Origin of the sequence: Micromonospora fulviviridis, assembly GCF_014648395.1 — a bacterium.
Classification (GTDB): domain Bacteria; phylum Actinomycetota; class Actinomycetes; order Mycobacteriales; family Micromonosporaceae; genus Micromonospora; species Micromonospora fulviviridis.
In genome coordinates, this window is record NZ_BMRA01000006.1 from 324,050 (window position 1) to 375,114 (window position 51,065).

The 51,065-nt window shown below is 74.2% G+C and carries 48 protein-coding genes (1 of these 48 cut by a window edge); 24 read left to right on the forward strand and 24 right to left on the reverse strand.

Features of this window, described 5'->3' with window-relative positions:
- Positions 1-1,938: the 5' portion of a S8 family peptidase gene (locus IEY96_RS18355; protein ID WP_189196013.1), read on the reverse strand. 1,398 nt of this gene lie to the left of the window's left edge; the window shows 1,938 of its 3,336 coding nt (coding positions 1-1,938); its start codon is at positions 1,936-1,938; the stop codon falls past the left edge of the window.
- Between the two features lie 160 nt (positions 1,939-2,098).
- On the opposite strand from IEY96_RS18355, the gene IEY96_RS18360 reads away from it, so the two are divergent.
- Positions 2,099-3,187, forward strand: a complete 1,089-nt coding sequence (locus IEY96_RS18360; protein WP_189196014.1) for a nucleotide disphospho-sugar-binding domain-containing protein — start codon at positions 2,099-2,101, stop codon at positions 3,185-3,187.
- 389 nt (positions 3,188-3,576) lie between these two features.
- On the opposite strand, the gene IEY96_RS18365 is transcribed toward IEY96_RS18360, so the two are convergent.
- Positions 3,577-4,941: a glycosyl hydrolase family 18 protein gene (locus IEY96_RS18365; RefSeq protein ID WP_189196015.1), complete on the reverse strand. Its 1,365-nt coding sequence runs from the start codon at positions 4,939-4,941 to the stop codon at positions 3,577-3,579.
- A gap of 165 nt (positions 4,942-5,106) precedes the next feature.
- On the opposite strand from IEY96_RS18365, the gene IEY96_RS18370 reads away from it, so the two are divergent.
- Entirely contained in the window at positions 5,107-6,339 is a 1,233-nt protein-coding gene (locus IEY96_RS18370) for an ROK family transcriptional regulator (protein WP_229791688.1), read from the forward strand.
- Between the two features lie 43 nt (positions 6,340-6,382).
- Here IEY96_RS18370 and IEY96_RS18375 read toward each other — a convergent pair whose 3' ends face one another.
- From IEY96_RS18375 to IEY96_RS18410, 8 genes are all read right to left on the reverse strand, one after another.
- Positions 6,383-8,272: a ricin-type beta-trefoil lectin domain protein gene (locus tag IEY96_RS18375; RefSeq protein WP_308429927.1), complete on the reverse strand. Its 1,890-nt coding sequence runs from the start codon at positions 8,270-8,272 to the stop codon at positions 6,383-6,385.
- Between the two features lie 153 nt (positions 8,273-8,425).
- Entirely contained in the window at positions 8,426-9,892 is a 1,467-nt protein-coding gene (locus tag IEY96_RS18380) for a GH1 family beta-glucosidase (RefSeq protein ID WP_229791689.1), read from the reverse strand.
- 44 nt (positions 9,893-9,936) lie between these two features.
- Positions 9,937-10,935 carry an ABC transporter ATP-binding protein gene (locus IEY96_RS18385; protein WP_189196018.1) on the reverse strand — a complete coding sequence of 333 codons (999 nt, stop codon included), beginning with the start codon at positions 10,933-10,935 and terminating at the stop codon, positions 9,937-9,939.
- Positions 10,932-11,969 (reverse strand): ABC transporter permease, encoded by a 1,038-nt coding sequence (locus IEY96_RS18390; RefSeq protein WP_189196019.1) that lies wholly within the window; start codon positions 11,967-11,969, stop codon positions 10,932-10,934. The genes IEY96_RS18385 and IEY96_RS18390 overlap by 4 nt, the downstream gene beginning before the upstream one ends.
- 3 nt (positions 11,970-11,972) lie before the next feature.
- Positions 11,973-12,950 (reverse strand): ABC transporter permease, encoded by a 978-nt coding sequence (locus IEY96_RS18395; RefSeq protein ID WP_189196020.1) that lies wholly within the window; start codon positions 12,948-12,950, stop codon positions 11,973-11,975.
- The gene (locus IEY96_RS33385; RefSeq protein ID WP_189196021.1) at positions 12,947-14,110 is read right to left on the reverse strand and encodes an ABC transporter ATP-binding protein; all 1,164 of its coding nucleotides are present in this window, start codon (positions 14,108-14,110) and stop codon (positions 12,947-12,949) included. The genes IEY96_RS18395 and IEY96_RS33385 overlap by 4 nt, the downstream gene beginning before the upstream one ends.
- Before the next feature lie 75 nt (positions 14,111-14,185).
- Entirely contained in the window at positions 14,186-15,862 is a 1,677-nt protein-coding gene (locus IEY96_RS18405) for an ABC transporter substrate-binding protein (protein WP_189196022.1), read from the reverse strand.
- Positions 15,863-15,984: 122 nt separating this feature from the next.
- On the reverse strand, positions 15,985-16,986 hold the full coding sequence (locus IEY96_RS18410; protein ID WP_189196023.1) for a LacI family DNA-binding transcriptional regulator: 1,002 nt from the start codon (positions 16,984-16,986) through the stop codon (positions 15,985-15,987).
- A gap of 239 nt (positions 16,987-17,225) precedes the next feature.
- On the opposite strand from IEY96_RS18410, the gene IEY96_RS18415 reads away from it, so the two are divergent.
- Entirely contained in the window at positions 17,226-17,732 is a 507-nt protein-coding gene (locus tag IEY96_RS18415) for a hypothetical protein (RefSeq protein ID WP_189196024.1), read from the forward strand.
- A gap of 17 nt (positions 17,733-17,749) precedes the next feature.
- Here the strand turns inward: IEY96_RS18415 and IEY96_RS18420 are convergent, their stop codons facing one another.
- Positions 17,750-18,481, reverse strand: coding sequence for an FkbM family methyltransferase (locus tag IEY96_RS18420; protein ID WP_189196196.1), 732 nt, complete (start codon positions 18,479-18,481; stop codon positions 17,750-17,752).
- 276 nt (positions 18,482-18,757) lie between these two features.
- Between IEY96_RS18420 and IEY96_RS18425 the strand changes: the two genes are divergently transcribed.
- Entirely contained in the window at positions 18,758-19,162 is a 405-nt protein-coding gene (locus IEY96_RS18425; RefSeq protein WP_189196025.1) for a YciI family protein, read from the forward strand.
- Positions 19,163-19,168: 6 nt separating this feature from the next.
- Positions 19,169-20,314 carry an RNA polymerase sigma factor gene (locus tag IEY96_RS18430; RefSeq protein WP_189196026.1) on the forward strand — a complete coding sequence of 382 codons (1,146 nt, stop codon included), beginning with the start codon at positions 19,169-19,171 and terminating at the stop codon, positions 20,312-20,314.
- Between the two features lie 39 nt (positions 20,315-20,353).
- Here the strand turns inward: IEY96_RS18430 and IEY96_RS18435 are convergent, their stop codons facing one another.
- Positions 20,354-20,734: a YccF domain-containing protein gene (locus tag IEY96_RS18435; RefSeq protein ID WP_189196027.1), complete on the reverse strand. Its 381-nt coding sequence runs from the start codon at positions 20,732-20,734 to the stop codon at positions 20,354-20,356.
- Between the two features lie 28 nt (positions 20,735-20,762).
- Positions 20,763-21,968 (reverse strand): PucR family transcriptional regulator, encoded by a 1,206-nt coding sequence (locus IEY96_RS18440; protein WP_189196028.1) that lies wholly within the window; start codon positions 21,966-21,968, stop codon positions 20,763-20,765.
- Between the two features lie 95 nt (positions 21,969-22,063).
- Here IEY96_RS18440 and IEY96_RS18445 point away from each other — a divergent pair, with 95 nt between their 5' ends.
- Positions 22,064-23,722, forward strand: a complete 1,659-nt coding sequence (locus tag IEY96_RS18445; protein WP_229791690.1) for an FAD-binding dehydrogenase — start codon at positions 22,064-22,066, stop codon at positions 23,720-23,722.
- A gap of 51 nt (positions 23,723-23,773) precedes the next feature.
- Here IEY96_RS18445 and IEY96_RS18450 read toward each other — a convergent pair whose 3' ends face one another.
- The 5 genes from IEY96_RS18450 to ccsA are packed head-to-tail and all read right to left on the reverse strand — an operon-like array spanning position 23,774 to position 28,322.
- The gene (locus IEY96_RS18450; RefSeq protein WP_189196030.1) at positions 23,774-24,676 is read right to left on the reverse strand and encodes a cytochrome c-type biogenesis protein CcmH; all 903 of its coding nucleotides are present in this window, start codon (positions 24,674-24,676) and stop codon (positions 23,774-23,776) included.
- Positions 24,673-25,224 (reverse strand): TlpA family protein disulfide reductase, encoded by a 552-nt coding sequence (locus tag IEY96_RS18455; RefSeq protein ID WP_189196031.1) that lies wholly within the window; start codon positions 25,222-25,224, stop codon positions 24,673-24,675. The genes IEY96_RS18450 and IEY96_RS18455 overlap by 4 nt, the downstream gene beginning before the upstream one ends.
- Positions 25,221-27,164, reverse strand: a complete 1,944-nt coding sequence (locus IEY96_RS18460; protein ID WP_189196032.1) for a heme lyase CcmF/NrfE family subunit — start codon at positions 27,162-27,164, stop codon at positions 25,221-25,223. The genes IEY96_RS18455 and IEY96_RS18460 overlap by 4 nt, the downstream gene beginning before the upstream one ends.
- Complete coding sequence (locus tag IEY96_RS18465; RefSeq protein WP_189196033.1) at positions 27,154-27,564, reverse strand: cytochrome c maturation protein CcmE; 411 nt, start codon at positions 27,562-27,564, stop codon at positions 27,154-27,156. Before IEY96_RS18465 ends, IEY96_RS18460 begins: the two co-directional genes overlap by 11 nt.
- Positions 27,561-28,322, reverse strand: a complete 762-nt coding sequence (gene ccsA, locus IEY96_RS18470; protein WP_229791691.1) for a cytochrome c biogenesis protein CcsA — start codon at positions 28,320-28,322, stop codon at positions 27,561-27,563. The genes IEY96_RS18465 and ccsA overlap by 4 nt, the downstream gene beginning before the upstream one ends.
- 137 nt (positions 28,323-28,459) lie before the next feature.
- On the opposite strand from ccsA, the gene coxB reads away from it, so the two are divergent.
- The 9 genes from coxB to qcrB all read left to right on the forward strand — a co-directional run bounded on the left by coxB (position 28,460) and on the right by qcrB (position 37,145).
- Positions 28,460-29,488: a cytochrome c oxidase subunit II gene (gene coxB, locus IEY96_RS18475; protein ID WP_189196034.1), complete on the forward strand. Its 1,029-nt coding sequence runs from the start codon at positions 28,460-28,462 to the stop codon at positions 29,486-29,488.
- Positions 29,489-29,496: 8 nt separating this feature from the next.
- Entirely contained in the window at positions 29,497-31,425 is a 1,929-nt protein-coding gene (ctaD, locus tag IEY96_RS18480) for a cytochrome c oxidase subunit I (RefSeq protein ID WP_189196035.1), read from the forward strand.
- Positions 31,422-32,051 (forward strand): cytochrome c oxidase subunit 3, encoded by a 630-nt coding sequence (locus tag IEY96_RS18485; RefSeq protein ID WP_189196036.1) that lies wholly within the window; start codon positions 31,422-31,424, stop codon positions 32,049-32,051. Before ctaD ends, IEY96_RS18485 begins: the two co-directional genes overlap by 4 nt.
- Positions 32,051-32,452, forward strand: coding sequence for a hypothetical protein (locus tag IEY96_RS18490; protein ID WP_189196037.1), 402 nt, complete (start codon positions 32,051-32,053; stop codon positions 32,450-32,452). The genes IEY96_RS18485 and IEY96_RS18490 overlap by 1 nt, the downstream gene beginning before the upstream one ends.
- Positions 32,453-32,666: 214 nt before the next feature.
- Positions 32,667-33,353, forward strand: coding sequence for a cytochrome c oxidase assembly protein (locus IEY96_RS18495; protein WP_189196038.1), 687 nt, complete (start codon positions 32,667-32,669; stop codon positions 33,351-33,353).
- Positions 33,350-33,736 carry a c-type cytochrome gene (locus IEY96_RS18500; protein WP_229791693.1) on the forward strand — a complete coding sequence of 129 codons (387 nt, stop codon included), beginning with the start codon at positions 33,350-33,352 and terminating at the stop codon, positions 33,734-33,736. Before IEY96_RS18495 ends, IEY96_RS18500 begins: the two co-directional genes overlap by 4 nt.
- Positions 33,737-33,739: 3 nt before the next feature.
- A complete protein-coding gene (gene qcrC, locus IEY96_RS18505) occupies positions 33,740-34,525 on the forward strand; it encodes a cytochrome bc1 complex diheme cytochrome c subunit (protein WP_189196039.1) in 786 nt (261 codons plus the stop codon).
- Complete coding sequence (locus IEY96_RS18510; protein WP_189196040.1) at positions 34,522-35,385, forward strand: ubiquinol-cytochrome c reductase iron-sulfur subunit; 864 nt, start codon at positions 34,522-34,524, stop codon at positions 35,383-35,385. The genes qcrC and IEY96_RS18510 overlap by 4 nt, the downstream gene beginning before the upstream one ends.
- Positions 35,382-37,145 (forward strand): cytochrome bc1 complex cytochrome b subunit, encoded by a 1,764-nt coding sequence (gene qcrB, locus IEY96_RS18515; protein WP_229791694.1) that lies wholly within the window; start codon positions 35,382-35,384, stop codon positions 37,143-37,145. The genes IEY96_RS18510 and qcrB overlap by 4 nt, the downstream gene beginning before the upstream one ends.
- Before the next feature lie 119 nt (positions 37,146-37,264).
- On the opposite strand, the gene IEY96_RS18520 is transcribed toward qcrB, so the two are convergent.
- The 4 genes from IEY96_RS18520 to IEY96_RS18535 form a co-directional block, all read right to left on the reverse strand.
- Positions 37,265-37,483 carry a hypothetical protein gene (locus IEY96_RS18520; protein WP_189196041.1) on the reverse strand — a complete coding sequence of 73 codons (219 nt, stop codon included), beginning with the start codon at positions 37,481-37,483 and terminating at the stop codon, positions 37,265-37,267.
- A gap of 209 nt (positions 37,484-37,692) precedes the next feature.
- The gene (locus tag IEY96_RS18525) at positions 37,693-38,532 is read right to left on the reverse strand and encodes an ABC transporter ATP-binding protein (RefSeq protein WP_189196042.1); all 840 of its coding nucleotides are present in this window, start codon (positions 38,530-38,532) and stop codon (positions 37,693-37,695) included.
- Between the two features lie 26 nt (positions 38,533-38,558).
- A complete protein-coding gene (locus IEY96_RS18530) occupies positions 38,559-39,584 on the reverse strand; it encodes a FecCD family ABC transporter permease (RefSeq protein WP_189196043.1) in 1,026 nt (341 codons plus the stop codon).
- A complete protein-coding gene (locus IEY96_RS18535) occupies positions 39,581-40,531 on the reverse strand; it encodes a FecCD family ABC transporter permease (RefSeq protein ID WP_229791695.1) in 951 nt (316 codons plus the stop codon). Before IEY96_RS18535 ends, IEY96_RS18530 begins: the two co-directional genes overlap by 4 nt.
- 197 nt (positions 40,532-40,728) lie before the next feature.
- Here IEY96_RS18535 and IEY96_RS18540 point away from each other — a divergent pair, with 197 nt between their 5' ends.
- The 7 genes from IEY96_RS18540 to IEY96_RS18570 all read left to right on the forward strand — a co-directional run bounded on the left by IEY96_RS18540 (position 40,729) and on the right by IEY96_RS18570 (position 48,674).
- Entirely contained in the window at positions 40,729-41,766 is a 1,038-nt protein-coding gene (locus IEY96_RS18540) for an ABC transporter substrate-binding protein (protein WP_189196044.1), read from the forward strand.
- Positions 41,763-42,599, forward strand: coding sequence for a siderophore-interacting protein (locus IEY96_RS18545; protein ID WP_189196045.1), 837 nt, complete (start codon positions 41,763-41,765; stop codon positions 42,597-42,599). Before IEY96_RS18540 ends, IEY96_RS18545 begins: the two co-directional genes overlap by 4 nt.
- Positions 42,600-42,700: 101 nt before the next feature.
- The gene (locus IEY96_RS18550) at positions 42,701-43,786 is read left to right on the forward strand and encodes an FUSC family protein (RefSeq protein ID WP_229791696.1); all 1,086 of its coding nucleotides are present in this window, start codon (positions 42,701-42,703) and stop codon (positions 43,784-43,786) included.
- A gap of 49 nt (positions 43,787-43,835) precedes the next feature.
- Positions 43,836-44,945, forward strand: coding sequence for a M24 family metallopeptidase (locus IEY96_RS18555; RefSeq protein ID WP_189196046.1), 1,110 nt, complete (start codon positions 43,836-43,838; stop codon positions 44,943-44,945).
- A complete protein-coding gene (locus IEY96_RS18560; protein ID WP_189196047.1) occupies positions 44,942-46,084 on the forward strand; it encodes an acyl-CoA dehydrogenase family protein in 1,143 nt (380 codons plus the stop codon). Before IEY96_RS18555 ends, IEY96_RS18560 begins: the two co-directional genes overlap by 4 nt.
- A gap of 92 nt (positions 46,085-46,176) precedes the next feature.
- On the forward strand, positions 46,177-46,686 hold the full coding sequence (locus IEY96_RS18565) for an Lrp/AsnC family transcriptional regulator (protein ID WP_189196048.1): 510 nt from the start codon (positions 46,177-46,179) through the stop codon (positions 46,684-46,686).
- 278 nt (positions 46,687-46,964) lie between these two features.
- Complete coding sequence (locus IEY96_RS18570) at positions 46,965-48,674, forward strand: CDP-glycerol glycerophosphotransferase family protein (RefSeq protein WP_189196049.1); 1,710 nt, start codon at positions 46,965-46,967, stop codon at positions 48,672-48,674.
- Positions 48,675-48,741: 67 nt separating this feature from the next.
- Here IEY96_RS18570 and IEY96_RS18575 read toward each other — a convergent pair whose 3' ends face one another.
- Together IEY96_RS18575 and IEY96_RS18580 are read right to left on the reverse strand one after the other, a co-directional pair.
- Complete coding sequence (locus IEY96_RS18575; protein ID WP_189196050.1) at positions 48,742-49,353, reverse strand: histidine phosphatase family protein; 612 nt, start codon at positions 49,351-49,353, stop codon at positions 48,742-48,744.
- A gap of 48 nt (positions 49,354-49,401) precedes the next feature.
- Complete coding sequence (locus IEY96_RS18580; protein ID WP_189196051.1) at positions 49,402-50,241, reverse strand: helix-turn-helix transcriptional regulator; 840 nt, start codon at positions 50,239-50,241, stop codon at positions 49,402-49,404.
- A 187-nt stretch (positions 50,242-50,428) separates the two neighbouring features.
- Here IEY96_RS18580 and IEY96_RS18585 point away from each other — a divergent pair, with 187 nt between their 5' ends.
- Both IEY96_RS18585 and IEY96_RS18590 read left to right on the forward strand, forming a co-directional pair.
- On the forward strand, positions 50,429-50,623 hold the full coding sequence (locus tag IEY96_RS18585) for a CsbD family protein (protein WP_189196052.1): 195 nt from the start codon (positions 50,429-50,431) through the stop codon (positions 50,621-50,623).
- Between the two features lie 117 nt (positions 50,624-50,740).
- Positions 50,741-51,065: YnfA family protein (locus tag IEY96_RS18590; protein WP_189196053.1), on the forward strand; the 325-nt coding region annotated here is incomplete at its 3' end.

Here is a 51,065-nt window from a genome sequence, read left to right on the forward strand (position 1 = left end):
CCGGTACGTGGTGGCCGAGGGGTCGCCGAACACCATGGTGGTCTGCCGGTCCAGGTCGGTCAGGAGCGTCACCCAGCCCTGCTCGGCGGTGGGCGCTCCACCGTCCGGCCCGACGAGCTTGAGGCTCAGCCGGTGACGGGCGACGTCGAGCGCCACCGGGGTCTGCACCTGCACGCCGTCGCCGGTGGCGGTCACCTCACCACCGAAGTAGTGGTCGGGCAGGCCGGCGCCGGCCTGGACCGTGACGGTCACGGTGGCCGAGCCGCCGGCCGGGACCGTCACCGAGGAGGTGTCGAGGCTGAACAGGCCGGCCGGCGCCGGGGCGCCGTCGGCGTCCTTGGCGTCGAGGGAGAGCGCCAGGGTGAGGGCCGAGGAGCCGCTGTTCGCGTACGCGATGATGTGCTTCTGCGCGGTGGTGGTCCGCTCGAAGGCGACGCTGACCGGGTCGGCCGTGACTGTCTGCCGGGTCGCCCGGGCGACGTCGAGGAAGCCCGCGCCCTGCTCGTAGACGCCGATGGTGGCGCTGGGCCGGGCGGCCGCCATGAGCGTGGACTTGATCCGCTCCGGCGTCCAGTCCGGGTGCTGCTGGGTCAGGATCGCCGCCGCGCCGGCCACGTGCGGAGTCGCCATCGAGGTGCCGTTGAGGCTGGTGTACTGCGGGTTCTCGTCGTTCGGCCACAGGTCGGAGGTCGAGCTGCGGGCGGCGAGGATGCCGACGCCGGGTGCGGTGACGTCCGGCTTGATGCCGGCGTCACCGGAGCGCGGGCCCCGGCTCGAGAACTCGGCCAGCTCGCCCGTCTTGGTGACGGCGCCCACGGTCAGCGCCTCGTCCACGCTGCCCGGAGAGTTCACCGTGGACTCACCGCCCTCGCCGTCGTTGCCCGCGGCGACGACGAAGAGCACGCCGTAGCGGTGGGTGAGATCGGCCAGGGCCGCCTCGATGGGGTCGGTCTCCGGGCTGTCCGTGCCGCCGAGGCTCATGTTGGCGACCTTGACGCCCTGCTGCGCCGCCCAGGTCATGCCGGCCAGGATCGCCGACTCCGGGCAACCCTCCTGGGTGCAGACCTTGGCGCTGTAGAGGGTCGCATCGGGCGCCATGCCCTTGAACCGGCCCTGCGACGCGGCCGCGGTGCCGGCGATGGTGGAGGCGACGTGGGTGCCGTGGCCCACCCGGTCGAGGGTGTCCGGGTCGGCGGTGAAGTTCTCCGCGGCGGCGACGCGGCCGGCCAGGTCGGGGTGGGTCTGGTCGACGCCGGTGTCGATCACGCCGACCTTCACCCCCTTGCCCGTCCAGCCGGCCTGCCAGGCCTCCGGCGCGCCGGTCAGCGGGACGCTGACGTCCAGGGTGGGGTGGCGCAGCCCGTCGAGCCAGATCTTGTCGAACCCGGCACGCAGTCGCCGCTCGGTGCCACCGGCGGCGGAGGTGAGGTCGTTCCAGAAGGAGACCGCCTCCGCGCGGCTCTCCGCGACAGCGCTCGCGCCGGAGAGCTGCCGGGTGGTCCGGGCGCCGGCGAGGCCGGCGGGGGCCGCGCTGCCGTGCTGCACGATGAGCGGCAGGGTGGCCCGGGTGTCGTCGTAGCCGAAGCCGACCAGCGTCGAGACGTCGAAGAGCCGCTCGTCGAGCTTGCCCCGGTTGAGCAGGCCGACGGCGTCGGCGGGGATGACCCGTACGTCGTCGCCGGCGCTGTGGGTGATGAACGGGATCCGTTCCCGTCCCTTGCCAGGCACGACGTCGACCGTCGTCCGGCCGTTCACGGTGCCGAGGTGGACGACGTCGCCGGTGAGCAGGGTGACCGTCCGGGGCTTGGACGCGACCGCGGGTGGGGTCGCCGGCTTCGCGGCCCGGGGCTGCGCCCAGGCGGGTGTACCGCCCGGAGCCGCCGCCGAGACGCCCAGCACCACCAGTGCCAGCGCCGATAATGTGCGAACTGAACGCATGATGCTCCCTGGATGAACGCGAGAGGTATCCGGGTGCTCCGGACGTGACGGGCGGGTGAAAGTTCATCCGAGTGACCTGGGTCACTCCCGAACCGGCGCGAGGTCGACGCCGCCGGCGCGGCGGGCCACGAAGCCGAGTCTTGTTCGCTCTAATGGGGCCATGCGCGTCCTGATCGTCTCCGCGCCGCTGCAGGGGCACCTGCTCCCGCTGGTCCCGCTCGCCCTCGCCTGGCGGGACGCCGGCCACGAGGTGCTGGTCGCGAGTGGCGGTGACGCGCTCACCGTCGACCTCGCCGGCCTGGCGGCCCACGACGTCGCGCCGGGCTTCACGTTCGGGCGGATCGCCGCTCGGGTGCTGCTGCGCCACCCGCTGCTGGCGCGCAGGGAACTGGCCGGGCGTGCGGGCACCGCGGTCGTCGGTGAGCTGTTCGGCGCCGCCAACGCCACGTTCGTGGACGCGGTGGTCGCGCTGGCCGAGCGGGAACGGCCCGACCTGATCGTCTACGAGCCGCTGGGCGTGGCCGGAGGAGTCGCCGCCGAGCGCATCGGAGTCCCCGGCGTCGTGCAGGAGAACAACCTGTTCCCCGCCGCCGACCTCGTCACGGCCGTGGCGGCGAGCGGGCCGATGCGGCGGTACCGGATCGGCACGCCGGCGGCCACGATCACCGTGTCGCCGCCGAGCCTGACCGGGCCGAGACCGGGACTGCCCATGCGGGCGGTGCCGTACTCGGGCGGCGGAGAGGTGCCGGACTGGCTCCTGAGCGCCGGGGAGCGGCCGCGGATCATCGTGAGCCGGAGCACCGTCGCCGGTCCGGGCGGCGGGGACCCGACGGCCGCGATGATCGCGGCCGCGCCCGCCGTGGACGCCGACATCGTGCTCGTCCGGCCGCCCGGCCGGCTGCCGCGGCTGCCGGGCAACGTCCGGACGGTCGGCCGCGTGCCGCTCGACCGGGTGCTTCCGTACGCGACGGCGTACCTGCACCACGGCGGGGCGGGCAGCGTGCTGGGTGGCCTGGCGGCGGGCGTGCCGCAACTCGTCGTGCCCGGCCCGGGCGACCGGCGGCACAACGCCGAGGTGGTGGCGCGGCGCGGCGCCGGTCTCGCCGTGGAGGCCCGGGCGATCACACCGGACGTCCTGACCCGACTCCTCACCGACGCGGCGCTCGCCGAAGCGGCGGCCGACGTACGCGACGAGATGGCCGCGATGCCGTCACCCTCCGACGTGGTGCCCGAACTGACCGCCCTCTGACCGGATCTCGCCGGGCGCGCTAGGGTCGCCGCGATGACCGACCGCCCGCTGCTGTTTCTCGACGTCGACGGACCGCTCATTCCCTTCGGCGGGGACCGACCCACGGTGGCCGCCGGGACGGGCAATCCACTGCTGGCCCGCCTCGATTCCCGGCACGGCACGCGGCTCTGGTCGCTGCCCTGCGACCTGGTCTGGGCGACGACCTGGCTGGCGGAGGCCAATGACGTGGTCGGCCGCCGCCTGGGCCTGCCCGAGCTGCCGGTGGTCGAGTGGCCGGAGGCCGATGGGGCATCCCCGGCGGGGTCTCACCGACGCGGACTACGCCGCCATCCGGGACTGGCTCACCGGGTGACGCGGGGCCCCGCGCGCCTGCGGGGCCCCGCCCGGCCTCAGCGGCCCTGGAGAGACCTGACGTTGTCGCCGAAGGTCCAGCCCTTCGAGCCGTCCCAGTTGACCGACCAGGTCATCAGCCCCTTGAGGCCGCCCCGGTAGGTGTTCCACGCCTGCGCCACCAGCGACGGGCTCAGGTACCCGCCGCCGGCGCCGGTCTGCGCCGGCAGCCCGGGGACCTGCTTGTCGTACGGGACGCGGATGGTGGTGCCCTGCACGACCAGGCCGGTGTTGAGGCAGTCGGTCTGGACGACGAAGCCCTGCACGGTCCCGGCGGGGTACGAGTCGCCGGCGCAGCCGTACATCGAGCCGTTGTAGTACTGCATGTTCAGCCACCAGAGCCGGCCGTTGTCCGCGTACCGCTTGACGATGGGCAGGTACGCGCCCCAGATCGAGCCGTAGGTGACGCTGCCGCCGGTGACGTACGCGGTCTCCGGGGCCATGGTGAGCCCGAAGCCGGCGGGCATCTGGGCCAGCACCCCGTCGATGATCCGCACCAGGTTGGCCTGGGAGGTGGAGAGCTGGGTGATGTTCCCGCTGCCGGTCAGCCCGGTCTCGATGTCGATGTCGATGCCGTCGAAGTTGTACCGCTTGAGGATCGGCACGACGGTGGCGACGAACCGGTCGGCGACGGCGCTGGAGCCGAGGTCGATGCCGGCGGTCGCGCCGCCGATCGACAGCAGGACGGTCAGGCCGGCAGCCTTGGCCTGGCACACCTCGGCGGGGGTGGGCACCTTGACGCCGGCGTCCATGCCGTCCTCCCAGAGCACGGTGCCGTCGGCGCGGATCACCGGGAACGCGGCGGTGACCACGTTGTAGCCGTGGGCGGTGATCCGGGAGTCGGTGATCGGGATCCAGCCCATGCCGGGGTGCACGCCGTTGGACGCGCCGTCCCAGTTCTCCCAGTAGCCCTGGAGCACCTTGCCGGCGGGCCGCGGCTTCAGCGCGCAGGTGGTCCCGCCCGGCGGCGGGGTCGTCGGGGTCGGGGTGGGCGTCGCCGTGGGCGAGGGGGAGGTCGTGGGCGTGGGGGTGGGGGAGGGCGGCTTCGTCGTGGGGGTCGGTGACGGCGTGCCGCCGCCGCAGGCGCCGAGGTCGCTCCAGAGCGCCGGTGTGGCCGGTGGCGTCCAGCCCGCGCCGGCCGGCGGGGTGTGGGTGACCAGCGCCTGGTAGAGCCGGTTGGCGTAGGTGGCCCGGCTGCCCGCGGTCCAGGTCACCCCCTCGGCCCAGGCCGGCACGCCCGCGCAGGAGACCGACGCGGTCTCCGCGGCGGAGGCGGCCAGACCGGTGGCGGCCGGCAGGGCGGTGGGTACGGCGAGCAGCAGGGCCCCGCCGAGCACGGCGGTCAGCCGTCGTCGAAGTCGCATGACATACCTCCTCATCGATGCGCCGGAGGCTAGCAGTTAACTTTGTTAAATGTAAATGCGCAGTAGTCTGTCAGCACTTGGTTCACGGCATGAAGCAGGCCGCCCGGGGGCGGCCGGGAGAGGACGGCGGCGGACGTGGACGCCAGACGCACCACCGTGCGCGACATGCGTCGTGCCAACCGGTCGGTCCTGCTCACCCGGATCTGGCTGGACGGCCCGCTGAGCCGGCACGAGCTGGGGCAGTCCACCGCGCTCAGCCTGGCCAGCGTGAGCAACCTGGTCGGCGAGATGATCGCCGAGGGCCTGGTCGAGGAGGCCGGCTCGGTCGAGTCCGACGGCGGCCGCCCCCGCGTGCTGCTCCGGGTCGCCCCCGGCTACGGCTACCTGGTCGGCGCCGACGTCGGCGAGACCCGGGTGCAGGTCGAACTCTTCGACCTGGCGATGACCGCACTGGCGAAGGCGGAGTACCCGATCGCGGCCGCCGAGCCCGACCCCCGGCAGGTCACCGACCACCTGCTGCACGGCCTCACCGCCGTGATCGAGCAGGCCGGCGTCGACCCGGCCGCGGTGCTCGGCTTCGGCGTCGCCGTCTCCGGCACCGTCGAGCGCACCGCCGACGCCGTGGTGCACGCGCAGACCCTCGGCTGGGACGGCGTGCCGCTCGGTGCCATGCTGCGCGCCGGCACGGACATCCCGGTGCACATCGACAACGGCGCCAAGACGCTCGGCCAGGCCGAGATGTGGTTCGGCGCCGGGCGCGGCGTCCGGCACGCGGTCATCGCCCTGGTCGGCTCCGGCGTCGGGGCGTGCGTGGTGGCCGACGGCGTGGGCTACCGCGGCGCGCACAGCAGCGCCGGCGAGTGGGGGCACACCACCATCGTGTACGGGGGCCGCCGCTGCCGCTGCGGCAACCTCGGCTGCCTGGAGGCGTACGTCGGGGCGGAGGGGGTGCTGGACCGGTTCCGGCAGGCCAACCGGGGCCGTCCGGCGGCCGGCGGCGACGAGGAGAGCGCCTTCGGCGAGCTGCTGCGTGCCAGCAGCCGCACCGCCGCCAAGGTGCTCGACGAGACGGTCGGCTACCTCGGCGCCGGGGTGGCGAACCTGGTGAACCTCTTCAACCCGGAGCGGGTGGTGCTCGGCGGCTGGGCCGGCCTGGCCCTGGGTGAGCGCTACCTGCCGCAGATCCGCGAGGTCACCGCGCGGCACGCGCTGCGCCAGCCGTACGCCCAGACCTCGATCGAGCTGTGCCGGCTCGGACCGGACGCGGTCGCGATGGGCGCGGCCACCCTGCCGATGGCCCGGCTGCTGCGCGACGGCGGTGTGCCGCGCGAGCCGGCGGCCCGGGTGGTCCCGGCGCCGGCGCGGCCGGCGCGGCGGCCCCGGACGCGGACCCGCTGAGCCACCGGGCCGGCGGCGGGAGCGCCACCGGCCCGGCCCCGGCTCAGGACGGGAGCGTCCACTTCTGGTTGGCCCCGCCGGTGCAGCTCCAGATCTGCGTCTTCGTGCCGTCGGCGGAGGTGTTGCCGGTGACGTCGAGGCACTTGTTGGCCTGCGGGTTCACGAGGTCCCGCCCGGCTGTCCAGGTCCACTGCTGGGCGGCGCTGCCGTTGCAGGTCCACAGCTGCACCTTCGTGCCGTTGGCGGTGCCGCCGCCGGCCACGTCGAGGCACTTGCCGAGCGAGCGGAGGGTGCCGTCGGCGGCCCGGGTCCACTGCTGGTTCGCGCCGCCGGTGCAGCTCCAGATCTGCGCCGGCGTGCCGTCGGCGCTGGAGTTGTCGGTGACGTCGAGGCACTTGCCGCCGATGCCGGTGATGGGGCCGGTCGGCGTGCCGCCGCCGCCGGACGGGGTGCCGGACCAGGTGAACGTGGCGGTGGTGCGCGCCGGCAGGGTGTAGGTGAAGGACTGGCCGCCCCAGACCACCTTCACCGACTGGGCGGAGCCGCCGCCGTTGTGCGCGAGCAGCGCCTTGGTCCCGTCCGGGTTGCGGTACGCGACGTTCTGCACCGTGCCGTTGGCGGTGGAGTCGATCCGCAGCGCCCCGGGCCGGACGAACTTGGTCAGGTGGCCGGTGGTGTAGTACTCGATCGTGTAGTCGACCTGGCCGGCGCGGGCGCCGCCCTCCTGCACGGTGATGAGGCCGGTGCAGGTGCCGCAGCCGCCGTTGTGCGGACCCATGAACTGGTTGACCGCGAGGCTCCACTTCACCACGCTCCGGCTCCAGTTCCGGGCGTAGTTCACGATGTCGGCCATGTCCTCGTTGTGCTGGTTGGCGATCCAGGTGCCGCCGGAGTGCTCGGTGCTGAACTGCGACACCGCCGGGTACTGGCCGTGCACCTGGCTGCCGACCGCCGGGTCACCCCAGTAGCCGTGCCACGCGATGCCGCCGAAGAGCGGGTCGGTGCGCACCGCGCTGTCGGCGAGCAGCCCGGAGCCGATGGTGCCGTAGTCGCCGTAGTTCCAGTCGTGCACCAGCACCTTGGTGGTGATGCCGGCGGCCCGGAACGCCGGGTAGACGAAGTTCTTGGTCAGCTCGACCAGGCCGGAGGAGTTCCAGCTCATCCCCGGGTAGTCCATGGCCGTGGGGTTGCCGGACTGGCAGCAGTTCGGCTCGTTCTGCACCGAGAGGTAGTCGACCTTCACGCCCCGGGCCGCGTACGCCTGGATGGTCTTCACGAAGTACTGGGCGTAGGTGGCGTAGTACTCCCACTTGAGCCAGCCCATCTGGTCCATCCGGCCGTTGTCCTTCATCCAGCCGGGCGCGCTCCACGGCACCACCATCACCCGCAGCGCCGGGTTGAGCTGCCGGGCCTGCGCGGTGAGCAGTTCGACGTCGGTGTCGTAGCCGTTGGTCCCGAAGTCGTTGAGGTCGCAGCAGGTGTCGTCGAGCGAGACGTTGCCGGGCCGGGACAGGTCGGAGGCGCCGATCGGGTTGCGCACGTAGGACAGGCCGATGCCGTCGGTGGGGCTGAACAGCCTGCGCATCACCTCGTCCCGCGTGGCCGCGCTCACCGGCCCGCCGCGCAGCAGGTACGCCGTGGTGTCGGTGATGGACGCCCCGGCGCCCTCGAACGGCTGGTAGCGGGTGTTCTCGTCGACGGTGATGGTGTGCGTGGCGGCGGGGCTGGTGGCGGCGAAACTCAGCGAGCTCTGCTGTTGCAGGCCCCGGGTGACGGTCCGCCCGCCGGAGTCGGAGGTGGTGGTCAGCCAGACGTTGACGGTCTCGCCGGCGGCCTGGGCGGCCGGCGGTGGGGCGAGGGCGAGGGTGGCGGCCGTGAGGCAGAACGCCAGGACGGCGCGGCCGGTGAGCCGGGGAAGGGTGGTGGGGGACACGGATGCTCCCTTCGGATCAATCGACATCCGTGCATGAGAAAACCCTTCGCATCTGCTTATGTCAAGGCATGAAAAAAGTGCCCACGGGCCTGCCGCGGGCATGGGAACGCGGCCGCCCGGGGTCCCGTCCGGGCGGCCGCGCTGAGCTGCGGGTCAGCGCTCCCCGCGCACCCGCCGGACGGTGTCGCGGTACCACTGCGCGCTGCGCTTCGGCGTGCGCCGCTGGGTGTCGTAGTCCACCCGGACGATGCCGAAGCGCTTGTCGTACCCGTACGCCCACTCGAAGTTGTCCAGCAGCGACCAGGCGAAGTAGCCGCGCACGTCCGCGCCGGCCTGCCGGGCCCGGGCCACCGCCCGCAGGTGCTCGGCCAGGTACGCCACCCGGTCGTCGTCGGCCACGAACCCGTCGGCGTCCGGCTCGTCGTCGAAGGCCGCCCCGTTCTCCGTGATCACCATGGGCACGCCCGGGTAGTCGCGGTGCAGCCGGACCAGCAGCTCGGTGAAGGACTCCGGCACGATCTCCCAGTCCATCGCGGTGCGCGGCAGGTCCCGGCGGATGACCCGGCGCACCGGCCGGCCGTCGTCGTCCCGCTCCCGGCCCTGCTCGTCCACGCCGGAGTGCACCTGCCCGAAGTAGTAGTTCACCCCGAGCACGTCGATCGGCGACGAGATGACCGCCAGGTCGCCCTCCTGCACCGGGATGCGCACCCCCTCGGCGGCCAGGTCGGCGACCACGTCCTCCGGGTAGGAGCCGCGGAACACCGGGTCGAGGTAGAGCCGGTTGCCCAGCCCGTCGGCCGCCCGGGCCGCGTCGCGGTCGGCCGCGCTGTCGGTAGCCGGGTCGGCGGTGGACAGGTTGACGGTCAGGCCCAGCTCGATCGGGGTGGCGGCCGCCGCGCGCAGCCGCTGCACCGCCAGCCCGTGACCGAGCAGCAGGTGGTGCGCGGCGGCGATCCCGTCACCCAGGTCGCGCCGGCCCGGGGCGTGGTTGCCGTACGCGTACCCGAGCATCGCCGAGCACCACGGCTCGTTCAGCGTGGTCCAGGTCTTCACCCGGTCGCCGAGGGCGGCGAAGACCAGCTCCGCGTAGTCGGCGAAGCGGTAGGCGGTGTCCCGGTTCGGCCAGCCGCCCGCGTCCTCCAGCTCCTGCGGCAGGTCCCAGTGGTAGAGCGTCACCCACGGGTCGAGCCCGCGGCCGAGCAGCTCGTCCACCAGGCGGTCGTAGAAGGCCAGCCCGGCCGGGTTCGCCGGCCCGCGCCCGCCCGGCTGCACCCGCGGCCACGCCACCGAGAACCGGTACGTGTCCAGCCCCAGGTCGGCGATGAGCGCGACGTCCTCCGGCATCCGGTGGTAGTGGTCGCAGGCCACGTCGCCGTGGTCGCCGTTGGCCACCGCGCCGGGGACGCGGCAGAAGGTGTCCCAGATCGACGGCGTCCGGCCGTCCTCGGCCACCGCACCCTCGATCTGGTACGACGAGGTCGCCACCCCCCACCGGAAGGTCGGCGGAAGGGTGTCGATCGGGTCGGCCTGCCCTTGCGACGACTCCAGCTCGGCGCGTCTGTCGCCGCGCGACGACCTGGAGCCGTCGGTGGTGGCGGGGCGGGTGAGGTCGGTGTCCATGGTTCTCCTCGCGGTAGCGGGTCGTTCGGTCGGACGGAGGGTGGTCAGCGGGGGGCCGGCGCGGCGACCGGGTGCAGCCAGCAGGCGACGGCCCGGTCCGGCTCGGCGGCGCCCAGCGCCGGCACCTTCTTGTCGCACGGGTCGAACGCTTTCGGACAGCGCGGGTGGAACGCGCAGCCCTCCGGCATGGCCCGCAGGTCCGGCGGGGAGCCGGGGATGCCGGTGAGCTCGCGCCGCGGGCCGCGCAGCGCCGGGAAGGAGTGCAGCAACCCCTCGGTGTACGGGTGCAGGGCCCGCCGGTACAGCTGCGCGGCGGGCGCCTCCTCGACGATCCGGCCGCCGTACATGATGGCGATCCGGTCGGAGAACTCGACCAGCAGCGACAGGTCGTGCGTGATGAACAGCACCGCGAAGCCCAGCCGATCCCGCAGCTCGGCGAGCTGGCCCAGGATCTGCCGCTGCATCACCACGTCCAGCGCGGTGGTCGGCTCGTCCATGATGACCAGTTGCGGCTCCAGCGCCAGCGCCATGGCGATCATGACGCGCTGCCGCATGCCGCCGGAGAGCTGGTGCGGGTAGCTGTCCAGCCGGTCGGCGGCGATGCCCACCAGGCGGAGCAGGTCCCGGGCCCGGGCCAGCCGGCCCGCCGCCGTGCTCTTCGGCTCGTGCGCCTTGATCACGTCGAGCAGCTGGGTGGAGACCTTGTGCACCGGGTTGAGCGAGTTCATCGCGCCCTGGAAGACGATCGAGGTCTCCGCCCAGCGGAACTGGCGCAGCTGCGCCGGACTCAGCGTCAGCACGTCCACGGGCGGGCCGTCGGCCGGGTGGTAGATCACCTGGCCGCCGCTGACCACGCCGGGCGGCGGCAGCAGCCGGGTCAGCCCGTACGCCAGGGTGGACTTGCCGCTGCCGCTCTCCCCGGCCAGCCCGAGCACCTCGCCCCGGTGCAGGGTCAGGTCGACGTCGCGGACGGCGTGCACGGCCGCGTCGCCCAGCCCGTAGTCGACCCGCAGCCCGCGGATCTCCAGCACCGGATCGCTCATGGTGCGACCTCCTCTCGGGGGGCCGGCACCGGGCGGGAGGCCGGGGCCAGCACGGGGGTGAAGCCGACCCGCATCCGCACGGTGCGGCCGTCGGCGGTGCGGATCCGGGTCTTGCCGGCGCTGCGCAGCCGGGGGCTGACGAACTCGTCGATGCCGAAGTTGATCAGGGCGAGGGCGGTGCCGAGCAGCGCGATGGCCAGTCCGGCCGGGACGAACCACCACCAGGCGCCCTGCGCGAGGGCCTGCTGGCCCTGCGCCCAGAACAGGATGGTGCCCCAGTTCCACGACGAGATCGACGAGATGCCGATGAAGGCCAGGGTGATCTCCGACATGACCGCGAAGATGACGGTGCCGACGAAGCCGGACGCGATGATCGCGGTGAGGTTCGGCAGGATCTCGAAGAGGATGATGCGCCAGGTCCGCTCGCCGGTGGCCCGGGCCGCCTCGACGTAGTCGCGGCGCCGCAGCGACAGCGTCTGGGCGCGCAGCACCCGGGCGCCCCACGCCCACGAGGTGAGGCCGATGATGAGCGCCACCAACGTGTCGCTGGCCTGCTCGACGATCGACGTCACGATGATGATCAGCGGCAGGGCGGGGATCACCAGGAACACGTTGGACAGCGCCGACAGGCCCTCGTCGGGCACCCCGCCGATGTAGCCGGCCGTCACACCGATGAGGATGGACAGGATCGTCGCCAGCACGCCGGCGAGCAGGCCCACCACCATGACGCTGCGCGCGCCGACCAGGATCTGGCTGAAGATGTCCTGACCGAGGTGGGTGGTGCCGAACCAGTGCCGGGCCGACGGCGCCTGGAGCACGTCGGCGCTGCGCGCGTCCGGGTCGTACGGCGCTACCCAGGGGCCGATGACCGCGAACAGGCAGTAGACGCCCAGGATGACCAGGCCGGTGGCGGCCTTGGCGTTGGCGACGAACCGGAACCGGCGCCGCTTCGCCCGGCCCGGCGCGGCCGACGGCTGGGCCATCGCTCCCTGGCCGGGGATGACCTGCTCGATGCTCGACGGTGAGATGGTCATCGCTCAGCTCTTTCGGGTCCGTGGGTCGAGGAGCAGGTACGCGACGTCGGCGAGCAGGTTCGCCACCAGCACGGAGATCGTGATGATCAGGAAGATCCCCTGCATGAGCGGGTAGTCCTTGTAGCCGACCGCCTGGAAGAGCTGGTAACCGAGGCCCGGGTAGGAGAACACGATCTCCACGAGCAGCGTGCCGCCGACGATGAATCCGAGCGACAGCGCGAAACCCGAGACGTTCGGCAGCAGCGCGTTGCGGGCGGCGTAGCTCAGGGCGACCCGGCGCTCCGACAGGCCCTTCGCGTGGGCGACGGTGATGTAGTCCTCCGACGAGACGGTCACCATCATGTTGCGCATGCTGAGGATCCACCCGCTCATCGAGGAGACCAGGATGGTGGCGGCGGGCAGGACGCTGTGCTTGATCGCGCTCGGGATGAAGTACCCGTCGAACGCCGGCACGAGGCCCGCCTCGTAGCCGCCGGAGGACGGGAAGAAGCTCCCCGGTCCGGTGAACACGGCGATGGCGACGAGGCCCAGCCAGAAGTACGGGATCGAGGACAGGAACGTCGTGGCCGGCAGCAGCCCGTCGACCCAGGAGCCGCGCCGCCAGCCGGCGCCGACGCCGAGCGCGGTGCCGAGGAGGAAGCTGATGATCGTGGTGATGCCGACCAGGCCGACCGTCCACGGCAGGCTGTCACCGATCACCGTCGACACCGGCGTGGGGAAGAAGGTGAACGACAGCCCCAGGTCGCCGTGGAGCAGCTGCCCCCAGTAGTCCAGGTACTGCTCCCAGATGTTCTCGTTGGAGTCCAGCCCGAACAGCACGCGCAGCGACTCGATGGCGTCGGCGCTGATCCGGCCCTGGTTGCGCGAGATGAGGGACTGCACCGGGTCGCCCGGGACCAGCCGCGGGATGAAGAAGTTGAGCGTGATGGCCGCCCACGCCGTGAACAGGTAGAAGGCCGTGCGCTGCAGGAGGAATCTCATCGTGCCTCCCCCAGGGTGGCGGTGTGGTCCCGCTCGACCGCCGGCGCGGGCGGTGGCACGGTCGGGTCGGCGGGCGCGGCCGAGCCGGGGGTGTCGGCGGCGACGGTGTCGGGGTCGTAGAGCCAGCAGGCGGCCCAGTGGTCGGGCCGGTCGCCGATGTCCAGTCGCGGCGGCAGGTCGGTGGTGCAGCGCCGCATGGCGTGCGGGCACCGGGGGTGGAACCGGCAGCCGGCGGGCGGGGCGATCAGGCTCGGCGGTTCGCCCTGACCGCGGTCCTTCCCGGCGGCCGTGTCGACGCCGGCGCCGTCGCCGGTGATCCGCTCCGGGTCCGGCGCGGAGTCGGTGAGCAACCGCGTGTACGGGTGGGCCGGGCTCTGGGTGACGGTCTCGCTGTCGCCGCCCTCGACCATCCGGCCGGCGTACATCACGATCGTCTCGTCGGCGAAGTAGCGGGCCGAGGCGATGTCGTGCGTGATGTAGAGGATGGCGATGTTGAGCCGCTGCTTGAGGTCCTGCAGCAGGTTGAGCACGCCGAGGCGGATCGAGACGTCGAGCATGGAGACCGGCTCGTCGGCGAGGAGCACCTCCGGGTCGGCGCCGAGCGCCCGGGCGATGGCGACGCGCTGCCGCTGGCCGCCGGAGAGCTCGTGCGGGAACGCGTCCAGGTAGCGCTCGGGCGGGGTGAGGCTCACCCGGGTGAGCAGCTTGGCGAGGGCCGCGTCCAGCTCCTCGGCGCCGCGCCCGGCGTTGCCGTGGATCCGCAGCGACCGGGTCAGGTGGTAGCGGACGGTGTGCACCGGGTTCAACGAGGCGAACGGGTCCTGCAGGATCAGTTGGACCTGCCGCACGTACGACCGGAACGGCCGGCCACCGCGCACCCGGGTCGAGGTGCCGTGCAGGCGGATGTCGCCGGCGGTGCGGGGATAGATCTGGGCCAGCAGCCGCGCCACGGTGGACTTGCCGGAGCCGGACTCCCCGACCAGCGCGGTCACCCGGCCGCGACGCAGCGCGAACGATACGTCGTCGACGGCGTGCACGACGGCCGGCGTCCGGGAGAAGAGGTCACGCAGCCGCCTGCGGACGGGGAAGTGCTTGGTCAGGCCGACGGCCTCCAGCACCACCTCGTCGACCGGCGCCGCCGCGCTCTCGCTCAACGTCATGCCGAGTTCCTGTCTGAGCGTGGGGTGCGCCTCCCCGGCCGGCCGGGAGCCGGCCGGGGAGGCGGTTTGGCGAGGTCAGCCGTTGGCGGGCTTGAGGTGCAGGACCACGTCCAGCGCGTTGGGCTGGGTGGGCTGCATGGCGCCGTACGGGTTCGAGTCGTCCGGCCAGCCGGTCCAGTTCTTCGTGCTGTACGCGCCGCCGATGTTGTCCGCGCCGACCGGGATCATCGGCATCTGGTCGACGAAGATCTTCTGCAGCGCGTTCATGGCGGTGGTACGCGCGGCCTCGTCGGTCGCGTTCGCGTAGGCGACCAGAGCGTCGGTCGCCTCCTTGTTGTTGAAGCGGCCGAAGTTGCCGGCGGGGGAGGCGGTGCCGATCGGCTTGAGCTGCCGGCCGTCCATGATCGTCCGGTAGATGTCGTACGGCGTGGCGCCGCCCTCGGTCCACCGGAAGGTCGCCTCGAAGTTGCCCTGCTCGACGTTGCGGAACCAGGCGTCCTGGTTGGCCTTGTCGACCGTGGCCGCGATGCCGATCTTCGACAGGTTGTCCTTCACGATCTCCAGGCTGGTCTGGTAGTCGGACCAGCCGGCCGGGTCGGTCAGCTTGACGGTGACGGCCTTGCCGGTCTTGTCCTTGAGGGTGTTGCCCTCCAGCTTGTAGCCGGCGCCGGTCAGCAGCGCCTTGGCGCCCTCGACGTCGACCTTGTGCTCCTGGCCCTTGAACTCGGGCGCGACGAACGAGTCACCGGCCGGGCTGGGCAGGCCGGTCACGCTCTTCACCTGCGGGTGGAAGTAGCCGGCCTCGGCCGTGGTGAAGATGTCGGCGCGGTCGATGACCATGTTCATGGCGCGGCGCAGCGCCGGGTCGTCGAACGGCTTCTTCGTGGTGTTCAGGTAGAGGCCGTGGATGCCGAGGATCGCCGGCGCCCACACCTTGTGGTGCTCCTGGTCCTTGGCCACGAAGACGGCCTGGTAGTTGGGGATGAAGACGAAGCTCCACTCCGACTCGCCGTTGGCCAGGGCGGTGGTCTGCGCGCTGTTGTCCGTGTAGGAGGTGTAGCGCAGCTCCTTGACCTTCGGCAGGTCCTGCCAGTAGCCCTTGTCGCGCACCGACAGGGTCATGCTGGCCGGGGTGAAGGACTTCAGGGTGTACGGGCCGCTGCCGACCGGCTGCTTGACGGTGTCGGTCGTCGGGTCGCTGATCTTCTCCCAGATGTGCTTGGGCACGATCGGCACCCGCCACAGCACCTTCTGCTGGTTGACGAACTGCGGGCTCTCCATCTTGATGGTGACTTCGTTGCCGCTGGCGGTCGCGTCCGTGTAGGGCACGCCCTGGTCGTTCAGCGCCGGGTACTTCTTCACCAGGTTGTAGGTGAAGGCGACGTCCTCGGCGGTGACCTTCTGCCCGTCCGACCAGGTGGCGTTGTCCCGGATGGTGACCTTCACCGAGGTGTAGTCCTGCGACCACTCGGCCTTGGTGGCCAGCCACGGCTTGAACGGGTCGGCCGGCTTTACCGGGTTCCACATCATCAGCGGCTCGTAGATCTGCCAGCGGTAGCCCAGCGAGGCCGCGGCGGACGTGGTGAGGAACGGGTTGTTGTTCTCGGCCTGCGGGCCGTTCGGCATGCCGACGTTCAGCACCGTGGCCGTCGGGCCGTTCTTCTTGTTGGCGTTCGGGCTGTCGCCGCAGGCCGCGACGCCGGTGGCCATCGCGCCGGCCAGCGCGACGGCGAGGAGTTGCCTTCTTCTCATGGAGGTCTCCCTCGGTGCTCCCGCAATCCTCGAGCGGGATGTGGTGGATGGAGGGTGTGCGGTGTTACCACCGGTGGGCGGGGTGCCCGCCGGTGCGGGTGGTGGATAAAGCGGTGGCGAGGTCAGGTGGCGCCGGTCGAGGCGCGGACGGTGAAGGTGGTGGGGATGACGGTCGGGGTGTCGGGCAGCGGCGTGCCGGCGAGGTGGGCGATGAGGGTACGGGCGGCGGCCGTCCCCATCTCCCGCAACGGCTGGCGTACCGAGCTCAGCGGTGGGTGGGTGTGCCCGGCCAGCGGCAGGTCGTCGAAGCCGACCACCGCCACGTCGTCCGGGACCCGCCGGCCGGCGTCCCGCAGCGCCTGGAGCGCCCCGGCGGCGGAGAGGTCGTTGTGGGCGAAGACGGCGTCGAACGGCACGCCGTCGGCGAGCAGTCGCTCCACCGCGGCCCGCCCGCACTCGAAGGTGAAGTCACCCTCCACGACGAGGGCGGGATCGATGGGCAGGCCGGCGTCGGCGTAGCCGTCCGCGAAGCCGGCGAGCCGTTCCCGGGTGCAGCCGAAGCGGCTCAGGCCGGTGACGACCAGCGGCCGTTTCCGCCCGTGCGCCAGCAGGTGCGCCGCGGCGGCCCGCGCGCCGGACTCGTTGGTGGTGCGGACCGACGGGAAGCCCGGCTGGTGGCCGCGGTCGTCGATGAGGATGACCGGAAGGCCGCGCTCGTGCAGCTCGGTGATGTAGTCGAGGGTGCCCTCCGGCTCGACCACGAGCAGGCCGTCGAAGGACTTCGCGGAGACCTGGGAGGCGAACCGCCGCATCGACTCGTCGCCGTGGGTGCAGGTGAACAGCAGCATGCCGTACCCCTCGGCCTCGACCAGGTCGGCGACGCCCTGGAGCACCTCGCCCATCCACGGCCAGGTCAGGGCGGGCACCAGCATCCCGACCACCCGGGTACGCCCGCGGGCCAGCCCGACCGCGCGGGCGCTCGGCACGTAGCCGAGGGCGTTGATGACGGCGCGGACCCGGTCGGCCGTGCGGACGTGCACCTCGCCCTTGCCGTTGAGCACCCGGGAGACCGTCGTCTTGCTCACGCCGGCCCGGGTGGCGACGTCGGCGATGGTGATCGGCACGTGACGCTCCCGGGTCGAAGGGGTGAGGCGGGCGTTTCGGAACCGGTTGCGGAAGCGGTTCCGTCGCAGTCAACCGAAGTGGCGCCGGTCACGTCAATAACGGGCAGGTAACGAAACATGGCTAAGTTCGAAACCTGAAAAAAGTGCCCCTGGACAGCGCCGCCGATCGACGCTGTGGGCAGCGTCGATGCGCGGAAACCGGCTCGCCCGCGGGTCGGGGCGGCACCTACCGTGGGCCGATGATCGAACCGCCGCCGGTGTGGCTGCTGGACGTGGACGGCGTGCTCAACGTGTCCCGACCCGGCTGGGGAGCGCCGCCCCGGCGCAGCCAGGTCTGGGCCGACTCCGAGGCGGTCTCCTACCAGGTGCGCTGGGCGCCGGCCCTGGTGGCGCGGATCCGCGCCCTGCACGGCTGCGGGGCGGTCGAGGTGCGCTGGTGCACCACCTGGTGCCCGGACGCCGAACGGCTGGAGCGGCTGTGGGGCCTCCCACCGCTGGTCCGGTCGCTCGACGCCGACCCCATGCCGCGCGGGTCCGCGTGCTGGCCGCTGAAGCGGGCCGCCGCGCGGGCCGTCGTCGCCGCCGGGCGGCGCCTGATCTGGACCGACGACGAGGCGCTGCCCACTGCCGGCCCGGATCGGGACGCGCTGACCGCCGACGGGCGGGCGCTGCTGATCGCCCCCCGCCCGTCGCGTGGCCTGCAGCCGGCCGACCTGGACCGGATCGCCGCCTTCGCCGCCCGCTGACGTCCGCGCGGGGAGGGTCAGGCCGGCCGGGTGCGGGCGTAGACGTCGCCCGAGTTGGTCTCGTACGGCAGGGCCCGCAGGTACGCCGCCACCTCGCCCGCCGGCCGCCACCCGGGCAGGGCGAACGCCATCTCGTCGCCGAGCGCGACGGTGAACCCGGTGAAGCCCAGCGCGGTGAGCCGGTCCAGGCAGCGCGCGGCCAGGTCGCGTTCGATGGTGGTGAACTCGAACGACAGTGCCGGCAGTGGCCGGCTCAGCCCGGCCAGTACGGCGTCCTCGAAGCCCTCCACGTCGATCTTCACGAAGGCCGGCACGCCGTGCGCGGCGATCAGGGTGTCCAGCGTCGTGCCGGCCACCTCGATCTCGGCGTCCCAGGTCTCGTGCGCCCAGCCGCCGGCGCCGTGGGCGGCCGCCAGGAACCCGGCCGACGCGGTCGAGATCGTCGGGTTGGCCGAGTTCACGTGCAGCCGCACCGGCCCGGTACGCGCCCCGCACGCCGCCTCCACCACGGTCACCCGGTCGTCGCCGGCGTAGAGGGCGCGCAGGGCCCGGGTGCAGAGCGGCTGCGGCTCGACGGCCACCACGCGGGCGCCCAGCCGCCGGAAGCTGCCGAGCCGGTCGCCCACGTGCGCGCCCACGTCGAAGACCAGGTCACCGGGGCGGACCAGGGGGGCGTAGAACGCGTCCATCGCCGCCTCGCGGGCCGGGTCGCCGTAGTACGCCTCCAGGGAGCGGCGCAGGCCCGACATGGTGGGGTCTGCCTTGAGTGCCTGGATCACCCCGCTATGACCGCCCACCACTCCGACCGTAGCCGCGCCGACCCTTTCGTGAGCCCCTTTCGGGTGACCCGCCCCAGGCCCCTCAACCCAGCCTCCTAGGACGCCGTAGGGGGAGTGCGGTGGCCCATGACGTCCTGGTCTGATGTCCGCAGAAAAAATTCGTGGTGGGATGTCGAGAACCCGGACGGGGCTCCGTCCCCGCAGCGAACACGGCGACGACGGCCGTACCGCACCGAGGAGAACACCATGAAGTACCTGCTGCTCAAGCACTACCGGGGCGCCCCGGCGGCGGTCAACGACGTACCCATGGACCAGTGGACGCCGGAGGAGGTCTCGGCCCACGTGGGGTACATGCAGGACTTCGCCGCCCGGCTCGAAGGCACCGGCGAGTTCGTCGACGGTCAGGCGCTCTCCCCGGAGGGCACGTTCGTCCGCTACGACGGCGAGGGGCGGCCGCCGGTCACCGACGGCCCGTTCGCGGAGACCAAGGACCTGATCGCCGGCTGGATGGTGATCGACGTGGACAGCTACGAGCGGGCCATCGAGCTGGCCGGCGAGCTGTCCGCGGCACCGGGCGCGGGTGGGAAGCCGATCCACGAGTGGCTCGAGGTGCGGCCGTTCCTGACCGAGCCCCCGACCATCACGGAGTGACGCACGGTGGACGAGGCCCTGTTGCGGACCCTCACTCCCACCGTGATCGGGATCCTCGTCCGCCGCGGAGCTGACTTCGCGGCGGCCGAGGATGCCGTCCAGGACGCCCTGGTCGAGGCCGTGCGCGGGTGGTCGGACGACCCGCCGCGGGATCCGAAGGGCTGGCTGGTCACGGTGGCCTGGCGCAAGTTCCTCGACGCGGTCCGCGCCGATGCCTCCCGACGGCACCGCGAGGTACGCGTCGACGCCGAGCCGGTGCCCGGCCCCGCCGAGGCGGTGGACGACACCCTCCAGCTCTACTTCCTGTGTGCCCACCCGTCCCTGACACCGGCGTCGGCCGTCGCGCTCACGCTGCGCGCGGTCGGCGGCCTGACCACGCGCCAGATCGCGCAGGCCTACCTCGTGCCGGAGGCGACCATGGCCCAGCGGATCAGCCGGGCGAAGCGGACCGTCTCGGGTGTCCGGTTCCACCAGCCCGGTGACGTCGCCACGGTGCTGCGCGTGCTCTACCTGGTCTTCAACGAGGGCTACTCCGGCGACGTCGACCTCGCCGGTGAGGCGATCCGGCTCACCCGCCAGCTGGCGGCCAGGATCGACCACGAGGAGGTCGCGGGGCTGCTCGCGCTCATGCTGCTCCACCATGCACGGCGTGCGGCACGCACCGGCCCCGACGGCCGGCTCGTGCCGCTGGCCGAGCAGGACCGCAGCCGGTGGGACACCCGCCTGATCGCCGAGGGCGTCGACGTGCTCCAGCGGGCCCTCGCCCGTGACCGGCTGGGCGAGTTCCAGGCCCAGGCCGCCGTCGCGGCGCTGCACGCCGACGCCCGGACGACCGAGGAGACCGACTGGGTGCAGATCGTCGAGTGGTACGACGAGCTGGTGCGCCTCACCGACAGCCCGGTGGCCCGCCTCAACCGGGCCGTGGCGGTCGGCGAGGCCGACGGTCCGCGGGCGGGGCTGGCCGCCCTGGCGGGGCTCGACCCCGGCCTGCCCCGGTACGCCGCCGTCGCGGCGTACCTCAGGGAGCGTGACGGTGACCTCGTGGCCGCGGCCCGGCTCTACACCGAGGCGGCCCGGTCGGCGTCCAGCCTCGCCGAACGCGACCACCTCACCCGACAGGCCGCACGGCTCAACGCGCGACTGCGCGGCTGAGCGGCCACCGTGCGACTGCCACGCGTGGGCCGGTCGGACTCACGGCGTCTCGACGACCTCCTGACCGAGGGGCCAGAGTGCGGCGGGGACGAGCTTGAAGTTGGCCACCCCGAACGGGATGCCGATGATCGTCACGCAGAGCGCGACGCCGGCGAGGATGTGCGACAGGGCCAGCCACCAGCCGGCCAGCAGCACCCACAACACGTTGGCCAGGCCGGAGGCGACGCCGGCGCCGGGCTTCGGGACGAGGGAGCGGCCGAACGGCCACAGCGCGTACGAGGCGAGGCGGAGCGAGGCCACCCCGAACGGAATGGTGATCACCAGCGCGAAGCAGATCAGGGCGGCCACGCCGTAGCCCAGGGCCAGGACGAAGCCGCCGCCGAAGACGAGCCACAGCACGTTCAGCAGGAAGCGAAGCACGCTCCCATGGTGGCCACCGCCCGCAAGGTCACCCCGCCCGCCCGGCCCACCCGTCGCCGAGCCGGTGCCGCAGGGCGAGGTGGAGCTCCAGCCGCCGGTCGGGGTCGTCGAGGGCCGCCCCGAACAGCTCCCGCAGCCGGCGCATGCGGTAGCGAACGGTCTGCGGGTGGGTGTGCAGGTCCTCGGCCACGGCGACCACCTGTCCCTGCCGGCGCAGCCAGCCGTGCAGCGTCTCGGCCAGGGCCCGGCGGGCGGCGGGCCGCAGGCCGGCCAGCGGGGCGAGGCAGGCGTCGGCGAGGTGGTCGGCCAGCCCCGGCTCCCAGCGCAGCAGCAGGGTGAGCAGGTGGTCGTCGCCGGCGACGGGGTCGGCCGGCAGCACGCCGTCGCGGCGCAGCGCCAGGGCGCGTCCGGAGATCCGGTACGACAGCCGGGCCCGGCCCAGCGCCACGCTCGGCCCGAGCGCCGCCCGCCGACCGGCGAGGGCCTGCCGGCCCCGGTCGAGCCGACCCGGGGTGCCCGGGTCGGGCAGCACGATCCGTACCGCGTCGTCGATGACCGTGGCGATCGCGCCGCCGCCGATGGTGCGGCCCAGGTGTTCGGCGTCGTCGCCGTCGACGCTGAGCACGGCGACCGTCCGGGGCAGCGGCCAGCGGGCCGCGTCGGCGGCGGCGCGCAGCGCGGCCTCGGCCGGCGGTTCCGGCTGGACGAGCAGGGTGATCAGCCGCCGCCGGGTGGTGGCCCAGTCCCGCGCGGCGTCGCGCTGCTCGTCCAGGTAGCCCTCGGCGGCGGCGCCGGCGAGGGCGTCGACGTAGCCGAAGAGCGCGCCGGCGACCACGTACAGGTCGGCCGGGGCGGGGCCGGCGGGCGTGGTGTGCGCGACGAGGAACGCCCAGATCTCCCGGCCGCCGAGGGTGAGCACGGCGCGCAGGGCGTCAACGCGGTGCCCCTCCCGGTACTCGGTGCGACCCAGCGCGTGGAAGACCGCCCGGGTGGCGGTCAGGTCGCGGGCCGGCTCGGCGACCGCGTCGACGAAGGCGTCCACGGCGGTCCGCACGCCGAGGGCCAGCCCGCGCCCCTGGCCGCCGGTGAGCGAGCGGCCCTGCGCCCGCATGGCGGCGCGCACGGTCTCCAGGATCCGCCCGTGCAGCGGGGCGCGCAGGCCGCGCAGCTGTTCGCCGACCGCCGGCGCGAGGTGGGCCAGGCCGGGCTCGATGTCGAGCAGCGTGTCGGCCAACGTCGGCTCCTTTGTCATTCCGGTGACAAATGCGGTGGCGGATCTCGCACGCCTCGACCAAGGATTTTGGCATCCGGCTACGTACGGTCGGTGCCGTGGATACCGATGTGATCGTGATCGGGGCCGGCCTGGCCGGGTTGGTCGCCGCCGCCGAGGCCGCCGACGCGGGTCGCCGGGTGCTGCTGCTGGACCAGGAGCCGGAGCAGAACCTCGGCGGGCAGGCGTGGTGGTCGTTCGGCGGGCTGTTCCTGGTCGACTCACCGGAGCAGCGGCGGATGGGCATCCGGGACTCGGTGGAGCTGGCCTGGCAGGACTGGACCGGCAGCGCCGCCTTCGACCGTCCCGAGGACCACTGGCCGCGCCGGTGGGCGGAGGCGTACGTGCACTTCGCGGCCGGGGAGAAGCGGGCCTGGCTGCGGGGCATGGGGCACCGGGTCTTCCCGGTGGTGAGCTGGGCCGAGCGGGGCGGGGGAGCGGCGCACGGGCACGGCAACTCGGTGCCGCGCTTCCACGTCACCTGGGGCACCGGCCCCGGCGTGGTCGAGCCGTTCGCGCGGCGGGTCCGCGCCGCCGCCGAGCAGGGTCGGATCCGGCTGCTGTTCCGGCACCGGGTCGACGAGCTGGTCACCAGCGGCGGCGCCGTCACCGGAGTGCGGGGCGCGGTGCTCGCCCCGGACGACGCCCCGCGCGGCCGACCCACCTCCCGGACCGTCGTCGGCGACTTCGCGTACGGGGCGCAGGCCGTGATCGTCACCTCGGGCGGGATCGGCGGCGACCACGACCTGGTCCGCCGGGCGTGGCCGGCGCGGCTCGGCACCCCGCCGGCCCGGATGGTCACCGGGGTTCCCGCGTACGTCGACGGGCGCATGCTGGCCGTCACCGAGACGGCCGGCGGCCAGGTGATCAACCCGGACCGGATGTGGCACTACACCGAGGGGCTGCGCAACTGGGACCCGGTCTGGCCGGGGCACGGCATCCGCATCCTGCCCGGACCGTCGTCGCTCTGGCTGGACGCGACCGGCGAGCGGCTGCCCGCGCCCCTCTTCCCCGGCTTCGACACCCTGGCCACGCTGCGCCACCTGCGCGCCACCGGCCACGACTACAGCTGGTTCGTGCTGACCCAGAAGATCCTGGAGAAGGAGTTCGCGCTGTCGGGCTCCGAGCAGAACCCGGACCTGACCAACCGCAGCGTGCGGCAGGTGCTCCAGCGGGTCCGCCCCGGCGCGCCCGGGCCGGTGGAGGCGTTCAAGCGGCACGGCGCGGACTTCGTCGTGGCCGACGGCCTGCCGGAGCTGGTCGACGGGATGAACAAGCTGGCCGCCGAGAGCGGCGGGCCGCAGCTCGACGCCGTGGCGCTGCGCCGGGTGGTCGAGGCCCGGGACCGGGAGATCGCCCACCCGTTCGGCAAGGACGCCCAACTGCACGCCATCCGCGGCGCCCGCCGCTACCGGGGGGACCGGCTGATCCGGGTCGCCACCCCGCACCGGCTGCTCGACCCGGCCGCGGGTCCGCTGATCGCCGTGCAGCTGCACGTGCTGACCCGCAAGACCCTCGGTGGCCTGCACACCGACCTGTCCGGCCGGGTGCTGCGCCCCGACGGCGAGCCCCTCGCCGGGGTGTACGCCGCCGGCGAGGTCGCCGGGTTCGGGGGCGGCGGCATGCACGGCTACAACGCCCTGGAGGGCACCTTCCTGGGCGGCTGCCTCTTCTCCGGCCGCACCGCCGGCCGGGCCGCCGCGGCTGCGGTCGGGTAGCCCGCACGCCGGCCGGGACCCCCGGGGCGGCTGACCCGGCGCGCGCCCGGGTCAGCGCCCAGCGGGCTCCCGGCCCGTCACGAGCAGCCGCCTGATCTCCGCTGCGGCCGGGTGCGCCGGTGCGACGGCCAGGAAGTGCCGCAGCGTGTCTCCCGCCTCGACGGACCGGCTGTTCCGCTGCGCCAGCCCCAGCACCAGCAGGCCGTCGGGGGAATCCGGCTCGCGGGCGAGCACGTCGCGTGCGGTTCGTTGGGCGGCGGCGCCGTCACCGGCCCGGAGCAGCGCGAACGCGAGTCGCAGCCGGACGCCGTCGTCGGGCCGGTCCCGCAGCGCCTCCTGGTACATCTGCGCGGCGGCGTCGTACCGCTGCTGCGTCTCCAGGTCGTGGGCGAGTTGGAGGGCGACCGCGACCGGGTCGGCCGGTGCCGGCCGGGTGAGCGGGTCGAGCCGGTCGGCGACGATCGCGACGGACGCCACGAGCGCCACCACACCCACGGACGCCACCCGCCACGCCCGCCGTGCGCCCCGAGCGTCCGGTGTCCAGGGTGCGGCGGAACCGGTCCGGGCGGCGCCGGGTCGGAGCGTCCGCAGGGCCGCGTAGCCGCCGGCCAGCAGCGTCAACACGGGTACGCCCCAGAGCAGCAACCGGACCCCGCGGGCCGGCGGATCGGTCAGCACGTCGGCGCCGTACCGCTGGACGAACCACCGCCGGATCTCGGTCGGGTCCCGCCCCTGGGCGAGCTGGTCCGCCACCACCTGCCGCATCGCCACCGCGATCGGTGACCGGGAGTCCGCCACCGACTCGCCCTGACAGGCCGGGCAGCGCAGCCCGGCGGACACCGCGCGTACCGGATCCTGCCGGCCGGGGTCGCCCGCCGACCGGGCTAGCGCCGCGCCGGCCGCCGCGGCGAGCGTGACGAGCACGAGCGCCACCAGGGCGCGCCGCCACCTCATCCGGCCAGCAGCGGTGCGACGCGCTGCTCCAGCCACTGCCGGGTCACCACCCCCTGCCGCCGGTCGACGAGCCGGCCGTCCCGGCCGACCACGAAGGTCTCCGGCACGCCCCGCACGCCCCACTCGACCGCCCGCGTGCCGTCGGGATCAGGCACCACGGTCAACCCGGTCGCACCGGTCTCGTCGAGCAACGCCCGGACCGCGTCGGCGCCGTCACGGATGTTCAGCCCGACCAGCCGGACGCCGCGCGGGGACCAGCTGCGCTCGGCGTCCACCAGCAACGGCAGCTCGTCCCGGCACGGCCCGCACCAGGAGGCGAACACGTTGACGAGCACCACCTGGCCCCGGGCGTCGGAGAGCGCGAAGCGGCCACCGTCCAGGGTGGCGCCGGACAGCGCCGGGGCGGGTCTGCCGGCCACCGCCGTGGCCTCGCCGGGGTCCGGCGTGGCGGGTGCGCGCAGGCCGAAGGCGATCAGGGCGCCGACGGCGACGGTGAGCGTGAGGACCGTCGCCGGCCCGACGCGCAGCCATCCGGGGCGCCGCCTCACGTCGCGGCTCCCGGTCCGGCGGCCACCGGGTCGGGCCGCGGCCGGTCGGCGCGGGCGGCCGGGCGGGTCCGCTGGCGGGCGGTGGCGGCAGCCGCGAGCAACCCGCCGACGGCGGTCAGGGCGCCGCCGGCCCAGATCAGGCCCACGAGCGGGTTCACCGCGAGCCGCACGGTGGCGGTGCCGCTGTCCTCGCTGACGGCGAGCAGCGTGACGTACGTGTCGCGCAGCGGGCCGGTGCCGATCGCGGGCACGGTGACGGCGGTGTCCCGGGCGGCGTGGTAGCGCAGCGCCGGCGTGATCGTCCGCGCGGCGCGGCCCGACGCGGTGAGCGCCAGGCGGGCCTGTACGGCCATGCTTCCACTGCCGCCGGTCCGATCCACCCCGACCAGTCGGACCGCGACGTCGCTCACCCGCAGGGTCTCGCCGACCCGCAGCGTCCGTTCGGCGTCCCGGCCGTACGCCGACGAGCCGGCGACGCCCACCGCGACCAGGGCGAGCCCGGCGTGCGCGACCAGCCCGGCGAGCCGGCCGGGCCGCCGGTGTGGGCCGGGCCGGCGTAGCCGGTGGGCCAGGTCCCCGGCCAGTCCGGTGAGGACGAACCCCGCCGCGCCGAACGCGGTGAGCGCGGCCGGGCCGGGCCGGCTGAGCAGGCCGACGAGAGCCACGGTGCCCAGGCCGGCAGCGGCCGGGACGACGAGCCGCCGCAGCGCCGCCGACCGGTCGCGGACCCGCAGGGCCGGCGTCACGCCCATCACCAGCAGCACCACGACCGCCAGGGGCACCGCGGTGCGCTGGTAGTAGGCGGGGCCTACCGAGGAGCGCGTCCCGGTCAACGGGGCGGTGAGCAGCGGCAGGATCGTGCCGATCAACACCACCGCGGCGATGGTCACCAGGAGTACGCCGTGGACCAGCACCAGGGTGGCTCGGGACAGCGTCCGGGGGCGCCCGGGGCGGGTCGGCTCGGGGGCTCGACGGCCGGTCAGGACGGCCGACACCACCACCGCCAGCAGGACGAAGCCGAGCAGCATCGGGCCCAGCGGCGAGTCGGTGAAGGCGTGCACGCTGGCCACCGCCCCGGACCGGGTGAGGAAGGTGCCGAGCAGCACCAGCAGGAAGCTCGCGCAGGCGAGCGCGCCGTGCCAGGCGGCCCGGCCGCGGACCAGGGTGGTGTGCAGGAACGCCGTGGCGGTCAGCCAGGGCAGCAGGGAGGCGTTCTCCACCGGGTCCCACGCCCAGTAGCCGCCCCAGCCCAGCACCGCGTACGACCACCAGGCGCCCATCCCGATGCCGCCGGTCAGCGCCGCCCAGGCGACCAGCGCCCACGGGCGCGCCATCCGCACCCAGCCCGGCCCGTCCCGTCCCGCCAGCGGCGCCGCCAGTGCGAACGCGAACGGTACGACCAGACCGAGGTAGCCGGCGTAGAGCAGCGGCGGGTGCACGCCCATGGCCGGGTGCTGCTGGAGCAGTGGATTCGGTCCGGGGCCGTCGGCCGGCACCGGGCTCACCGCCCGGAACGGGTTCGCGGCGAAGCTGGACAGCGCGAAGAAGAACAGCATGACCACGCTGACGACCACCATCGCGTACGCGTGCAGCCGCAGCGGGTACGCGCGCCGGGCCAGCAGCGCGGCGTAGCCGCCGAGGATCAGCAACCACAGCAGCAGCGAACCGTCCAGGGCCGACCAGAGGCTGGTCAGGGTGTAGTGGAGCGGGACGTGCCGGCCGCCGTTCTCGGCCACGAACCGGACGCTGAAGTCGTGCCGCAGCAGCGCCGTCTCCAGCAGGGCGCAGGCCAGGGCGGCGGCGGCCAGGGTGGCGGCGGTGCCGCGCCGGGCGGTGCGGGCGTCCGCGCCGAACAGGGCCACGCGCAGCCAGAGCAGGGCGGTGAGGGTCGCGCAGGCGAGCCCGACGGCGAGGCCGGCGGTGCCGAGGTCACCCAGCATCGACCGGAACCGCGGGGGAGGACGACGGCCGGTACTCGTTGCCGTGCCGGACCACCACGTGGTCCGAGCGGAACACGCCGTCGGACGACAGCGTGCCCTCGACGACCGCCCCGGTTCCCTCCCGGAAGGTCTCCGGGGGTGTGCCGCGCTGCTCGACGGTGATCTCGTGGCCTCCCTCGGCGAGGCGGAACACGACGAGGTCGCCGTCGTGGCGCAGCGATCCGGGCACGACGTCGCCGCCGAGGCGGACCCGGTGGCGCGCGACGCCCGGATCGTCGAGCAGTTCGCCCGGCGTCCGGTAGTACGTGACAGTGTCGCGGAGCGCGCCGGTGACCAGCAGTCCGCCGGCGGCGAGCAGCACCACGACGAGGGCCACCCGGCCCGCCCGGCGACGCATCATCCGACTCCGGCCGGCGTGCGCTCGGCGGCGGGGGAGGGCTCGGGAGCCAGGCCGCGCTCCAGGTGGACGACCCGGCGCAGCAGGAGGCAGAACGCGGCGAGGGTCGCGGCGGCCACGGCGAGGAGCAACGCGGTGGCCATCCGGGGGTCGATCGGCGGGCGGTGCGGGGCCAGCACGGTCGCCTGCTGGTGCAACGAGCGCCACCACACCACGGAGAAGTGCACCACGGGCACGAGGAGGAAGCCGGCGACGCCGGCGACCGCGGCGGGCCGGGCCACCCGGTGATCGCCACCGTCGCGTGCTCCCCGACGCTCGGCCAGCGTCCGGCGCAGGGCGAGATAGCCGGCGTAGGCGAGCAACAGCAGTGCGGTGCTGACCAGCCGGGGATCCCAGGCCCACCAGGTGCCCCAGACCAGGTGCCCCCACACGGACCCGGTGCCGATGGCGGCGGCGGTGAGCACCACCCCGAGCTCGGCCGCCGCCCGGGCGAACCGGTCCCAGCGCAGGTCACCGCCGATCAGGTACGCCCCGCTGGCGGCGAGCACGACCGCGAACGCGGCGTACGCCACCCAGGCGGCGGGGACGTGCAGGTACATCAGGCGTTGCGCGTCGCCCTGGAGTTCATCGGGGGGCGCGAGCCATCCGCCGGCCACGGTGGCCGCGGCGGCGAGCCCGCCGGCGATCCAGGCCATCGTCCGACGCGCCGCGGCCGCTCTGGCGGTGTCCGTGAGGAGGTCCACGGTGGAGGCTTGCATCATCTCCCTGTCCGCGTCCCTGGGGCGCTTGACCGAGAAGGTGGGGACTGGAGACCCACCATAAGGCGATCGGTATCTCATATGCCGCCCTTCAGGGTAAAAGGTATGAAGGTCACCAACCGGTACTAAGGTCCTTCCCGGTGAAGACGACAGCGGAGACCACCTCGCGCCCGGCCTGGCGGCAACGCCGACCCCGGTCGGTGCTGCCGCTGCTGTACGGCCTGCTGCTGCTCGCCGGTTGCTCCGGCGGCAGCCCGTCGGCGCTGAATCCGGCGGGGACCGGGGCGGCGCGGGTCAGCGGCCTCTGGTGGCTGTTGTTCTGGATCTCCGTCGCGGTGTTCGCCGAGGTCATGGCGCTGCTCGCCTGGGCGCTCGTGTTCCGGCGCGGCGCCGCCCGGGTGCGTCACGGCCAACCGTTGCGCTTCGTGACGATCGCCGGGGCCGGGCTGCCGTTCATCATCCTCGTGGCGGTCTACGGCGTCGGTCTGCGGGACCTCGCCGCGCTCGGCGCCAGCCCCGGCCGGGACGCGCTCACCGTGGAGGTAACCGGCCACAAGTGGTGGTGGGAGGTGCGCTACGCGGGCGCCTCCGGCGCCACCGCCAACGAGATCCACATTCCGGTGGGGGAACGGGTCCGGGTCCGCCTGCGCACCGACGACGTGCTGCACAGCTTCTGGGTGCCGCAGTTGATGCCGAAGACGGACCTGATCGCCGGCGAGACCCGCGAGACCTGGCTGGAGGCCCGGCGCGACGGCAGCTACCGCGGCCAGTGCGCCGAGTACTGCGGCACCCAGCACGCCCACATGGCGTTCCTCGTGGTGGCCGAACCCCGCGCCGACTTCGACGCCTGGCTGGCCCGGCTGGACGCCCCCGCCCGGGCGCCGCGGACCGAGGCCGAACGGCGCGGTCAGCAGACCTTCGCGCAGGGCACCTGCGCCGCCTGCCACACGGTCCGGGGCACCGGCGTGCAGGGGCGGGTCGGGCCCGACCTGTCGAACGTCGGCTCGCGGTGGAGCATCGGCGCCGGCGCGGTGCCCAACGACGCCGGACACCTTGGCGGCTGGATCGCCAACTCGCAGACCGTCAAGCCGGGCAACGCCATGCCCCCGCAGCCGGTCGACGCCGCCCGACTGCCCGACCTCATCACCTACCTACGGTCGCTGGAGTAGGGGCCACCATGTCCACGACCACCAGCACCGCGCCCGCCGTCGGCCGGGACGACCTGGCCCGGCTGGCCGAGCACTGGGCCGAGCCCCGCTCGCTGCGCTCCTGGTTCACCACCGTGGACCACAAGAGGATCGGCCGGCGCTACCTGGTCACCGCCGCGTTCTTCTTCGTCCTCGCCGGGCTCAGCGCCCTGGTGATGCGTACCCAGCTCGCCCGGCCCGAGTCCGGCGTGGTGTCGCCGCAGGAGTACAACCAGCTGTTCACCATGCACGGCACGGCGATGATCTTCCTGTTCGCCACCCCGATGCTCTTCGGCTTCGGCAACTTCCTCGTGCCGTTGATGATCGGGTCACGGGACATGGCCTTTCCCCGGCTGAACGCCTTCGGCTACTGGGTGTTCCTCTTCGCCGGCCTGTTCATGTGGGCGAGCCTGCCCTTCGGGGCGGCCCCCAACAACGGCTGGTTCGCGTACGCGCCGCTGAACCAGGTGCAGCACAACCCGGGCCTGCACATGGACGTCTACGCCCTCGGTCTGCTCTTCCTCGGCATCTCCACCACCTCGGGCGCCATCAACTTCATCGTCACCGCGCTCAAGCTGCGGGCGCCGGGGATGTCGCTCAACCGGGTGCCGTTGTTCGTCTGGGCGATCGTGGCCACCGCGTTCATGGTGATCTTCGCCCTGCCGGCGCTGAACGCGGACAACGCGATGCTCTTTTTCGACCGCCGGTTCGGCACCCACTTCTTCGACCCGTCCGGCGGCGGGAACGTGCTGCTCTGGCAGCACCTGTTCTGGATCTTCGGGCACCCCGACGTGTACATCATCGTGTTACCCGCGCTGGGCATCGTCTCCGCGGTGCTGCCCGCGTTCACCCGCCGGGGCGTGGTCGCCTATTCGCTGATCGTGCTCTCCATCGTGGCGATCGCGATCATCTCGTTCGGGGTCTGGGTGCACCACATGTTCGCCACCGGGCTGCCGCAACTGTCCTACAGCTTCTTCAGCGCGGCCAGCACCGTCATCACCATCCCGTCCGGGATCCAGATCTTCGCGTGGCTGGCCACCATGCTGCTCGGCCGGCTGGTGTCGCGGGTGCCGCTGCTCTTCGTGATCGGGTTCATCGTGACCTTCGTGCTGGGCGGCTTCACCGGCGCGATGTTCGCGCTGACCGCGTTCGACCAGCAGGTCACCGACTCCTACTTCGTGGTGGCGCACTTCCACTACGTGCTGATCGGCGGGGCGGTCTTCCCGATGCTCGCCGGCATCTACTACTGGCTCCCCAAGATCACCGGCCGGATGTACCACGAAGGGCTCGGGCGGTGGGCGTTCTGGCTGGCCTTCACCGGCATGCACGTCACCTTCTTCCCCATGCACCTCACCGGCCTGTTCGGCATGCCCCGGCGCGTCTACACGTACCGCAGCGAGCCGGGTTGGGACGGGTGGAACCTGGTCAGCACGGTCGGGTCGTACCTGCTGGCGCTCGGGCTGCTGCTTGTGCTCGTCGGCGTGGTGCACGCGGTGCGGCGGGGCCGGCCGGCGCCGGCCGACCCGTGGGAGGGCGACAGTCTGGAATGGTCGACGGCCTCACCGCCCGAGCCGTACAACTTCCCGGTCATTCCCCGCGTGCGCAGCCTGCACCCCACCTGGGACGCGCGGACCGCCGAGTCGACCACCACCGGCGCGACCGCGGACCGCGTCCTCAGCGACGGCCGGCGCACCCTGTTCACCAGCGAGCTGGACGCGCGCACCGAGCGGGCGGTGGCGATGCCCGAGCCCTCGTACAAGCCGCTCGTCCTCGCCGGCGCGCTGCTGGTCTTCTTCACCGCCATGCTGCTGGCCGCGTACCCGATCGCGGTCGTCGCCGTGCTGGTGGTGGCGGCGACGATCGCGGCCTGGCTCTGGCCGCCGCGCCGCCCCGACGAGGAACTCGGGGTGGCGTCATGACGGACCGGGGTGGGGTCGTGGCCGCGGCCACCGGCGTCGCGGCGTTGACCACGGAGGAGCCGGTCGGCCGGCCGACCGGCTGGTGGGGCATGGTGCTGTTCGTCGCCACCGAGGCCACCCTCTTCGCCTGCCTGCTCGGCAGCTACTTCTACCTCCGCTTCCAGTTCGGTCCGCAGTGGCCGCCGGGCGGCGTCGACAAGCCGAAGCTGCTCATCCCGCTGCTGATGACCGCGGTGCTGGTGCCCAGCAGCCTGCCCGTGATCTGGGCCGAGCACGGCATCCGGCGCGGCCGGCGCGGGCGGCTGCGGGCGGGGCTCGCCGCCACCCTGGTGCTCGGGCTGGGCTTCCTGGCCCTGCTGGCCGTCGAGTACGCCGAGAACCTCAAGCACTTCACCATGACCACCGATGTCTACGGCTCGCTGTTCTATCTGATCACCGGCTTCCACGGGCTGCACGTGCTGGTCGGGTTGACGATGATCGGGTGGCTGCTCGCCGCCTCTCTGCGCGGTGGCAGCTTCGGGTCCCACCGCCACGAACGCGTCCGCAACGCCGCGATCTACTGGCACTTCGTCGACACGGTGTGGGTCGCCATCCTGTTCACCATCTACCTCTCCCCGCGGCTGTGATGACCACCGGACCCGGCCCGCACACCCGCCTGGCCGGCGGGCTGCTGCTCTGGTACGGCGTCCTCGGCGGGGCCGTCGCCTGGGCCGCGCACCTGCTCGTGGCCTGGCCGCTGGACGAGCTGACCTGCGCCGCGGGCCGCGAGCGCGTCGCCGCCGTGCCGCTCTGGCTGGCGGTGTGGCTCGCGGTGGTGATCCCGGGCCTGGTCACCGTGGGATCGCTGCTGGTGGCCACCCTGGTGTGGCGGCGTACCGCGCGGGCGTCGTCGGCCGGCGCCGAGGACCGGGCCGTCGACCGCTCCCGGATGCTCGCCGTGGTCGGGGTCTGGGCGAACCTGCTGTTCCTGACGATCATCGTGCTCGGCGGGGTCGCCGTGCTGGTGTTCCCGCCATGTCAGGGCTGACCGTCTACCGGGCCCACGGGTCCGGCGCGGGCGACGTGGCCGACGGGCTGCTGACGATGCTGGCCGTGGCCGTGGTCTGCCTGCTCGCGGCCGGCTACGGCCGGGGTGTGCAGGAGCTGTGGACGCGGCGGGGCCACGGCCGGGTGGTGGGGGGCTCGCGGGTGACGGCGTTCGGCGCCGGGCTGGTGGTGGTCCTGGCGGTCGACCAGGGCCGGTGCACCGGCTGGCGGAGTCCTCCTACGCCGGCCACATGGCCCAACACATGCTGCTCCTGCTGGTGGCGGGCCCGCTGCTCGCGGCCGGTGCGGCGGGACTGCCGCTCACCCTGGCCGCGCCCCGCACGCTGCGCCGGCTGCTGGCCCGCGTCCGGGCCACGGCGCCGGTGCGTCGGCTGCGCCGCCCGGCCGAACACGCCCTGCTGGCCGCAGCGGCCCAGACCCTGGCCCTGTGGCTGTGGCACCTGCCGGGCCCGTACGTCGCCGCCGTCGACCGCCCGGTCCTGCACGCCGCCGAGCACCTGAGCCTGGTGGCGGCGGCCTGGCTGCTGTGGGCGCCGGTGCTCGGCCCGGCCCGCCACCGGACCCCCGCGCCGGTGTCGCTGCTGCTGCTGGTCGGCACCATGCTGCCCGCCTCCGCCCTCGGCGCGGTCCTCACCTTCGCCCCCGAGCCGGTCTACCCCCCGCGCGTCCTCGGCCCTGACCCGCTCGCCGACCAGCAGCTCGCCGGACTGCTGATGTGGGCGCCGATGGACCTGGTGGTCCTGGTGGCGGCGCTGGCGGTCTTCCTCGGCTGGCTGCTGCGGCTGGAGCGGGAGCGGCCCGACCGCCTGGCCCCGGCCCGGCCGGCACGCCCCGGCGCACCGCCGGCGAAGGGCGCCGCAACCGAAGGGATGGTGCGATGAGCCGTCGACTCTGGATGCTGGCCACGGTGCTGGCGGCGCTGCCGGTCGTCGCCGTGACCGGCTGCGCGTCGACGTCGCCACCACCACCGCCCGAGTCCCACGCCGGGCGGCCGGACCGGGGCGCGAAGCTGATCGCCCAGTACGGGTGCGGCTCCTGCCACACGGTCCCCGGCGTCGACCGCGCCGGTGGGCTGGTCGGCCCACCGTTGACCCGCTTCGGCGCCCGCTCGTACATCGCCGGTGAGCTGCCCAACAACGCGGACAACCTGCGACGGTGGATCACCGACCCGCAGGCCGTCGAGCCGGGCACCGCCATGCCGAACCTCGGCGTCAGCGCGATCGACGCGCAGGACATCGCCGCGTACCTCTACACGTTGGACTGACGGATGCGGCGACCACGAGCGGTGACGCTGCCCGCCCTCTACCCGCGCCGGGCCCTCGTGGTCGGGTCCGTGCTGGCGCTCGCCCTGGGCCCGGTGGCCCTCGCGCCCGCGCCCGACCCCACGCCGACCCCGTCCGCCACCACCCCCGCCGGCGACCGCGGCGCCCAGCTCTACCTGGAGCAGTGCGCGAGCTGTCACGGCGTGCGCGGGCAGGGGTCGCAGCAGGGGCCGTCCCTGGTCGGCGTCGGGCCCGCCGCGGTGGACTTCCAGCTGTCCACCGGCCGGATGCCGGTGTCGCGCGAAGTTTCCCAGGCGCGGCGCCGCGAGCCCGTCTTCTCCGCCGACGACATCTCCGCGCTGGTCGACCACGTCGCCAGCTTCGGCGGTGGCGGCCCGCGGATTCCCCGGGTCGCCTCCGGCGACGTGGTCTCCGGCCGGGACCTCTTCGCCGCCAACTGCGCGCCATGCCACGGGGCTGCCGGTTCGGGGGCCGTGCTCACGAACGGCTGGAGCGCCCCACCGCTGTACGACGCCTCGGCCACCCAGGTCGCGGAGGCGGTCCGGGTCGGGCCCGGGCTGATGCCGGCCTTCCCCGGCCAGGTTCTCACCGATCAGCAGGTCGACGACCTGACCAGTTACGTGCGGCGGCTGCGCACCGAGCGGCTGGACCCGGGCGGCAACCCGCTCGGCCGGCTCGGCCCGCTGGCCGAGGGGTTGCTCGCCTGGCTGGCGGTGCTCGTCCTCCTGGTGGCCGGCGTGCGCTGGCTGGGCCGGAGGGCGGCGGAGTGAGGCGCCCGACCCCGTCGCCGGCCGAGGAGTCCGCGAGCCGCCGGATCGTTGGCGCCTTCCTGGTGAGCGCCGCCGGGGCGGTCGGCTTCGCGGTGACGTACGGGCTCGGCGGCGACACCCGGTGGGAGGGGGTGTGCCTGGCGGTCGCCTTCGCCGGTCTGGCGGTGGGGCTCGCGGTCTGGGCCCGGCGGCTGGTCCCGGTCGGCGGGTACGTCGAGGAGCACGAGGGCTTCACCCCGCCCCCGGCCGAGCAGGCGATGACCGCGGCGGAGTTCGCCGCGCCGGACAGCCCGACGCGCCGGTACGGCCTGCTCGCGGCACTCGGGTTCGCGCTGACCGCCCTCGGCGTCGCCGCGCTGTTCCCGCTGCGCTCCCTGCTTCCCTGGGACCGGGTCCGCCCGCCCCGGGCCCTGAAGGACACCCCGTGGGGGGCCGGCGTGCGGCTGGTCGACGGCACGGGACGACCCCTGCGGCCGGACGACGTGCCCGCCGAGACGATGGTCGCGGTCTTCCCCGAGGGAGACCCCGACGCGGGCGACGCCCCCGCGTTCGCGGTCCGCCTCGACCCCGAGCGCTTCTCCCGCCCGCCCGCCGGCGGTCACCTGGGCGGCCTGGTCGTCTGGTCGATGCTCTGCACCCACGCCGGCTGCCCGGTGCGGCTCTACCTCAAGGGCACGGGCCGGGTGCTCTGCCCCTGCCACCAGTCGTCATTCGACCTGCTGGCCGGGGCCCGGGCGGTCGCCGGTCCCGCGGCGCGGCCGCTGCCGGGACTGCCGATCGAGGTCGGCCCGGACGGCTTCCTCCGGGCCACCGGCGACTTCACCGCGCCGCCCGGCGCCGGCTTCTGGAGCCGGCCATGATCATGGACCGACTGGCCCGCGCGCTGGACGACCGGCTCCGGCTCTCCCCGGTCACCCGCCGGGCGTTGGCGAAGGTCTTCCCCGACCACTGGTCGTTCATGCTCGGCGAGCTCGCGCTCTACTCGTTCGTGGCGCTGATCCTCACCGGCGTCTACCTCACCTTCTTCTTCGACGCCAGCTCCGCCGACCGCGTCTACCAGGGGTCGTACGCCCCGCTGGACGGCAGCACCACCTCCGCCGCGTACGCCTCCGTGGTGCGGCTGAGCTGGGACGTACGGGCCGGTCTGCTGATCCGGCAGACCCACCACTGGGCCTCCCTGGTCTTCCTCGCCGCGATCGTTCTGCACCTGGCCCGGATCTTCTTCACCGGGGCGTTCCGGAAGCCGCGCGAACTCAACTGGCTGATCGGCGTCACCATGCTGACCCTCGCGCTGGCCAACGGCTTCACCGGTTACTCCATGCCCGACGACCTCCTCTCCGGACTGGGCCTGCGGATCATCACCTCGGTGGTGGAGTCGATCCCGCTGGTCGGGACCTGGCTGGCCGCCCTGGCCCTGGGCGGCGAGTTCCCCTCCGACGCGATGATCCCGCGGATGTTCGTCACCCACGTGCTGCTCGTGCCGGCCGTCCTCGTCGCCCTCATCTCCCTGCACCTCGGCATCCTGGTGCGGCAGAAGCACACCCAGTTCCCGGGGCCGGGCCGGACGGAGCACAACGTGGTCGGGTCACGGCTGTGGCCGAGCTACACCCTGCGCTCGCTCGCCCTCTTCGCCTGGGTCCTGGCGGTGCTGTTCGCCCTCGGCGGTCTGGCCCAGATCAACCCGGTGTGGCTCTACGGACCGTTCGAGCCGGCCCAGTCCACCTCGCCGGCGCAGCCGGACTGGTACGTCGCCTGGGGCGACGGCGCGCTGCGCCTCTTCCCGCCCTGGGAGTTCCGCATCGGCGGCTACCTGGTGCCGGCGCCGTTCTTCCCCGGCGTCGTGCTCGGCGGGCTGGCCTTCCTGGCCCTCTACCTCTGGCCGTTCGCCGAGCGGCTGCGCACGCGTGACCGCCGCCAGCACCACCTGCTCGACCGGCCCCGGGACCACCCCGTGCGGATCGGTGTCGGCGTGGCCGCCCTGACCTTCTTCGCGGTGCTCGTGGTGGCCGCCGGCGATGACGTCCTCGCTCGGCTGCTCGGGGTGCCGGTCTACGACCTGCTGTACCTCTTCCGGATCCTGGTGCTCGCCCTGCCGATCCTGACCGGGGCGGTCGCGTTCCTGACCGCGCGGGCGCTGCGCCGCGGCGAGGCGGCCTCGCTCGGGGACCTCACCCGGGCCGACCTGCGCCGTGCCGGCCGTCCCTCCCGCCGACCCTCCCGGCGCGACGACGAACCCGAGACCCCCGCGCCGGACCGGCCGGGGGAGCGGATCGAGCTGTGGCCGGAGGGGGAGGTGTGGCGGTGGCGCTACCGCGACGAGGCCCGGCGGCTGGTGCTGACCGCCAACCGGGTCGCGGTGTCGGAGGAGGAGGCGGTCGAGGCCGCCCGGCTGGCGTACCCGGGCGTGGACCGCGTCGTGGTGCCGGGGCCGCCCGCACCGTCTCCGCCCGGGCCGGTCCGGGCAGCCCTGCGCCGGTGGGGACGGGCGGCAGCCGCCGGTTCGTTGCTCGTCGCGGCGCTGGTCGAGCGCAGGCGCGACCGCCGTCGGCAGCGGGACGGCGACGAGGGCGATCCGCGGGAGAAGGCGGACGCGGCGCCGCGCGGTGGCGAGCCGAGGTGAGGCTGGGCTGAAGTCCGTGTCGTGCGGCGGGGAGGTCCGCACCGAACCGACGGACCACAGGGTCGAGATGCCTGGTGCCCCGCCCGAGACGGGCGGGGCACCAGGCGTCGGCTGGTCGGTCAGGTCTGGTTGCCGGGCACGTTCTTGTAGTCCTGGGGGCTGACCCCCTTGGGGCGCGGGTCCTTCTGCCGTTGGCCGCCGCCCTGGTTGGCGTTGGCCGACCCACCGAGTGCCTGGATCATCTCGCCCTTGTTCATCTGGTCGACGTTGCGCATTCCGGCGCGTTCCGCCTGCTTGCGCAGCTCACCGGTCTTCATCTGAGCGGGATCGCGGGCCATCGTTCCTCCTTCGGTCAGCGGACGGACTGGGAACCCGGTCGGCGTCCGCCGGGCCGCAGGCCGATCGTGCCGGTGACGGCGTCGCCGCACCATTTGGCCGCTGTCGTCCGTCTCGCCCCTCCGTGGTTTGCCGGTTCACGGTCCCGGCTCGCTTACCCGGCGACGGGCCGCACCAACGTTGGTGGGCGCCGGTCCGTGTGGGTACTCGATCAGCACCGGCCGGCGACGGTGGGGGCGGGCTCTCCGTCGGTGCCGGATCGGCGGACCGCCGGCAGGACCAGCGGGGTGCCGGTCTCCGGGTCCTCGATGATCCGGCAGGGCAGGCCGAACACCTCCTCGACCAGGTCGGTGGTGACGATCCGGCGCGGGTCCCCGGCGGCGACCACCCGCCCGCCGCGCATGGCCACCAGGTGGGTGGCGTAGCGGGCGGCCTGGTGCAGGTCGTGCAGCACCGCGACCAGGGTGCGGCCCTGTTCGTCGTGCAGCCGGGCGCAGAGGTCCAGCACCTCGACCTGGTGGGCGATGTCCAGATAGGTGGTCGGCTCGTCGAGCAGCAGCAGCGGCGTCTGCTGGGCCAGCGCCATGGCGATCCAGACCCGCTGCCGCTGCCCGCCGGAGAGCTCGTCGACCGGCCGGTCGGCCAGTTCGACGACCCCCGTGTCGGCCATCGCCTGGTCGACCACCCGCTCGTCCTCGCGGGACCACTGCCGCAGCAGGCCCTGGTGCGGGTAGCGGCCCCGGGACACGAGCTCGGCCACGGTGAGCCCGTCGGGGGCCACCGCCGACTGCGGGAGCAGCCCGAGGGTACGGGCGACCTGCCGGGCCGGCCGGCGGTGGATGTCGGCGCCGTCGAGCAGCACCGTGCCCCGGGCCGGGCGCAGCAGCCGGGCCAGGGCGCGCAGCAGCGTCGACTTGCCGCACGCGTTCGGCCCGATGATCACGGTGAAGGAGCCGTCGGGGACGGCCACCGTGAGGTCCTCGGCGACGGTGCGCCGGTCGTAGCCGAGGGTCAGCGCGTCGCCGACCAGCCGGGGGGTGTCGGGCCGCATCAGGGTTCCCTTCTCGTCGGGGCCGGTCATCGCCGGCCCCCGCGTTCGCCGGCGAGCAGCCAGGCCAGGTAGCCGCCGCCGAGCACGCCGGTGACCACGCCGACGGGCAGTTGCCGGCCGGCGACCGCGTGCTGGGCGAGCTGGTCGGCGGCGAGCAGCAGCGCCGCGCCGACGACCGCCGAGGGCAGCAGGTTCGGCCCGGGCGCGCGGGTGAGCCGGCGGGCCAGGTGCGGGGCGGTCAGCGCCAGGAACGACACCGGCCCGGCGGCCGCCGCGGCGACCGAGACCAGCAGCACGGCAGCGCCGAGCGCCGCGACCCGGACGCGGCGCACCGGTACGCCGAGCCCGGCCGCCGAGTCGTCGCCCATCTCCAGCAGCCGCAGGGCGGGGGCACGGGCGAGCAGCACGGCGGGCAGCAGCACCGCCAGCGCGCCGAGCACCGGCAGCGCGTTCGCCCAGCCCCGCCCGTCCAGGCTGCCGGTGAGCCAGAGCGCGGCACGGGCGGCGTCCATCAGCGGGGCGCGGGTGAGCAGCCAGCCGTTGACGCCGGTGAGGATGGCGGTGACCCCGATGCCCACCAGCACCAGCCGGTGCCCGCCCACGCCGTGTCGGCCGGCCAGGGCGTAGAGCAGCAGGCCGGTGGCGAGGCCGCCGGCGGCGGCGGCCCCGGCCAGCGCGGCGCTGCCGCCGCCGACCACCACCACGACCAGCGCGCCGGTGGCCGCGCCGGAGGTGACCCCGAGCACGTCCGGGCTGCCCAGCGGGTTGCGGGTCAGCGACTGGAACACCGCGCCGGCCAGGCCGAGGGCGGCGCCGACGGCCAGGGCCGTGACCAGGCGGGGCAACCGCAGTTCGGTGACGATGAACCGGTCGGCGGGGCTGCCCCCGCCGGCCAGCACACGCAGCACGTCGGCCGGGGCGATCGGGTAGTCGCCGGCGCCGACGGCCAGCACGGCCAGGGCGAGGGCGAGCAGCGTGCCGGCCAGGCCGACGACGAGGGCGCGGGGCCGCAGGCGCAGCGACAGCCCGCCGGGAAGGCGCAGCACGATCACAACCGGCCCACCCGTCCGCGCCGGACCAGGTGCAGGAAGAGCGGCCCGCCGAGCACGGCGGTGACCAGTCCCACCTGGAGCTCGCCGGGGCGGCCCAGCACCCGGCCGGCCACGTCGGCGGTGAGCAGCAGCACCGGCGCGAAGACCGCGCACCAGGGCAGCAGCCGGCGCGGGTCGGGCCCGGTGAGGGCGCGGACCAGGTGTGGTGCGAGCAGCCCCACGAAGACGATCGGCCCGCAGGCGGCGGTGGCCGCCCCGCAGAGCAGCGTGACGGCGACGACCACCGCGCCCCGGACCAGGCCGGGCCGGGCGCCGAGCGCGCGGGCGGAGTCGTCGCCGAGGGCCAGGGCGGCCAGCGGGCGGGTCACCAGCAGGGCGATCAGCAGTCCGGTGAGGACGAACGGCAGCAGGCTCGGCAGGGTGTCGGTGCGGGCGCCAGCCAGCGAGCCGACGGTCCAGAACCGCAGCCGCTCCAGCGAGGTGCTGTCGACCAGCATGACCGCGCTGACGTAGGAGAACAGGGCCGCGTTGAGCGCCGCCCCGGCCAGGGCCAACCGGGCCGGGGTGGCCTGCCGGCCGCCGGCGATGGTGTGCACGGCGACGGTGACGCCGGCGGCGCCGAGCAGCGCGTACCAGACCTGGTGGTCGAGGTCGGCCACGCCGAGCAGCACGGTGGCGGTGGCCACCGCGGCCGACGCGCCCGCGTTGATGCCGAGCAGGCCGGGGTCGGCGAGCGGGTTGCGGGTCAACGTCTGCATGGCCGCCCCGGCGACACCGAGCGCCGCGCCGGCGGCGAGACCGAGCAGCGTGCGGGGCAGCCGCCCCTGGCGCACCACGGCGTACTCGGGGGAGGCCGGGTCGGTGAGGCCGTGCCACACCTCGGGCAGGGAGAGCGGCTTCGCGCCGAGGACGAGGCTGAGCACGGCCACGGCGGCGAGCAGCAGCACGCCGAGGGCGAGCCCGCCGGCCCGGAGGCGGCGGCGCCGGCCGGACGCCGGGACGGCGGCGGTGCCGCTGCGGGGTGGGGTGATGACGGACAGCGTGGACTCCGGGGGCGGCGAAGGACCTTGACAGCGACTTAGGTTAGGTTAGCCTAACCTCGCTGTCCATGGTCATTCGCAGACCCGTACCGAAAGACTTCGCCATGCCCGATGCCCTGTCCCACCGCCGGCTCTCCCGCCGCGGCCTCCTCGCCGCCGCCGGCGCCGCCGGCCTCGGCGCCCTCCTCGCCGGCTGCGGCAAGGACGGCGGCGACGCCGCCACCAGCGCCGGCCCGACCGGCGGCCCCTGGTCGTTCACCGACGACCGGCAGCAGAAGGTCGACGCCGCCGCCCGACCGACCCGGATCGTCGCCTTCACCGGGGTGGCCGCCGCCCTGGTCGACTTCGGACTCGACAAGCAGATCGTCGGCGTGTTCGGCGAGACGAAGAAGGCCGACGGCAGCAAGGAGCCGCAGGCCGGCGACCTGAACGTCGAGCAGGTCGAGATCCTGGGCAACGCCTGGGGCGAGTTCAACCTGGAGAAGTACGCCGGCCTCCGCCCCGACCTGCTGGTCACCCACATGTACGACCCGGGCGCGCTCTGGTACGTCCCGGACGAGAGCAAGGCGAAGATCCTCCCGCTGGCACCGAGCGTCGCCATCACCACGGCCCGCGTGCCGATGACCAAGCCGATCGAGCGGTACGCCGCACTCGCCGGCTCCCTCGGCGCCGACCTGACCGCGAAGAAGGTGACCGACGCGAAGGCCCGGTTCACGGCCGCCGCCGAGGCGGTGCGCCAGGCGGTCAAGGCGAACCCCGGCATCAAGGTGATGGCCGCCTCCGGCAGCCCCGACCTGTTCTACGTCTCCAACCCGAAGGTCAGCACCGACCTCATGTACTTCGCCGAGCTCGGCGTCGACCTGGTGGTGCCGACCAAGCTCGAACAGGGCGACTACTTCGAGGCGCTGAGCTGGGAGAACACCGGCAAGTTCCCGGCCGACCTGATCCTGCTCGACAACCGCCCCACCGCCCTGCAGCCGAAGGACCTCGCCGCCAAGCCCACCTGGGCGCAGCTGCCCGCGGTCAGGGCCAACCAGGTGACCCCGTGGGACGCCGTGCCCCGCTTCTCGTACGCCGGCGCCGCCCCGCTGCTGGAGAATCTGGCCACCGCCATCCGGGGCGCGAAGAAGGTCACGGCGTGACCACCGCCGTCGCCCTGCGGTACCGGTTCTACGCCGCCCGGGTGCTCGCCACCCGGGCGGTGGGCGACTGCCTGGTCCGGGTCACCTTCGGCGGCGACGACCTCGGCGAGTTCGCCGGCGGCGGCCGGGACCAGAGCGTCTCGGTCTTCCTGCCGCACCCCGGCCAGGACGCCCCGGTCGTCCCCGTCGAGGCGGGGGAGGACTGGTACGCGGCGTGGCGCGCCCTGGACCCGGCGGTGCGGGCGGTGATGCGCTCGTACACCATCCGGGCGCAGCGGCGCGAGCGGGACGAGCTGGACATCGACTTCGTCCGGCACGGCGACACCGGCCCGGCCACCCGCTGGGCCGGCCGGGCTCGCCCGGGCGACCGGGTGCTGCTGCTCGGGCCGGCCGTGCCCGACGAGCGCACCGTGCGCTTCCAGCCACCCACCGGCGCCGACGCCGTGCTGCTGGTCGCCGACGAGACCGCCCTGCCGGCCGTCGGCGGGATCCTCGACTGGCTGCCCGCCGGCACCCCGGTGCGGGCCTTCGTCGAGGTCCCCGCGGCCGGCGACATCCAGCCGCTGCCCACCGCCGCCCACGCCGAGGTGACCTGGCTGGTCCGGGGCGCCACCGGTCCGGGCAGCAGCCTGCTGGCCGACACGCTGCGCGGCGCCCGGCTGCCCGGCGCCGCACCGTACGCCTGGATCGCCGGCGAGGCCGGCATGGTCCGGGCGGTCCGCCGGCACCTGGTCGGCGAGCGCGGCCTGGACCGCCGCAGGGTCACCTTCGCCGGCTACTGGCGGCGCGGCGCGTCGGAGGAGGACCTGCGGGCCGAGGCCGCGAGCGCCTGAGCGGCCCGGCGGCGGGACTACCGCAGCGCCACCGGGGTAGAGGGGAGCGTGACCGCGCCCGGGCCGTGCCGCCGGTGGCGCCCGGACGGCCGGGGCGCCACGTGACCGAGGTCGTGGCCGCCGCCCGCCGGCAGGCGCGGGAGGCGTACGAGCGGCTGCGCCGGTACTTCATCGTCGCCCTCCAGGCCGGCCTGGCGGCCGGGCTGTCCTGGTACGTCGCCAACACCCTGCTGCACAACCCGCAGCCGCTGTTCGCGCCTGCCGCCGCGGTCGGCACCATCGCCGCGGCCATCGGCAACCGGATACGCCGCACCGCCGAGCTGCTCGGCGGGGTGATCGTCGGAGTGCTCGTCGCCGACCTGATCATCCAGGTGATCGGAAACGGGCCCGTGCAGACCGGGCTGGTCGTCGCGCTGGCCATCTCGGCGGCGGTGGTGTTCCGCGGCAGCGGGGCGGTGATGGTACAGGCCGGAAGCACCGCCGTCCTGCTGGGCACCGTCGAGCCCAGCTCGCCCGACCTGGCCGTGCCGCGGACCGCCAACGCGCTGGTCGGCGGCGGGGTGGCGGTGGTGGTGGCGCTGCTCCTGCTGCCGCTGAACCCGGTCCGGGTGGTGCACCGCGCCGCCGGTGCCAGCCTCGACATCTTCGCCCACCAGCTGACCGTCACCGCCGAGGCCCTCGCCGCCGGCGACCCCGGGCGGGCCGACGCGGCATTGCAGCGCCTCCAGACCGCCGAGGCGGAGCGGAAAGAGACCACCGAGATCGTCGCCGCGGCCGCGGAGGTGGCGTCGCTGTCCCCGTGGCGCTGGCGGCGCCGCTCCCAGCTGCGCCGCTACGCGCACGCCGCCACGCACCTGGAGCTGGCCTTCACCAACAGCCGCAACATGGTCCGCCGGGTGGTCGCGCTCCTCGACGCCCGGGAGCCGGTCCCGGCCGACCTGCCGGCCGCCATCGAGACCTTCGGGCAGGCGCTGCGACTGCTGCACCGCGACTTCCTGGCCGGCCGGACCCCCGAGATCGCCCGGTCGCAGGCGTTGCACGCCGCGGAGGCGGCCCGCCGGGCCCGCGCGCAGGACCTCGGCTTTTCCGGCACCATCGTCGCCTCGCAGCTGCTCATCGTGGTCGGGGAGCTGCTCCAGGCGTCCGGGCTCACCAAGGCCGAGGCGGATCGGATGGCCGGGGTATGAGCGGCCACCGGGGTCCCGCGACCGCCCAAACGACCGTTAAGCTCAGGGGGTGGGAACCGACGAGCTCTACCCGGTCGAGCGGCTGGCCGCCGCCCAGCGCGCCACCGCCGCCGCCGGCCTGGACGCGCTGCTGCTCACCCCCGGCTCCGACCTGCGCTACCTGACCGGCTACGACGCCCACGAGGGGGAGCGGCTCACCTGCCTGGTGCTCCCTGCCGAGGGCGAGCCCACCCTGATCGTGCCGGTGCTGGAACGGCCCGGCGCCGAGGCCGCCCCCGGCGGCGGCTACCGGATCGTCGACCACGCCGACGGCACCGACCCCTGGCCGCTGGTGCGGGCCGCGCTGCCCGGCCCGGTCGCCGCCGTCGGGCTGGCCGACCGGATGTGGGCCGAGCAGGTGCTCGCACTGCGCGCCACGCTGCCCGACGCGGCCCAGCGGCTCGCCTCCGAGGTGCTGCGCGAGCTGCGGATCCGCAAGTCGCCCGCCGACGTCGCCGCGCTGGCCGAGGCGGGCGCCGCGATCGACGCCGTGCACCGGCGGATGGGGGAGTGGCTGCGCCCCGGCCGCACCGAGGTCGAGGTGGCCGCCGACATCGCCGCCGCCATCCGGGCCGCCGGGCACATCCGCGTCGACTTCGTCATCGTGGCCGCCGGCCCGAACGGCGCCAGCCCGCACCACGGCACCGCCGACCGGCCGATCCGCCCGGGCGAGCCGGTCGTGGTGGACATCGGCGGCACCATGCCGTCCGGCTACCGCTCCGACTGCACCCGCACCTACGTCGTCGGCGGCCCCGCCCCGGCCGAGTTCACCGACTACTACGCGGTCCTGCACGAGGCGCAGCGCGCCGCGGTGGCGGCCGTCCGCCCGGGGGTGACCGCCGAGGCGCTCGACGCGGTCGCCCGGGACATCATCACCGCCGCCGGTCACGGCGACGCGTTCCTGCACCGCACCGGCCACGGCATCGGCCTCGACACCCACGAGGACCCGTACGTCGTGGCCGGCAACCCCCGGCCCCTGGAGGCCGGCATGGCGTTCTCGGTCGAACCCGGGATCTACCTCGCCGGGCGGCACGGCGCCCGGATCGAGGACATCGTCGTCTGCACGACGGACGGCGGGCAACGGCTCAACACCACCCCCACGGAGCTCATCGCGCTATGACTGTCGACCGGATCCTCCCCACCGACGAGGCCCACGACCTGCTGGACCTCGCCACCGAACTCGCCGACCGGGAGCTCGCGCCCAAGGCCGCCGGCTTCGAGGAGCGCGCCGAGTTCCCCCGCGAGGTGCTGCGCACCCTGGGCCGGGCCGGCCTGCTCGGCCTCCCGTACGCCGAGGAGCACGGCGGTGCCGCCCAGCCGTACGAGGTCTACGTCCAGGTGCTGGAGATCCTGGCCAGCCGCTGGCTCGCCGTCGCCGAGGCGGTCAGCGTGCACACCCTGTCCTGCTACCCGGTGGCCCAGTTCGGCACCGACGAGCAGCGCAAGCTGCTGCCCGACATGATCGGCGGCGAGCTGCTCGGGGCGTACTGCCTCTCCGAGCCGCAGGGCGGCTCCGACGCCGCGGCCCTGACCACGAAGGCGGTCCGCGACGGCGACGCCTACGTGGTCTCCGGCACCAAGGCGTGGATCACCCACGCCCGGGTCGCCGACTTCTACAACATCTTCTGCCGCACCGGCGGCCCCGGCCCCAAGGGCATCTCCTGCCTGCTGGCCGACCGGAACACCCCGGGCATCCACCCGCAGGCCGCCGAGCGCACCATGGGCCTGCACGCCTCCCCGGTCGCCCAGATCGCCTTCGACGAGGCCCGGGTGCCGGCCGAGCGGCTGATCGGCGGCGAGGGGATGGGCTTCACCATCGCCATGTCGGCGCTGGACTCGGGGCGGCTCGGCATCGCCGCCTGCGCGGTCGGCCTGGCCCAGGCCGCCCTGGACTACGCCATCGGCTACGCCCGGGAACGCCAGCAGTTCGGCCGGGCGATCATCGACTTCCAGGGGCTCGGCTTCACCCTGGCCGACCACGCCACCCAGATCTCCGCCGCCCGGGCGCTGCTCCTGGCCGCGGCGCGGCTGCGCGACGCCGGGCGGCCGTACTCGATCGAGGCGGCGAAGGCGAAGCTGTTCGCCACCGACGTGGCGATGCGGGTGACCACCGACGCCGTGCAGGTGCTCGGCGGCGCCGGCTACGTCGCCGACCACCCGGTCGAGCGGTACATGCGCGAGGCCAAGGTGCTCCAGATCGTCGAGGGCACCAACCAGATCCAGCGGCTGGTCATCTCCCGGGCCCTGGCCAAGGGCTGATCCGACGCGGTGCGCGACCATCCGGCCCGCACAGCGTCATGGCGGCGGGCCGGGTGCGACGTGGGAGCGCTTTTACCGGTAGGTTGCACCGCGTGGAGGAGATCGACCGCGCCATCGTCGCCGCACTGACCGGGGACGGTCGGCTGTCGTACACGGACCTGGCCGAGCGGGTGGGCCTGTCGGTGTCCGCCGTGCACCAGCGGGTCCGCCGGCTGGAGCAGCGCGGCGTCATCAAAGGGTACGCCGCCCGCGTCTCGTTCGAGGCGCTGGACCTGCCGCTGACCGCGTTCGTGGCGATCCGGCCGTTTGACCCCTCGCAGCCGGACGACGCCCCGGAGCGGCTGGCCCACCTGCCGGAGATCGACTCGTGCTACTCGGTGGCCGGGGAGGACTTCTACCTCCTGCTGGTGCGGGTGGCCAGCCCGGCGGACCTGGAGCGGGTGCTGCAGGAGATCCGGACGTCCGCGAACGTCACCACCCGGACGACGGTGGTGCTCTCCACCCCGTACGAGCACCGCCCGCCGAAGGTCGGCCCGGAGCCGGCGAACCAGCACCGCCTCCGTGGCGTCGCGGCGGAGTCGGCGGGCTCGCAGGCGGGATGACCGGGCGCGGCGAGCGATGACCGCACCACCGCCGGCCGGACCCGGGCGTCGTCGGGCGACGGCAGGTGGTGCCGCGCGTGCGCTGGCGGTGGCCGGGACCCGAGGGCGATCCGCGCCGATCCGCCTGCGCTTTGAACCACCGTTCACCGGGCCGTGGGGGCCCGCGGAGCGGGTAGCGAGTTGAAGAAGGAGTTGGCGTTGCAACAGAACTTCCGGGCGACATGCCGGGGTCGGGCGAGGCGGCTGCTGCGGGTCGGCCCGTCGGTGGGGATCAAGCGATGACGGCTTCGAAGCCGGGCCGGTCCCGGTTCAGCGGACGGCTGGCGGAGGCGCGGACGTCGGCCGTCGGGACACGACTGCCCGCCTCGGCGGTCGAGGTGACGGCCCTTGCCGCCCTGCTGCTGGCGGCGGTGGGAAACTCCCGCCTGTGGGCGCTTCCCCCGGCCGTTCTCGCGTTCGCCCTGCTGGCCTGGACGTGGCGTGGCGGTGCGGCGGCCGCCGGAACGTCCGTGGTGGCACGCGTCCTCCTGCTCGCCAGCGCGTACCTGCTGGGCGCGGTGCACGGCGGTCTTGATCCGGCCCTGGCCGTCGGCGTCGCCGTCGCGGGCCTGGCGGTTCTCGGCGAACCGCTGTTGGCGTCGATGTTCGAGGCGGTCTACCCCGTCGCGGCGAACCTGCCCGGGATCGACTCCCGGCTCGGCCGTGGCCCCGACACGAGGCGGGTGGCGCTGGTCAACGGCGCCGCGGTGCTCGTGGCGCTGGTCTGCGCGTTCACCGGCGTCTTCGGGTGGATCGCGCTGGCGGTGTCGGTCGCGGCGCTCGGGTTGACCCTGTTCACCGGTTTGCAGGGCCTGAAGCTGGTGCGGGCGCGGCGCAACGGTGAGGCGAAACTGCTCAAGGCGCTGACCGCCTACGAGCCGATCTTCCTCGTGCACTGGAACGCGCCCGCCGGCACCGCCTACCAGCTCGCGATGTGGTTGCCCTACCTGGAGCGCCTGGGCCGGAAGTTCTTCGTGCTGGTGCGCAACCAGACCAACTTCAACGAGGTGGTGGGCCTCACCAAGGCCCCGGTGGTGATGCGGATGGGCCTGAACCAGCTCGACGAGGTCATCGCCCCGTCGCTGCGGGCGGCCTTCTACGTCAACACCGCGACGGTGAACAACCACGTCGCCCGGTACACGAACCTCAAGCACATCCAGCTCAACCACGGCGACAGCGACAAGGTGCCGAGTCACAACCCGGTCTTCCGGCTGTACGACAAGAACTTCGTCGCCGGCCAGGCCGCGATCGACCGGTTCGCGGCCAACGGGGTGAGCATGCCCGCGGAGATGTTCACCATCGTCGGGCGTCCGCAGGTGGAGAACGTCGCCATCGCGACCGAGCCGATCGCCTCGATCGCCAACCCCCGGGTCCTGTACGCCCCGACGTGGGCCGGCTTCTACGCCGACTCCAACTACTCGTCCCTGCTCGTGGGCTACGACATCATCAAGGCGCTCGTCGCGCGCGGGTGCAGCGTCGTCTTCCGGCCGCATCCGTACAGCCAGCGGTCCGCGGCGCTGGCCCGGGAGTGCGACCGGATCCGGACGCTGCTGGCCGACGACCGCCGGACGAACGGACGGCCGCACGTCTTCGGCGCCGAGGCCGAGGTGGCGATGACGGTCGCGGACTGCTTCAACGCCTCCGACGCGATGGTGTCGGACGTGTCGAGCGTGGTGGCGGACTACCTGTACTCGGAGAAGCCCTTCGTGATGGTCGCCGTCTCGACGCCGGCGGCCCGGTTCCCGGAGGCGTTCCCGCTCGCGCGGGCGGCCTACGTGATCGACGCCCACGGCGGCCGGCTGGAGGGGCTCGACACCGCCCTCGACGACCTCCTCGGCAGCGACCCCCTCGCCGGCGCCCGCCGCGACCTCAAGAAGTACTACCTCGGGGACATCCCCTCGGACCGGTACGCGCAGCGCTTCCTCGACGAGGCCTCGCGCTACCTCTGACGCGGGCGGCACCGCCGCCGACGATCGGCTCCGGTTCGGCATCGACGCCGCACCGGAGCCGCTCGTTCTAGTGCCGGGCGGCCCGGTCGGTGGCGGCGGCGGCCGTCTGCGGAACCGGCTGGTTCCACCGCAGGACGACCCGCCGGCCGTGCTCGTGACCGAGCACGCTGACGGTGGCGGTGTCCAGCCGCAGCAGCCCGCCGGCGGACGGGGGCAGGCCGATCCAGCGCGCGCCGAGCACCCGCAGGCTGTGCGCGTGGCCGACCAGCGCTACGCTGCCCCGCTCCAGCAGCGGGGTCACCCGGTCGAGCACCCGGTCGAGCCGGGCGCCGACCTCGGCCGGTGACTCCCCGCCGGGGCAGCCGTCGGTCCAGATGTTCCACGCCGGGTTCTCGTCGTGGATGTCCGCGGTGGTGCGTCCCTCGTAGGCGCCGTAGTTCCACTCGGCCAGGTCGGGGTCGGTCGCGTCGACGGTGAGCCCCGCCAGGTGCGCGGTGCGGGTGGCGCGCTGCCGGGGGCTGGACAGCACCCGGACGAAACGCCGGCCGGCGAGCGCCACGGCGAGCGCCCGGGACTGCCGCTCGCCGTCGGGGGTCAGCTCCAGATCGGTGTACGAGGTGTGCCGGCGGCTGGCGCTCCAGGTGGTCTCGCCGTGCCGGATCAGCAGAATCTCGCTCACCGGCCCAGTCAACCACGGACGGGCGGTCGGAGCCGGCCGGCGACCGGGTCACCCGTGGAGCGACTGGGTGCCGAGCACGGTGAGCAGGGCGAGGCGTTCGGCGTCCGGGCTGCCCGGTTCGGCGGTGTAGACCATGATCCGCAGGTCGCTGCCGGCGACGGTGAGCACGTCGCAGTCGAGGGTCAGCGGCCCGACGTGCGGGTGGTCGACGGTCTTGCGCGCCGCGGCGTGCCGGCCCACGGTGCCGGCGTCCCACAGTTCGGCGAACCGGGGACTGTGCGCCCGCAGGTCGGCGAGGAGCCGGCCCAGCCTCGGGTCGGCGGGGTAGCGGGCGGCGGCGGCGCGGAGGTCGCCGACCAGCGCGGCCTCGAACCCGCGCCGCTCCTCGGGGCCGAGCCGGACCCGCGAGCCGGGCCCGAGGAAGTGCCGCCACACGCCGTTGCGCTCGTCGCCCCGCGACCCGGACGGGTCACCCATCAGCGCCGCGTACGGCGGGTTGGCCACCAGCAGCGTCCAGGCGGCGTCGTACACCGCCACCGGGGTGCCGGCCAACCGGTCCAGCAGCCGCTGCACGCTCGGGGTGACCTCGGTGGGGATGGCCTGCGGGCCGGGCGGCGCGAGCCCGGCCAGCCGGTGGAGGTGGGCCCGCTCGGCGTCGGAGAGCCGCAGCGCCCGGGCCAGCGCCGCGACGACCTGCGCCGAGGGGTGGGCCGCGCGGCCCTGCTCCAGGCGGGTGAGGTAGTCGACGGAGATCCCGGCCAGCAGCGCCAGTTCCTCCCGACGCAGGCCGGTGGCCCGCCGGGACCGGCCGGGGGGCAGCCCGGCGGCCTCGGGCGGCACCCGATCGCGCCAGCGCCGCACCGCCTGCCCGAACTCCGCCCCCGCCACGTCCACCAGTCTGCCCCGTGGCCCCCGCACCCGGGTGGCCCTGGCAGTCCCAGGAAGACGCGCCGCCTGGACGGCCTCAACCTATCTTCCTAGGATGCCTTACGCGACGTGCGCCGGGACACAGCGTTTGCGGAGACCGGCACCGGGGACGCAACCGCCGGAAGCCCGAACGAGCCGAGGAGGCGGGATGAGCTTCACCGACAAGGCAAAGATCCGGGCCCAGGAGCTGGCCGGCGCGGCCAAGGAGCGGATCGGCGACGCCACCGACAACGAGCGGTTGCGGGCCGAGGGCGCCAACGAGCAGAGCGCCGCCCGGGCGCGGCAGGCCGGGCAGAACGTCAAGGAGGCCGGACGGAACGTCCGGGACGCCTTCGACAAGTGACCCGTACGACGGCGGGCTCCCGGTGATCCGGGGGCCCGCCGCCGTGTGCGCGGGTCACTTCCGGTGTCCGGGCGCGGGCGGCGGTCGGCGCGGGCGGGGTCTGGTTAGGGTCGCGGGGTGACGGTCCTGCGTTCCCTGGTGCTGTTCGTGCTGGCCGCGGTGGCGGAGATCGGCGGCGCGTGGCTGGTCTGGCAGGGCTGGCGGGAGCACCGGGGGCTGTGGTGGGTGGCGGCCGGGGTGCTGGCCCTGGGGGTGTACGGGTTCGTGGCGACGTTCCAGCCGGATCCCCACTTCGGCCGGATCCTGGCGGCGTACGGGGGTGTGTTCGTGGCCGGGTCGCTGACGTGGGGAGTGCTGGTGGACGGGTTCCGGCCGGACCGGTGGGACGTCACGGGGGCGGCCATCTGCCTGCTCGGCGTCGCGGTGATCATGTACGCCCCGC

Excerpts from the sequence above, each read along its gene's own strand:
- IEY96_RS18360 (WP_189196014.1), top strand. The coding sequence starts at position 2,099 with ATGCGCGTCCTGATCGTCTCCGCGCCGCTGCAGGGGCACCTGCTCCCG.
- IEY96_RS18365 (WP_189196015.1), bottom strand. The coding sequence starts at position 4,941 with ATGCGACTTCGACGACGGCTGACCGCCGTGCTCGGCGGGGCCCTGCTG.
- IEY96_RS18370 (WP_229791688.1), top strand. The coding sequence starts at position 5,107 with ATGCGTCGTGCCAACCGGTCGGTCCTGCTCACCCGGATCTGGCTGGAC.
- IEY96_RS18380 (WP_229791689.1), bottom strand. The coding sequence starts at position 9,892 with ATGGACACCGACCTCACCCGCCCCGCCACCACCGACGGCTCCAGGTCG.
- IEY96_RS18385 (WP_189196018.1), bottom strand. The coding sequence starts at position 10,935 with ATGAGCGATCCGGTGCTGGAGATCCGCGGGCTGCGGGTCGACTACGGG.
- IEY96_RS18390 (WP_189196019.1), bottom strand. The coding sequence starts at position 11,969 with ATGACCATCTCACCGTCGAGCATCGAGCAGGTCATCCCCGGCCAGGGA.
- IEY96_RS18395 (WP_189196020.1), bottom strand. The coding sequence starts at position 12,950 with ATGAGATTCCTCCTGCAGCGCACGGCCTTCTACCTGTTCACGGCGTGG.
- IEY96_RS33385 (WP_189196021.1), bottom strand. The coding sequence starts at position 14,110 with ATGACGTTGAGCGAGAGCGCGGCGGCGCCGGTCGACGAGGTGGTGCTG.
- IEY96_RS18405 (WP_189196022.1), bottom strand. The coding sequence starts at position 15,862 with ATGAGAAGAAGGCAACTCCTCGCCGTCGCGCTGGCCGGCGCGATGGCC.
- IEY96_RS18415 (WP_189196024.1), top strand. The coding sequence starts at position 17,226 with ATGATCGAACCGCCGCCGGTGTGGCTGCTGGACGTGGACGGCGTGCTC.
- IEY96_RS18420 (WP_189196196.1), bottom strand. The coding sequence starts at position 18,481 with ATGTCGGGCCTGCGCCGCTCCCTGGAGGCGTACTACGGCGACCCGGCC.
- IEY96_RS18425 (WP_189196025.1), top strand. The coding sequence starts at position 18,758 with ATGAAGTACCTGCTGCTCAAGCACTACCGGGGCGCCCCGGCGGCGGTC.
- IEY96_RS18450 (WP_189196030.1), bottom strand. The coding sequence starts at position 24,676 with ATGAGGTGGCGGCGCGCCCTGGTGGCGCTCGTGCTCGTCACGCTCGCC.
- IEY96_RS18460 (WP_189196032.1), bottom strand. The coding sequence starts at position 27,164 with ATGCTGGGTGACCTCGGCACCGCCGGCCTCGCCGTCGGGCTCGCCTGC.
- IEY96_RS18465 (WP_189196033.1), bottom strand. The coding sequence starts at position 27,564 with ATGATGCGTCGCCGGGCGGGCCGGGTGGCCCTCGTCGTGGTGCTGCTC.
- ccsA (WP_229791691.1), bottom strand. The coding sequence starts at position 28,322 with ATGATGCAAGCCTCCACCGTGGACCTCCTCACGGACACCGCCAGAGCG.
- ctaD (WP_189196035.1), top strand. The coding sequence starts at position 29,497 with ATGTCCACGACCACCAGCACCGCGCCCGCCGTCGGCCGGGACGACCTG.
- IEY96_RS18485 (WP_189196036.1), top strand. The coding sequence starts at position 31,422 with ATGACGGACCGGGGTGGGGTCGTGGCCGCGGCCACCGGCGTCGCGGCG.
- IEY96_RS18490 (WP_189196037.1), top strand. The coding sequence starts at position 32,051 with ATGACCACCGGACCCGGCCCGCACACCCGCCTGGCCGGCGGGCTGCTG.
- IEY96_RS18500 (WP_229791693.1), top strand. The coding sequence starts at position 33,350 with ATGAGCCGTCGACTCTGGATGCTGGCCACGGTGCTGGCGGCGCTGCCG.
- qcrC (WP_189196039.1), top strand. The coding sequence starts at position 33,740 with ATGCGGCGACCACGAGCGGTGACGCTGCCCGCCCTCTACCCGCGCCGG.
- qcrB (WP_229791694.1), top strand. The coding sequence starts at position 35,382 with ATGATCATGGACCGACTGGCCCGCGCGCTGGACGACCGGCTCCGGCTC.
- IEY96_RS18520 (WP_189196041.1), bottom strand. The coding sequence starts at position 37,483 with ATGGCCCGCGATCCCGCTCAGATGAAGACCGGTGAGCTGCGCAAGCAG.
- IEY96_RS18525 (WP_189196042.1), bottom strand. The coding sequence starts at position 38,532 with ATGCGGCCCGACACCCCCCGGCTGGTCGGCGACGCGCTGACCCTCGGC.
- IEY96_RS18540 (WP_189196044.1), top strand. The coding sequence starts at position 40,729 with ATGCCCGATGCCCTGTCCCACCGCCGGCTCTCCCGCCGCGGCCTCCTC.
- IEY96_RS18560 (WP_189196047.1), top strand. The coding sequence starts at position 44,942 with ATGACTGTCGACCGGATCCTCCCCACCGACGAGGCCCACGACCTGCTG.
- IEY96_RS18570 (WP_189196049.1), top strand. The coding sequence starts at position 46,965 with ATGACGGCTTCGAAGCCGGGCCGGTCCCGGTTCAGCGGACGGCTGGCG.
- IEY96_RS18585 (WP_189196052.1), top strand. The coding sequence starts at position 50,429 with ATGAGCTTCACCGACAAGGCAAAGATCCGGGCCCAGGAGCTGGCCGGC.